Source organism: Streptomyces sp. NPDC001927 (assembly GCF_053594455.1).
The window spans coordinates 1-57,671 of record NZ_JBSFEN010000016.1 but is presented as its reverse complement, the minus strand read 5'-3'; the positions used below and the strand labels follow the sequence as shown (position 1 = coordinate 57,671).

Genomic DNA, 57,671 nt, shown 5'->3' with positions numbered 1-57,671 from the left:
CGTCGTCATCGCCGGCGGCAACGACAATCCGCTCGCCGTGGCCAAGGCGCTGATCGGGCCGTATGCCGCCGGGCCCGTCGTCGCCGGGCCCGTCGTTCCCGACCTGCTCGCCGCCACCCGGTCCGCGCAGGCCGCCGCCGCCGGGCTCAAGGCCTGCTCGGCCTGGCAGGACGCCCCGCGGCCGGTCCTCGCGGACGATCTCCTGCCGGAGCGCGCCATCGCCTCCGACCCTTCTGCGCGGGAGCAGTTGGTGGAGGAGATCTACAGACCACTGGAGGAAGCGGGCTCGGCGCTGCTGGAAACTCTGAGTGTCTACTTGGAGCAGGCGAGCAGCCTGGAAGGCGCGGCGAGGATGCTCTTTGTGCACCCGAACACCGTGCGCTACCGGCTTCGACGTGTGACAGACGTCACCGGTTGGTCACCCTCCGATGTTCGGTCGGCCTTCACGCTGCGGATCGCCCTCATTCTGGGGCGCTTGGCCGACGGAGATTCGCAGTCCTAGACTTTTGTCGAACACCAACAATTCCCCCGACGGTTCTTCGTCCTAGTCCCCACGGGCGCTTGGAGCCGTCCCCAAGAGAGAGTGTGAGGGTGCTCGTACTCGTCGCTCCCGGCCAAGGCGCTCAGACGCCCGGCTTCCTGACTCCCTGGCTCGAACTCCCCGGTGCCGCCGACCGTGTGGCGGCCTGGTCCGAGGCCATCGGACTGGACCTCGTCCACTACGGCACGAACGCCGACGCGGACGAGATCCGTGACACCGCCGTGGCCCAGCCGCTGCTCGTCGCGGCCGGTCTGCTGTCCGCCGGCGCGCTCCGCGAGGCCGCTCCCGACCTCGCCCCCGGCGCCGTCGCGGGTCACAGCGTCGGCGAGATCACCGCCGCCGCGTTCGCCGGCGTCCTCGACGAGGTCTCCGCGCTGCGTCTCGTACGGGCCCGTGGTCTCGCGATGGCCGAGGCCGCCGCGATCACCGAGACCGGCATGGCCGCGCTGCTCGGCGGCGAGCCCGACATCGTCTTCCCGCACCTGGAGAAGCTCGGCCTGACCCCGGCCAACGTCAACGGCGCCGGCCAGGTCGTCGCCGCGGGCACGCTGGAGCAGCTGGCCGCGCTGGCCGAGGACAAGCCCGAGGGCGTCCGCCGCGTCGTCCCGCTGAAGGTCGCCGGCGCGTTCCACACGGAGCACATGGCCCCGGCCGTGACGAAGCTGGAGGCCGCCGCCAAGGAGCTGAACGTTTCCGCTCCGACCGTGCGCTACGTCTCCAACCGGGACGGCGCCGTCGTCACCGAGGGCAGCGACGTCATCCGCCGGCTCGTCGGCCAGATCGCCAACCCGGTCCGCTGGGACCTGTGCATGGACACCTTCAAGGCGCTGGGCGTGACCGGGCTGATCGAGGTGTGCCCCGGCGGCACCCTGACCGGCCTCGCCAAGCGCGCGCTCCCGGGTGTGCCGACCGTCGCCCTGAAGACCCCCGACGACCTCGACGCGGCCCGCACGCTCGTCGCCGAGCACACTGCAGCCTGAGAAGGAGCCGTAGAGCATGTCGAAGATCAAGCCCAGCAAGGGCGCCCCGTACGCACGGATCATGGGTGTCGGCGGCTACCGCCCCACCCGGGTCGTGCCGAACGAGGTGATCCTCGAGAAGATCGACTCGTCCGACGAGTGGATCCGCTCGCGCTCCGGCATCGCCACCCGGCACTGGGCCTCCCCCGAGGAGACCGTGACCGCGATGTCCGTGGAGGCCTCCGGCAAGGCCATCGCCGACGCCGGGATCGCCCCGGAGCAGATCGGCGCCGTCATCGTCTCGACGGTCTCGCACTTCAAGCAGACCCCGGCCGTCGCCACCGAGATCGCCGACAAGATCGGCGCGGGCAAGCCGGCCGCGTTCGACATCTCCGCCGGCTGCGCGGGCTTCGGCTACGGCCTGACCCTCGCCAAGGGCATGATCGTCGAGGGTTCGGCGGAGTACGTACTTGTCATCGGCGTCGAGCGGCTGAGCGACCTGACCGACCTGGAGGACCGCGCGACGGCCTTCCTGTTCGGCGACGGCGCCGGCGCGGTCGTGGTCGGCCCCTCCGACGAGCCGCACATCGGCCCCACGGTCTGGGGTTCGGAGGGCGACAAGTCCGAGACCATCAAGCAGACCGTGCCGTGGAACGAGTTCCACGGTGGCGACGTTTCGACGCTCCCGCTCAACGAGCAGGGCGAGATCAAGTTCCCCGCCATCACGCAGGAGGGTCAGGCGGTCTTCCGCTGGGCCGTCTTCGAGATGGCGAAGGTCGCCCAGCAGGCGCTGGACGCCGCCGGAATCTCGGCGGACGACCTGGATGTCTTCATTCCGCACCAGGCGAACATGCGGATCATCGACTCGATGGTGAAGACCCTCAAGCTGCCGGAGCACGTCACGGTCGCGCGTGACGTCGAGACCACCGGCAACACCTCGGCCGCCTCGATTCCGCTCGCGATGGAGCGGCTGCTGGCGACCGGCAAGGCGAAGAGCGGCGACACGGCTCTCATCATCGGCTTCGGGGCGGGTCTCGTCTTCGCCGCGTCGGTCGTTACTCTCCCCTAGGCACCTCCGGATCTTCCGGAAGCCGTTTATCAAAGCAATCACAGAAGGAGCGCCACAATGGCCGCCACCCAGGAAGAGATCGTCAAGGGTCTCGCCGAGATCGTGAACGAGATCGCCGGCATCCCGACCGAGGACGTCCAGCTGGACAAGTCCTTCACGGACGACCTTGACGTCGACTCCCTGTCCATGGTCGAGGTCGTCGTCGCCGCCGAAGAGCGCTTCGACGTCAAGATCCCGGACGAGGACGTCAAGAACCTGAAGACGGTCGGCGACGCGACCGACTACATCCTGAAGAACCAGGGCTGATTCGGCCCTTGCTGACTCGGTCAGCCACCCGGCGGTGGCGCCGTATTTCGACCATCACACACGTGGAGAAAGAATTCCTGTGAGCTCGACCAATCGCACCGTGGTCGTCACCGGTATCGGCGCAACCACACCGCTGGGTGGCGACTCCGCATCGACCTGGGAAGGTCTGATCGCGGGGCGCTCCGGCGTCAAGCCCCTCGAGGGCGAACGATTCGCCGAACTGCCCGTACAGATCGCGGCGCTCGCCGCGGTCGACCCGGGTGACGTTCTGCCCCGCCCGCTCGCCCGCAAGCTGGACCGCTCGGCGCAGTTCGCGCTGATCGCGGCCCGTGAGGCGTGGGCCGACGCGGGCTACACCGCCCCGGCCGGCGAGGACGACAGCATCGAGCCCGAGCGGCTCGGCTCCGTCATCGCGTCCGGCATCGGCGGTGTCACGACTCTGCTCGACCAGTACGACGTGCTCAAGGACAAGGGCGTTCGCCGCGTGTCCCCGCACACCGTGCCGATGCTGATGCCGAACAGCCCCTCCGCCAACGTCGGCCTGGAGGTGAACGCCCGGGCGGGCGTCCACACCCCGGTCTCGGCGTGCGCGTCGGGTGCCGAGGCGATCGGCTACGCCGTCGAGATGATCCGTACCGGCCGGGCCGACGTGGTCGTGGCCGGCGGTACCGAGGCGGCGATCCACCCGCTGCCGATCGCGGCCTTCGCCAACATGATGGCGATGTCCAAGAACAACGACGAGCCGACGAAGGCCTCGCGTCCGTACGACACGGCCCGTGACGGCTTCGTGCTCGGCGAGGGCGCGGGCGTGGTGATCCTCGAGTCCGAGGAGCACGCGAAGGCCCGTGGCGCGCGGATCTACTGCGAGGTGCTCGGCCAGGGCCTGTCGGCCGACAGCCACCACATCGCGCAGCCCGAGCCGACCGGCCGGGGCATCGCGGCCGCGATGCAGAACCTGCTGGACGCGACGGACCTCAAGCCCTCCGAGGTCGTCCACCTCAACGCGCACGCGACGTCGACGCCGCAGGGTGACGTCGCCGAGATCAAGGCGCTGCGCAAGGTGCTCGGTGACGACCTGGACCACGTCGCGATCTCCGCGACGAAGTCGATGACGGGTCACCTGCTGGGCGGCGCGGGCGGCATCGAGACCGTCGCGACGGTCCTGGCGCTCCACCACCGCCTGGCCCCGCCGACGATCAACGTCGACGAGCTGGACCCGGCGGTCGAGGCGGACATCGTCCGCGACGAACCCCGCGAACTCCCGCAGGGCACGATCGCCGCGATCAACAACAGCTTCGGCTTCGGCGGCCACAACGTGGTGCTGGCGTTCCGTACGGTCTGATCTCTGATACGGCGAAGGCCCACCCCCGGTCGGGGGTGGGCCTTCGGCGTGTCGGGGGGCTGGCGGCGGGTCAGACGACCTGGTGGAGCCAGCGGACCGGGGCGCCTTCGCCTGCGTAGCGGAAGGGCTCCAGTTCGTCGTCCCAGGGCTTGCCGAGGAGCTTGGCGATCTCCGCCTCCAGCTCCGTCTCGCCGCGCACGGAGCGGGCCAGGGCGGCCCGCAGGCGGTCCTCCGGGATCAGGATGTCGCCGTGCATGCCGGTGACCGCGTGGAAGATGCCCAGTTCGGGGGTGGCGCTGTAGCGCTCGCCCTCGGCGGTCGGGCAGGGTTCCGCGGTGACCTCGAAGCGGAGCATCTGCCAGCCGCGCAGCGCGGAGGCCAACTTGGACGCCGTGCCGGTCTCGCCCTGCCAGGAGAACTCGGCTCTCCACGTGCCGGGCGACGCCGGCTGGCGGATCCAGTCGAGCTGGACCCTCGCACCGAGGACACCCGCGACCGCCCATTCGACGTGCGGGCACAGCGCGCGCGGTGCGGAGTGTACGTACAGGACTCCACGTGTCGTCACCGGGACCTCCAGTGTGGGACGAGGTTCGCCTTTCCCAGCGGCCTCAGTAAACAGCATCGGGAGTAAACTCCGTAAACCCCCGAAAAGGGGACAGCATGTGACGTGATGTAATTTACCGGAGCCGACTGGCAAAGGTGCCTCTGGTTCGACGGGGGAAAAGCTACCGTGCCGCACCACCCTTGGGGTGACGTACGGTCGGTCCGGGGGCCGGTGGACACGAAGCTTTCACTCGCCAGGACGCCGACCGGGTGGGAAATGGGGGCCAAGGGGATGCGCCGAAGGATGCGCGGCACACGACGATTCCGTACCGGCCTCGCCGCCGCGGGGGCCGTGGCGCTGCTGTGCGCGGGCACCCTGACGGGGTGTGAGGCCGCGCGACCCGACGCCGCCGCCTCCCCGAAGCCGACCCCGACACCACGGCCGACCCCCGACTGGGACCGCACCCCCGCCTCCGTCGCCGCCGTCGGCGACTCCATCACCCGCGCCTTCGACGCCTGTACGGTCCTGGCGGACTGCCCCGAGGCGTCCTGGGCGACCGGCACGGACACCGTGGTCAACAGCCTGGCCCTGCGCCTCCTCGGCCCCGAGCGCGTCGCCGAGCGCAGCTGGAACCTGGCGAAGACGGGCGCGCGGATGGCGGAGCTGCCCGAGCAGATGGCCAGGGCGGGGGCCCGCAAGCCGGAGCTGGTGACGGTGATGATGGGCTCCAACGACGCCTGCCGGGCCCCGGCCGAACTGATGACGCCGGTCGCGGAGTTCCGCGCGGACTTCGAGGCGTCCCTCGCGAGCCTGCGCAGGGCCGCGCCGAAGGCGCAGGTGTACGTGTCGAGCGTGCCGGACCTGAAGCGGCTCTGGGCGTCCGGCAAGGACAGCGCCCTGAGCCGGCAGATATGGAAGCTGGGGATCTGCGGCTCGATGCTGGCCGACGCGGAGGACCTGAGCACTTCGGCCGAGAAGCGGCGCACGGCCGTGCGGGACCGGGTGGTGGCGTACAACACGGTCCTGAAGGAGGTCTGCGCGAAGGACCGCCGCTGCCGGTACGACGGCGGCGCGGTGTTCGGCTTCCCCTTCGACGGCGAGCAGCTGAGCCGCTGGGACTGGTTCCACCCCAGCAAGAACGGGCAGGCGCGGCTCGCGGAGCTGGCGCATCGGCAGGTGACGGCGCCGGAGCCGCCCGCGTAGGGTTCCGGATCATGAGGATCACGGGTGAACCCTTCGGTTCGGTCGACGGTACGGACGTCACGCGCTGGACCCTCCAGCGGGACTCCGTGCGCGTGCGGGTGCTGACGTACGGCGGCATCGTCCAGTCGGTCGTGGTGCCGGACCGGGACGGCGTGCCGGACGAGGTGGTGCTCGGGCACCCGGATCTGACGGGCTATCTGAAACACCCCGAGCCGTACTACGGCGCCCTGGTGGGGCGGTACGCCAACCGGATCGCGGGCGGGTCCTTCACCCTGGACGGCACGACGTACCGGCTCGCCCGCAACGGGGGGCCGAACGCCCTGCACGGCGGGGAGCGCGGCTTCGACAAGCGGGTGTGGGACGCGGCGGAGGTCGAGGGCGGGGTACGGCTCTCCCGGGTCTCCCCGGACGGCGAGGAGGGCTTCCCGGGCCGGCTCGCGGTCGAGGTGACGTACACCCTCGACGCCGACGGCGCGCTGCGGATCGGCTACCGGGCGGAGACCGACGCGCCGACCGTGGTGGCGCTGACGAACCACACGTACTGGAGGCCGGGCGGCGGGGCGCACGAACTGCGAATCGCGGCCGGGCGGTACACGCCGACGGACCCGACGGGCATCCCGACCGGGGTGTTCGCCGAGGTCACGGGCACGGAGCTGGACTTCCGTACCGGCGGGCCGCTGTCGGTCCCGCTGGACCACAACTTCGTCCTCGACGGGGACGGTTCGCCGGAGGCGGCCGAGCTGTACGCGCCCGACACCGGGCGGACGGTGACCGTGGAGACCACCGAGCCCGGGCTGCAGGTGTACGCGAACCCGGAGCTCGGCGGGGTGGCCCTGGAGACGCAGGCCTTCCCCGACTCGCCGAACCGGCCGGAGTTCCCGTCGACGGTCCTGCGGCCCGGCGAGGTGTACGCCTCGGAGACCGTCTTCCGCTTCGGTACGCGCTGACGAAGAAGCCCCGGGGCGGCTGTCAGGTTCCGCCCCGGGGCCGGTCATGGGAGGACGGGACCTCAGATCTCCAGCGTCGCCGTGAGGCGCGTGTCGGCGAGCGAGTGCGCGGCCCGGACCTCGTACGTACCGGAGATGTGCGCCCAGTCGTTCCGCTCCTCGTCCCAGATCTCGAAGGCGCGGGCGGGCAGCGGGATCTCGGTCTCGACGCTCTCGCCGGCGCCGGCCTCGACGCTCGCGAAGGCGGCCAGCCAGCGCGCCGGGCGCTCCACCTCGTCGGCGGCGGGCGCCAGGTAGATCTGGACGACCTCGCGGCCGGTGCGGGTGCCGGTGTTGGTGATCCGGACCTTCGCCGCCGTCGGGGTGACTTCGAGGGAGTCGTACGACCAGGTGGTGTAGCCGAGGCCGTGGCCGAAGGCGTACGCCGGGGTGGCGCCGGCCTTGTCCCAGGCGCGGTAGCCGATGAACACGCCCTCGTCGTAGGAGAGTTGCCCGTCGGTGGGGGTGGTCTCGGTGACCGGGACGTCGGCGAGGGCGACGGGCCAGGTGGTGGGGAGCCGGCCGCCGGGCTCCTCGGCGCCGGTGAGGACGTCGGCGAGCGCGGCGCCGCCCTCCTGGCCGGGGAACCAGCTGAGCAGGATCGCGGCGACCTCGTCGCGCCAGGGCATCTCGACCGGGGAGCCGGCGTTGACGACGACGACGGTGTTCGGGTTGGCGGCGGCGACGGCCCGGACCAGCTCGTCCTGGCGGCCCGGCAGGGCGAGGTCCTTGCGGTCGAAGCCCTCGGACTCGACCCGCTCGGTGGTGGCGACGACCACGACGGCGGTGTCGGCGGCGCGGGCGGCCTCGACGGCTTCGGCGATCAGTTCGTCGGGGTCGCGGCGCGGCCCGAGGTGGACGAAGGAGAACATCACGGCGGGCAGCGGGGCCGCGAACTCCTTGTCCAGCGGGTGGAGCAGGGAGACCTCGACGCTCTCGCCCGCCGTGAGGGCGACCTTGGCGCGCTCGACGGGAGAGCCGAAGAACGCCTCGAAGGGGTCGCTCTCGGGGCCCATCGCCTGGAGCCCGTCGAAGACGGTCTCCCCCGCGATGCTGAGGGTGAAGGCGCCGAGGCCGCGGGTGCCGAAGGAGTGCTCGCCGGACTCGCGCGGGGTGAACGTACCGGTGACCTCGATGGAGGCGAGGGCCTCGTGGGTGACGCCGGCCGGGAGGTCGTCGCCGATCCACTGGACCTGGCCGTTGGGCAGGGAGCCCTCACCGAGGACGGTGCCGTCGGCGTCGCGGCAGACGGCGCGGAGGGTGAACCCGGACGAGACCGAGCCGGCGGGGGTGAGTTCGTCGCTCGGGTCGGCGCCGACGGTGAAGGTGAGGGCGCCCTCGGGGAGCACGGCGGTGAGGCCGTCGAGCGGGGAGACCGTGTGGTCGGGGAAGACCTGGGCGGAGCCGCCGCCGAGGATCCGGGCGTCGCGGGCGGCGGCGCCGGAGAGGGCGACGGTGCCGTTCTTGAGGGGCAGCGCGTCGTTCTCGTTGCGGACGAGGACGACGCCTCGGTGGGCGACCTCGCGGGCGAGCGCGTCGCCGTCGATCGTGGCCGGGGGCTCGGTGACGACCGCCGGGGCGCCTTCGAGGGCGCCGACGCGGGCGGCGAGCCGCAGCACGTTCCGTACGGCCGCGTCGACCAGCGACTCCTCGACCTCGCCGGCCCGGACGGCGGCGGCGAGCGCCTCGCCGTAGACGGTCTGCGGGCCGGGCATGGCGACATCGAGGCCGCCTTCGATGTCGCCCTTGGTGGAGCGGGCGGCCATCCAATCGGAGACGTTGGCGCCGTCGAAGCCCCACTCGCCGCGCAGGACCTCGTTGACGAGCTCGTGGTGCTCGCTCATGGTCACGCCGTTGACCTGGTTGTAGGCGGTCATGATGCCCCAGGGGTGGGCGTTCTTGACGATGGCCTCGAAGGGCGCGAGGTAGAGCTCGCGCAGCGGGCGCGGGGCGATGACGCTGTCGACGGTGAAGCGGTCGGTCTCGGCGTCGTTGCCGACGTAGTGCTTGACCGTGGTGCCGACGCCGCCGTCCTGGACGCCCTGGACGTAGCCGGTGCCGATGGCTCCGGTGAGGTACGGGTCCTCGCTGTAGGCCTCGAAGTGGCGGCCGCCGAGCGGGGTGCGGTGCAGGTTGACGGTGGGGGCGAGGAGGACGTGGACGCCCTTGCGGCGGGCCTCCTGGGCGAGCAGACGGCCGGCGCGGCGGGCGAGGGCCGGGTCCCAGGACGCGGCGAGGGCGGTCGGGGAGGGCAGGGCGACGGACGGGTCGTCGGCGGTCCAGCGGACGCCCCGGACGCCGATCGGGCCGTCCGACATCACGATCGACCGCAGGCCGATCTCCGGAACGGCGGGCAGGGACCACATGTCCTGGCCGCCGAGCAGCCGGGTCTTGGTGTCCAGGTCGAGCTTGCCGAGCGCCGTCTCGACGGCCTGCTCACGAACGGTCTCCGCGCTGTGCTCCGCCATGGCCATGTCTCCTCGCTGAAGTCGTGTGCGGCCCATGGTGGACCCGATACCTGTAGATCGGTAGGTTACGTTACTGTTTCGTAATCATGTCATGCCGTACGGTCCTGGGAACGAAGGACCTTCGACGGCGGACAGACCGTCGAAGGACGGACCTTCGGTGGACGGACGGCAGGGAAAGGGGGCCACGGCGATGGTGCGGGCCAGGAGCGAGGAGCGGCGCTCGGACATCGTGCGCGCGGCCCTCGAGGTGATCGCCGAGCGCGGCTACCGGGGCGCGTCACTCGGCGCGGTCGCGGAGCGGGTCGGCCTGACGCAGCAGGGGCTGCTGCACTACTTCCCTACGAAGGAGGCCCTGCTCGTCGCGGTGCTCGCGGAGCGCGACAAGTGGGACACGAGCGGCGCGGGCTCGCGCGAGGGCTGGCGGCTCGACCTGATCGACTCGCTCGTCGAGTACAACGCGATGCGGCCGGGGATCGTGCAGACCTTCTCGGCGCTGCTCGGCGAGTCCGTGACCGAGGACCACCCGGCCCGCCGGTTCTTCACCGAGCGCTACACCCAGGTCCGTACGGAGATGGCGACCGTGCTGCGCCTGGAGTTCGGCGAGCGCCTGCCGAGCGGCCTTACGCCGGAGCGGGCGGCGCCGATCCTGACGGCCGTGATGGACGGCCTTCAGTACCAGTGGCTGCTCGACCCGACGGCCGTGGACATGCCGGCGGCGTTCCGGGACTTCCTGCGGCTGCTGCACGGCGGAGAGGCCGCGGAGGGCTCGGAGGACGCGGCGGGCTCGGGCGGCAAGTGAGGGCACCGTAGCGGGAGTTGCGGGTGAGCCGGGATACTGCGCGGGCCGGTTTCCGACGCGACGGAGGTCCCTCCCGTGCTGTCCCGTTTACGTCCCGCAGCGCTCGGTCTCGCGCTGATCACCGCCACCCTGACGCTCGGCGCACCGCCCGCCACGGCCGCGGGTTCCGCGCCCGCGGTGACCGCGGAGGAGGCGCGGCTGGACCGGGCCGTGCCCCAGGAGATCCTGCGGCGCGGCGGATTCGCCTCCGTGGCACCGGAGTTCGCCCGCGCCCTTGCCGGGGCGGAGTCGTACGGGGAGGCCGAGCGGGCGGTCGTACGGCACGGGGAACGGCTCTGGCGGGACGCCGTCGACCGGGCGCAGGGGCGCAGGGTGCGCGGGGACCTGAGCAAGGACGACGACCGCCCGCTGTACTGGGCGCGGCTCGCGCTGACCCGTGAACTGCGGGGCTGGCAGCCGGGGTTCGCGCTCGGGGAGGAGCGTAGGGCCCGGCTGCTGGACCGCCTTGAGCGCTCGTCGCGCGGCCAGGACTCGATCCGGTTTCCGGGCGAAGGGCCTCGCGGCACGTGCGTGAAGCGGATCCTGCTGACGGGCTTCGACCCGTTCACGCTCGACCGGGACGTCCGCATCAGCAACCCGTCGGGGGCCACCGCGCTGGCCCTGGACGGCACCTGGATCCGTACCGCCGACGGTGACCTCGCCCGGATCGAGACGGCCGTCTTCCCCGTCCGCTGGCAGGACTTCGCCGACGGCACCGTCGAGCGGACGCTGCGCGGGCACCTGCCGGAGGTGGACCTCTTCACCACCGTCAGCCAGGGCCGGATCGGCCGCTTCGACATCGAGCGGTTCAACGGCGCCTGGCGGGGCGGCTTCCCCGACAACGAGAACCTCTCGCGCACGGAGACCGTCCCGGTGGCCGACCCGGCCACGCAGCCGCAGTGGACGGCGACGACCCTGCCGTACGCCTCGATCGTCGCGGCGGACACCGGGCGGTTCCCGGTACGGGACAACACGACGGTGACCGAGATCCCGGCGGGCGCGACCGGGCCCGTGGACCGCCCGGACGGTCCGACGGCGGGCTCCACGGCCCGCGCGGGCGGCGGCGGGAACTACCTCTCCAACGAGATCGCCTACCGCGCGACCCTGCTGCGCGACCGGCTCGGCCTGCCACAGCTGCCCGGCGGCCATGTCCACACCCCGGTCCTGCAGTTCGGCGCGGGCAACACCGACCCGGCGACGGGCACGGTCACCGACCCGGAGTTCGTCGCCAACCGGCTCGCCATCATCGCCCAGGTCCGGGCGATCCTCGCGGTGGCCGCCGCGAACTCCTAGGGGGTGTCTCGTCGATCAGGCCGGATCAGGGAGCGGGGTCTGGTGCGTGCGATCGCAAGGAGGAGGGAGTCGACGCGGAGCGTCGGCGACCGACGACAACGCGGCGAGCGGGCGTGCCAGACCCCGCGAGCCCGGCATGATCGACGAGACACCCCCTAGCCTCGTCGACGGATGGGCGGGATGATGGCGGTCATGATCGTCGCAGCAGCGCAGTTCGCCCCGGTCGCCGGGGACGTCGAGGCCAATGTCCGTACCGTGGCCGGGCTGATCCGCGGGGCCGCCGCGGAGGGCGCCCGCGTGGTCGTCCTGCCCGAGCTGGCCCTCACCGGCTACGAGCCGACCCTCATCGGCGCCACCCCGGCCCTCCACCTCGCCGAGGACGACCCGCGTCTCGATCCGGTACGGGAGGCCTGCCACGCGGAGGGCGTGGCGGCGGTCGTCAACGGGCCGGTGCGCACGGCGGGCGGCCGGCCGGGCATCACGTCCCTGGTGATCGGCCCGGACGGCGAGCTGCTCGCCCGCTACGACAAGGCGCATCTGCACGGCATCGAGAACGAGGTCTTCGCCCCGGGCACGGCCGACGGGCGCTTCACCCTCGACGGGGTCCGTTTCGCGCTCGCCACCTGCTACGACAACCGCTTCCCCGACATCGCGGAGCGGGCCGTCGCCGACGGCTGCACGGTCTATCTGGCGAGCTCCGCGCTCGACCCCGACAACGACTCGTTCGAGAAGGTGTACCCGGTACGGGCCCGGGACTTCGGCCTCTACGTGGTCCTGGCGAACTTCGTCGGCACGTGCGAGGCGGGCCCGTGCGTCGGCCTCAGCGGCGGCTGGGGCCCCGACGGCGAGCGCATCGCCGACGCGGGTCCCGAGCGCGCGGGCTTCGCCCTCGCCGAGGTGGGCTGAGGCCGGCCGGCGTCAGGCGTACGGGTTCCGCTGCGGCTGCGGGGTGCCCGTCTGGGCGGGCGGCGCGGGGGTCTTGCCCCCGCCCTCGCCCGTCCCGGTCGTCTCGGCCGTCTCGCCGTTCAGCTCGCGGGCCATCAGGGTCGCGCCCGCGACGGCGCCCGGCATCAGGAAGACGGCGACCAACGGGACCAGGAACGAGAGGACCAGCGGGACGCCGAAGCCAAGGGTGAGCATCCGGCGGCCCCGGAGCATCTCGAGGCGGCTCTTCAGCTCGACGCCCCGGCGCTGGAGGGCGACGGAGGTCAGTTCGTGGGCGAGGAAGAAGCCCGAGACGCAGAAGCCGATCACCGGGACGACCGTCTGGCCGACGACCGGGATGAAGCCGCAGGCGAAGAGCAGGATGCCGTACAGGGCGACCCGGGCGAGCACGCGCAGGCTGTCGCGTGCGGAGATCCACAGTTCGCGCCAGAGCGGCAGGCCCGACTCAGGGACGTCGCCGCCCTCGGTGCGGTCGACCTGCTCGGAGAGCGACTCGTAGAACGGCTGGCCGACCAGCAGGGTCACGGCGGTGAAGGTGATGACCGCGAGGAAGAGCCCGAAGGCGAAGACCAGGCCGGTGAAGAAGCCCCGGACGAGCCCCTGCCAGGGGGAGGTCCAGTCGTCGGCGAACGGGGTCGCCCAGGTGGTCAGGTCGTCGGCTCCGTAGCCGAGGCCGATGAGCGCGCCCACGTAGAGGACGAGGGTCACGAGCCCCGGGAGCAGCCCGAAGCCGAACCACCGGCCGTGCCGGGCCACCCACTTCTGCCCCTGTACCAGATATCCGAACCCGGCCCCGAAATCGCGCATGTGGATCACCCTATCGGGCGTGCCGCACGCGCCCGTACGAAGCGGGCCGCACCCCGGTCGGTCGGGGTGCGGCCCACTTCAGACTACGCGTAACTCAGACGGCCAGCTCGACCGTGATGTTCCCGCGGGTCGCCTTGGAGTACGGGCAGACCTGGTGGGCCTTCTCGATCAGGCTCTTCGCGGTCTCGGCGTCCACGTTCGGAATGGTCGCCGAGATCTTGACGATGATGCCGAAGCCGTCGTCGTTCTTGCCTATGCCGACCTCGGCGGTGACCGTCGAGCCCGAGATGTCGGCGTTCTCGTTGCGCGCCACGACGCCCAGCGCGCCCTGGAAGCAGGCGCTGTAGCCGGCGGCGAAGAGCTGCTCGGGGTTGGTGCCCGCGCCCGAGCCGCCCATGGCCTTCGGCGGGTTCACGACGACGTCGAGCTGGCCGTCGTCGGTCGCGACCCGGCCGTCACGCCCGTTCTCGGCGGTGGCGATGGCGGTGTACAGGACGTCGGACTGCTGGATGGACATCTGATGCTTCCTTCTGCTGGTTCGCCGCGACTCGCGCCCACGATCGCGACGGCTGAGGGAAGACTAACGGGTCGCGGAAACGATCATCTTTCCGGTGTTCTCCCCGCGGAGCAGGCCGAGGAAGGCCTCCACACCGTTCTCGATGCCCTCGACGACGGTCTCGTCGTACTTCAGCTCGCCGGAGCGCAGCCAGCCGCCGACCTCCTGGACGAACTGCGGCTGCAGGCCGTAGTGGTCGCCGACGAGGACGCCCTGGAGGCGCAGCCGCTTGCCGATGATCATGGCCATGTTCCGCGGGCCGGGGACCGGCTCGGTCTCGTTGTACTGCGCGATCATGCCGCAGATGGTCGCGCGGCCGTGCACGTTGAGCGAGGAGATCGCGGCTTCGAGGTGGTCCCCGCCGACGTTGTCGAAGTAGACGTCTATGCCGTCCGGGGCGGCCTCGCGGAGCTGGTCCTTGACCGGGCCGTTCTTGTAGTTGAAGGCGGCGTCGAAGCCGTACTCCTCGACGAGCTTCTTGACCTTCTCGTCGGAGCCGGCCGAGCCGATGACCCGGGAGGCGCCCTTGAGCTTCGCCATCTGGCCGACCTGGCCGCCGACGGCGCCGGCCGCGCCGGAGACGAAGACCACGTCGCCCTCCTTGAAGGAGGCGACCTCGAAGAGGCCGGCGTAGGCCGTCAGGCCCGTCATGCCGAGCACGCCGAGGTACGCGGAGAGGGGGGCCAGGTCGGGGTCGACCTTGGTGGCGTGCTGGGCGGGCACGTCGGCGTACTCGCGCCAGCCGAGGCCGTGCAGGACGTGGTCGCCGACGGCGAAGCCCTCCGCGTTCGACGCGATGACCTCACCGACGGCGCCGCCGTCCATGGGGTGGTCGAGCTTGAACGGCGGGACGTACGACTTCACGTCGTTCATCCGGCCCCGCATGTACGGGTCGACCGAGAAGTGCAGGTTCTTGACCAGGATCCGGCCCTCGGCGGGCGCGGTGACGGGGGTCTCACGGAGCGCGAAGTCCGCGGGGGTCGGCCAGCCGTGCGGACGGGCGACGAGGTGCCACTCACGGCTGGACGCGGGAAGTACGGACATCGGCTCTGCCTCCTGGAACGAGAAATTACTTCACCAACTGAAACAACCATGCGCCTGGATATTTCATGTTGTCAAGTATCTGGGTACGATGGTGCCCATGGCCACCCCACGCACAGACCCCCTGACCGTCGAAGTCGTCGACCTGATCGGCACGGTCGTGGCGCGGTACCACCAGGAGTACGAGCAGGCGGCCTCGGAGCACGCGCTCACCGGCGCGCAGGCCCGGGTCCTCGGACTGCTGTCGCTCGAGCCGGTGGCGATGCGGAAGATCGCCGAGAAGCTGAAGTGCGAGCCGTCGAACGTGACGGGGATCGTCGACCGCCTCGAAGCGCGCGGCCTGGCGGAGCGCCGCCCCGACCCGGCCGACCGCCGCGTCAAGCTGGCCGCGCCCACGCCGGAGGGCCTGGACACCGCCCGTCGGCTGCGGGAGTCGCTCGACTTCGCGCGCGAGCCGCTCGGGCAGCTCACGGAGGTCGAGCGGACGCTGCTGCGGGACCTGCTGAAGCGGATGTTGGGCGAGGACGGGGCGTAGCAGGACGCGTCGCCACACGGCGGTCGCTACCAGCAGATGAAGAGCCAGCACTCCTTGGTGGGGGTCGGCGTGGGTGGCGCCGGAGTCGTGGGCGGCGAGCCGGGCGGTGTCGCCGTCGGGCTGCCGCTGCCCGACGGTGTCGGCGTGGTCCCCGGCTGCGACGCGGACGGCGAACCCGTCGGCGGGGCGCTCGTCGGGTTGCCCTGACCGCCGTCCGAGCCCTGCCCGGTCCCGCCCACGTCCCCCGAGCCGTTCCCGCCGCCCGAGCCGGATCCACCGGCGGAGCCCCCGCCGGGTATGCCCGTGTGCCCCTGGGCGGGCGTGTGCGCGTCCACCGGGGAGGCCGAGGTCGAGACCCGTACAGGGCCCCGGGTCTCCGTGGGCCGGACGCTCTCCGAAGGCACCGGAGGCAGCGAGGTCTCCACGACCTCCTCCTCCTGGACCGCGGTGGCGGCGCCGCCCTCGTCCGGAGGGTCCAGGGCCACCTTCGTCAGGCTCAGCGCCCCGGCCGCCAGGAGCAGCCCGAGGGAGCCCACCAGAACGTTTCGCCCCTTGCGGCTGCGGGCCCGGCGCCCCTTGCGCGAGGCCGCCCTCCCGGACGCGACCGGTCCCGCCGGGGCACGCCTGGCGGCGCGCCTGCCTCCCGAGGCGGGGCGCGGAGGCTCGACGACGTCCAGTTCGTAGACGTGCTCGGTCTCGGCCGCGTACTCGGTCGCGCGGGGGGTCTCGTACCGCAGCTCCTCCACGGGCGTACCGCACCCCGCACAGGCGAGGGCGCCGTTGAGATGCCGTCGGCACTGATGGCAGTAGTCCATGGCTGCCGCAGAGTATGTGTCGGCGGGTCCCCACAGGTAGGCGGGAACGTGAGGATCCTGTGAGGAAACCCCAGGTCGACGGCGTGTCGTCGCGATTCTCCCGCTTCGGGCAGGATGGTCGCATGACCTCGTCCGAGCCCTTCGGGCCCACCGAGTTCCAGCTCGTCCTGCTCCGCCGGATGGCCGACCACCAGCCGGATCTCGTCGAGGAAGCCGTCCGCGCGCTCGGCGCGACACGGACCGCGATGCGCGAGGCCAACCGGCGCTGGCAGGCCTGGGCGCACGGCCGCCGGGGGCCGGGCGAGCTCACCCGCTACCGGTCGGCGCTCGGGGAGCCCGTGGCGCGCCGCCGGGTGGAGCGGTACGACTCCGAGATCCTCCAGTGGGAGCTCCCGCTCTGGCCCGAGCTGCGCTGGGAGGTCCTGGTGGGCCCGCTCGGCCGCAGGACCGCGCCGGACGTCTGGGGCAGCGGCCTGGTCCGCGCGCCCGGCGCCCCCGTCCCCGAGCTGCGCACCGCGGCGGATCTACGGCCCTGGGGCTGCACCGTCGCCGAGGTCGGCAACGCCTTCCCGCCGGCCCGGGCGCGCGAGGGCAGCGCGCCGACCCGGCTGCGCCTGGACTTCACCCTCCCCGACGGCGGCACGGGTGCGGCCGAGTTCACCTGGGGGCTGTTCCAGCGTCTGCTCTGACCGGACGTCAGGCCCCCTCCAAGACACCCCTCCAGGACGCCCCTCCGAGACACCCCCTCCACCCCCGGGCGGCGCATCCCAGCGCGCGCCGCGCCGGAGGCGGTCGCACGATGCGAACAGGACGCCGAAACGCACCACGCCTCGCCCCGTGCCAGCACCGCACTCCGGAGGATCCGCCGTGACCGTCAGCCTTGAGCAGCTGCGCCGTTGCCATGTCGCCGTCGACCTGGGCGCCGCCCGGACCCGGGTCTTCGTCAAGGGCGCCGGGCTCGTCGTCGACGAGCCCAGTGTCGCCGCCGTGAACACCCGTACCGGCGCGCTGATCGCCGTCGGCGCGCTGGCCGAGAAGATGACCGGCCGCACCCCCGACTACATCCGGGTCGTCCGGCCCGTCTCCGGCGGCACCGTCGTCGACATCGACATGGCCCAGCGGATGCTCCGTCACCTCCTCGGCGAGAAGCTCCGCCGCCAGCTGCGCCGCAAGCCCCGGCTGCGCGCCGCCGCCTGCACCCCGCACGACAGCGACCCGCTCGCGCAGCGCGCGGCGGTGGAGACCCTCGTCGGGCTCGGCGCCCGCCGGGTCGAGCTGGTCGACACCCTGATCGCGGCGGCCGTGGGCTGCGGACTCCCCGTCGAGCAGCCCACCGCCACCATGATCATGGTCTGCGGGGCGGCCACCACCCAGGTCGCCGTGCTGTCCCTGGGGTCGATCGTGACCGCCGAGCGGATCCCGGTGGGCGGTGACGCGATCGACCACGCGGTCATCCAGCACCTGCGCCACCAGCACGAGCTGATGCTCCCCAGCCAGTCCGTCCGCCCGCTGCAACTCGCCCTCAGCGGCAACGGCCTGACGCTCCAGGGCCCGAGCTACACCGAGATCCACGGCCGTGACGTCGCCACCGGCCTCGCCCGCTCGGTGACCGTCGACACCGCAGCCGTGCGCGAGGCCATCCACACCCCGCTGACCGCCGTCCTCGACGGCATCGGCAAGATCCTGCGCGACTGCCCGCCCGACCTGGTGGCCGACCTCGCCGAGCGCGGCATCATGATGGTCGGCGGCAGCGCGCTGCTCCCCGGGCTCGACCAGATGCTGCGCGAGGCGACCGGGATGCCGGTGACCATCGCCGAACGGCCCGACGTGTGCGCGATCCTGGGGCTCGGCTCGATGCTGGAGGGCAAGATCCAGCCGATGGTCCTCGACCCGCTGGCCGAGGCGGAATGATCGTCCCGATCGCCCGTTTCGCCTGACAATGCTCCCATGGCACTGACGGACCACCACGACGAACCGGACGCGGCACCGCACCTGCCGATGCTGCTCCAGGCGGTCCTGAGCGTCGGCACCGATCTCGAACTGCGGGCCACGCTCCAGCACATCGTGGAGTCCGCGACCGACCTGATCGGGGCGCGCTACGGGGCGCTCGGGGTCGTGGACCCCGAGCGCGGCCGGCTCACGGAGCTGTTCACCTCCGGCATGACGGACGCCGAGCGGGAGCGGATCCCCCGCCTCCCCGACGGGCACAGCGGGCTCCTCGGGGTCCTCATCGAGGACCCGCAGCCGCTGCGCCTCGACGACCTGACCGCCGATCCGCGCTCCGGCGGGGTGCCCGAGGGCCATCCCGTCATGCACTCCTTCCTCGGGGTGCCGATCCGGGTCCACACCGAGGTGTTCGGCAACCTCTACCTCACTGAGAAGCGGGGCGGCCCGTTCACCGAGCGGGACCTGTCGATGCTGCGGGTCCTCGCCTCGCAGGCCGGGATCGCGATCGGCAACGCCCGCCTCTACGAGACCGTCCGGCAGCGCGAGCGGTGGATCGAGGGCGCGGCGGCGGTGACGACGGCGCTGCTCGCCGGGGAGCCCGCGGCGGACGCGCTGATGACCGTCGCCGAGCGGGCGCGGCTGCTCGCCGACGCGTCGGCCGGGGTCGTCCTGCAGCCCACCGAGGAGGGCGGGATGGAGATCGTGGCGGCCTCGACCGTGGACGACCCGGGCGACCTGGTGGGGACGACGATCGCGCCGGGCTCGCCGGTCCTCGAGCAACTGCTGGGCGGGGAGCCGGTGTTCGTCGAGGACTCGGCGACCGACCCGCGGATGACGACGCATGTACGGTCGCGGTTCGGGCCCTCGATGATGCTGCCGCTGCAGAGCGGCGGCCGGCTCATCGGCACGCTCGCACTCCCCCGGCGGCTCGGCGGTCGCCCGTACACGGCGGTGGAGCGGCTGCTCGCCTCGCAGTTCGCCTCCCAGGCGGCCCTCGCGCTCGTCCTCGCGGACGCGCAGCACAACCGGGAGCAGCTCGCGGTGTACGAGGACCGCGACCGGATCGCCCGTGACCTGCACGATCTGGTCGTCCAGCGGCTGTTCGCGACGGAGATGATGCTGGAGTCGACGCGCCGCCGCGCGACGGACTCCCCGGCCGAAGAGGACGCGGAGGCCGCGGCGGGCGACCTCTCCGCCGACCCCGACTCCCTCGGAGACACCGCGCTCCTCGGCCGGGCCGTGGACGAGCTGGACTCCACCATCCAGGAGGTACGGACGGCCATCTTCGCCCTCCAGCAGCCGCCCGCCGACGCGCCGACGACCTTCCGGGGCCGGGTGCTGCGCGAGACGGGCGGCGCGGCGGCCCTCCTCGGCTTCCAGCCCTCCGTGCACTTCACCGGCGCCGTCGACACGCTCGTCGACCCGGCCGACGCCGACCCGCTGCTCGCCACCCTGCGCAAGGCCCTCGCGGCGGCGCACCGCCGGTCGGGTATCTCGGCCATCCGGGTCGAGGTGGCGGCGACCCCGGACGGCCCGCGCCTGACGGTGACGGACGACGGCCGCCCGGCCACCACGGCGCACTGGCCGTAGCCCCCGCGAAGCCACGCCCCCGTGCGCCGGCCGTAGCCCCCGCGAAGCCACGCCCCCGTACGGCCCAATCCGGCGCGCCCCGGTCCGCCGCGCGCACTTGACTGATCGCGTGGACACCCTCGCGAAGCCCTCCGGCACCGCCTACCGGAACCTGGTCATGGCCACGATCGGGTTCGCGCTCACCTTCTGGGCGTGGGACCTGATCGCGCCGCTGGGCAGCTGGTACGGGGACCGGCTGAACCTCAGCTCCTTCCAGCAGTCCCTGCTCGTCGCCGTCCCCGTCCTGGTCGGCTCGCTGGGCCGGATCCCGGTCGGCGCGCTCACCGACCGCTACGGCGCCAAGCTGATGTTCCCGCTGGTGTCGGCGCTGACGATCGTGCCCGTCCTCCTCCTGATCCCGGCGAAGAACTCGTACGGCGCGATGCTCGCCGTCGGCTTCCTCCTCGGCCTCGGCGGCACGACCTTCGCGATCGGCATCCCGCTGGTCAACTCCTGGTTCCCGCCCGCCAAGCGGGGCCTGGCGCTCGGCGTCTTCGGCATGGGCATGGGCGGTGTGGCGCTCTCCGGCTACTTCACCCCGCGCATCGCCAAGCACGGCGAGAACCTGCCGTTCGTCGTGGTCGCCGTCGCCCTCGCCGCGTACGCCGTCCTCGCGCTGCTCCTCATCAAGGACCGCCCCGACCGGCCGGTCCCCACGGCCTCCCTCGCGACCCGGCTCGGCAAGGCGGGGCGGCTGCGGGTGACCTGGGAGCTGTCGGCGCTGTACGCGATCGGCTTCGGCGGCATCGTCGCGTTCGGGGTGTACCTGCCGACGTACCTGAAGACCTGGTACGAACTGGACCCGACCGACGCCGGTACGAAGGCCGCCGGATTCGCCCTGGTCACCGTCGTCTTCCGGCCCATCGGCGGCTGGCTCTCCGACCGGGTCCACCCCGCGCTCGTCACGGCCGGCGCGCTCGGCTTCGTCGCCCTGTTCGCGATCGTCCAGGCCTTCGACCCGCCGCTGAACCCGGGCGGCACGATCGCCCTGCTCTGCATGGCCGCCGGGCTCGGCACGGCGAGCGGCTCGGTCTTCGCGCTGGTCTCGCAGGTCACCCCGCAGCCGCAGGTCGGCAGCGTCACCGGCATCGTCGGGGCGATGGGCGGGCTCGGCGGCTTCGTGCCGCCGCTGGTGATGGGCGCGATCTACAGCGCCAAGGACTCCTACTCGATCGGTTTCATGCTCCTCTCCGACCTCGCGCTCGCGGGCTGTGTGTACGCGTACGGGCGGATGCGGACGATCAGGCCGACCGCGGACGACGGCGGGGCGCCGGAGGTGAGCAAGGTCGCAGCACCTCGCCCCTGAGACGCGGGCAGAATGCCTCTCGGCATCCCGCTACGCGAGGAGGACGACCCGTGACCGCGCTGTTCCCGGCCCTGAGGGCCCGTTCGGACCGGCCCGCACTGCGCTTCGGCGCCGATTCGCTCACGTACGAGGAACTGGACCGCGCGGCAAGTGCCTTGGCGGCGCGGATCGAGGGCGCGGGGCGGGTCGCCGTCTGGGCGACGCCGACCGCACCGACGGCGGTCGCCGTGGTGGCCGCGCTGCTGGCCGGCGTACCGGCGATCCCGCTCAACCCGCGCACGGGCGAGCGGGAGTTGGCGCACATCCTCGGCGACAGCACCCCGGGGCTCGTCCTCGCGGGCGCGGGCGACGTGCTCCCGGCGGGGCTCGCGGAGCTGCCCCGGATCGACGTCGACGTACGCGGGCAGGGACCGGCGGTCGGGGAACCCGACCTGCCCGAGGAGTCCCCCGCCCTGATCGTCTACACCTCCGGCACCACGGGGCCGCCCAAGGGTGTCGTCCTCTCCCACCGGGCGATCGCCGCCTCGCTGGACGCCCTCGAGGAGGCCTGGGCCTGGACGGCGGACGACGTGCTCGTGCACGCGCTGCCGCTCTTCCACGTGCACGGACTGATACTGGGCGTCCTCGGCCCGCTGCGGCGCGGCGGTTCGGTGCGCCACCTCGGGACGTTCTCCGTCGAGGGCGTGGCCCGGGAGCTGGGCGCGGGCGGCGGCACGATGCTGTTCGGCGTACCGACGATGTACCACCGGCTCGCGGACGCCCTCGACGGCGATCCGGCGCTGGTCCGGGCGCTGTCGGAGGCGCGGCTGCTGGTCTCGGGCTCGGCGGCGCTGCCGGTCCACGACCACGAGCGGATCTCGGCGGCGACGGGCCGGACGGTGGTCGAGCGGTACGGCATGACCGAGACGCTGATGAACACGGCCGTCCCCGTGGGCACCCCGCCGCGCCCCGGGTCCGTGGGGCTGCCGCTGCGGGGCGTGGGGCTGCGGCTCGTGGAGGAGGACGGCACGGAGATCGCGGCGTACGACGGGGAGAGCGTCGGCGAGATCCAGGTGAAGGGCCCGAACCTGTTCAGCGCGTATCTGAACCGGCCGGACGCGACCGCCGCCGCCTTCGACGGGGAGTGGTTCCGCACCGGGGACATGGCGGTCCGTGAACCCGACGGGTACGTACGGATCGTGGGCCGCAAGGCGACGGACCTGATCAAGAGCGGCGGGTACAAGATCGGCGCGGGCGAGATAGAGAACGCCCTCCTGGACCACCCGGCGGTGCGGGAGGCGGCCGTGACCGGGGAGCCGGACGCCGATCTCGGGGAGCGGATCGTGGCCTGGGTGGTGGCCGCGGACGCGGAGAAGCCGCCGACGGCCGAGGAGCTCGCGGACCATGTCGCCGGTCTCCTCGCCCCGCACAAGCGCCCCCGCACCGTGCACTTCCTCGGCGCGCTGCCCCGCAACGACATGGGCAAGCTCCTGAAGAAGGCGCTGCCGGCCGCCCTCGCGGAGTCCGGCCGTGACTGAGCGGCCCACGGCCCGCGAGGTCGTCGCGCTGGTGACGGACGACTTCGCGCCGCTGCCCGCCCCGGCACCGGAAGGGCCGGCGGACGGGCCGGCGCGCCCGGACGGGCCGATCGGCTGGGCCGGGTACGACGCGGCACGCGCGCGTGCGGCGTCGAGGACCGGCGAGGAGGAGTCCGTCCTGTACGGCAGGGCGACGGTCGGCGGGCGGCCGGTGGTCCTGGTCGCCTTCGAGTTCGGCTTCCTCGGCGGCTCGCTCGGGCGGGCGGCCGGTGACCGGCTCGTCGCCGCGTACGACACCGCCGTCGCCGACCGGGTCCCGCTGGTGTCGCTCGTGGCGACGGGCGGCAGCCGGATGCAGGAGGGCATGATCGCCCTGACTCAGCTCCAGCGGGTGGCCGAGGCGACGGTACGGCTCCGGGGCGCGGGCGTCCCCCATGTCACGGTCCTGCGCGACCCGTCGACCGGCGGCGGCTGGGCGACGGTCGGCGCGGGCGCGGACGTGGTCCTCGCCCTCCGCTCGGCCCAGGTGGCCTTCGCGGGCTCCCGGGTCCGGCCGCCGGACGCCGACCCGGCCGCGTACACGGCGGAGGGGCAGTACGCGCACGGGCACGTGGACGCGCTCGTCGACCCGGCGGCCCTGCGGGCGACGCTCGGCCGGTGGCTGCGGCTCCTGACGGGCACCGGCGAGCGGCCGCCCGTGGCCGCTCCCCCGCCCCGCGCCCTCACCGAGGCCGCCCCGCCCGGCACCGGGTGGGAGGCCGTCGTCCGGGCCAGGGCCGCCGGGCGGCCCCGCGCCGGGGCCTATCTGGACGCCTACTTCAGCGTCCGGGAGGCCGTGTGGGGCGACCGGGCCGGTGGCGTGGACGCCGGTGTGGAGTGCGGTTTCGGCCTGCACGAGGGCCGGACGGTCGCCTACGCGGCGCAGGGCGGGACCGCGACCCGCCCGGCCGGTTTCCGGACGGCCGCCCGGCTGATCCGGCTCGCGGACCGGCTCGGGATCCCGGTCCTCACCCTGATCGACACCCCGGGCGCCGCCAACGACGCGGAGGCGGAGCGGGCCGGGGCGGGCCCGGCGATCGCGGAGGCGTTCACCGCCGTCGCCGAGGCACGGGTCCCGGTGACCTCGCTCCTCGTCGGCGAGGGCGGTTCGGGCGGAGCCCTGGCGCTGGCCGCGCGCGGCAACACCTGGACCACGCCCGACGGTTACTTCTCCGTCATCGCGCCCGAACTCGCCTCGGCCATCCTCAAGCGCTCCCCCGACCAGGCCCCGCTCACCGCCGACCAACTCCGGCTGCGGCCGCAGGACCTGGTGGAGCTCGGCGTGGTGCGCGGGATCGTGGAGAAGTAAGAACAGGCTGCCCTACCGGCTCTACCGACGTGTCGCGCGCGGGACCGTGACGCGCAGCGAGTAGAGCCGGGTGATCTGCTGCGCGAGGTCGTTGTCGTCGCTGACCAGCAGCAGCCGGAGCCGTCCGCCGCCCTCGTACCGCTGCACGGCCATCCCCTCGATGTTGTCGATCAGGGGGTGGTTCTGCGGCAGGTTCGAGGGCGCGCCGAGCGTCGGGCAGGTGTCGAGGTCGGCGAGGAGCGTCTTGCGGAGGATGCCGTCGCCCGCCGTCAGGTTCGTGACCCCGGAGACGTCGCGGGCGCCGCGCGGATCGGTGACGTACAGCCGGACCGTGATGCGGAACTGCGGGGTGAAGCCGCGTTCCAGGACCAGGAGCCGGCCGTCGCCGACGGGGGCGAGTTCGACCAGGCCGTGACCGGGGTCGACGGGGTAGCCGTACTGCGCGCCGAGGGCGTACGCGCCGTGCCGGCCGCGCTGCCAGGTCTGGAGCCGCTGGAGGGTCCGTCCGGCGGAGTCCGTGCCGTCGCCGGCGATCGGGCCCTCCATGCCGGCGACGAGCGTCCGCCCACCGGGCTGGACGGTGAGCGACTCGAAGGTCTGGTTCTGCCGGGCGCGTCCGGCGGGGGCGACCTTGAGCGCGTCGGGGACGGGCAGGGAGCCGAGGATCTCGCCGCGCGGCCCGTGGCGGCGGACGGCGGGCTCGGTCTCGTCGGTGACGAGGTAGGTGCCGTGCTTCTCGGCGACGATCCCCTCGGAGTCGAGTGGGGCGCCGGTCGGGCCCGCGAGCGGGACGACGCCGGTGGCGGCGGGCTGCCGTCCGGTCAGGTCGAGCCGGAACAGCGAGGAGCGGTCGGAGACGGCGACGGCCTGCCCGTTCCCGGTGACGGCGAGCGCGGAGAGCCCGCCGACGTTGCGGCCGTCGACCGTGGTCTTGTTCAGGGCGTCCGAGTACCCGGCGACCGAGACGTTCGGCCCGCACGACCGGTCCTCGGTGGCCGCCCCGACCGGCGTGGCCAGGCCCAGCGTCACGGCGACGGCCACTCCCAGCACGGTCCAACTGCGCACGATCTCCCCCTCGTTCGAACCATCAGAGACGAATGACTAATAGTCATATGGCGAAACGAAAGAGATGTGAAGGAGGCGGCAACGTCGAATGACGAGTGCCCGGCACGGCAGGGAAGCCGTGCCGGGCACCATGTCCCGCATTCCGGACGGAGGGACTACTTCATGGCTGCTTCTCGGCTACTTCACGCCGAGCGCGCGGATGATCTCCTGCTTCACCGCGCCGCCCCGGTCGTCTGACGCGCCCGCCCGGAGCGAGACGTACGCGGCGCCGCGCGGCACCCGCAGCTCGCCCGTCCAGGCCGTGCCGTGCCAGGACTTCTTGAGCGTGACCTTCTGCCAGGTCTTGCCGTCGTCGTACGAGACGTCCAGCGTGCCGCCGCCGATCCGGCCGGTGCCGGTCGCGCCGACGACGTACTCCGCCGAGATCCCGACGTCCACCCGGCCGCCGCCCCTGACATCGCCCTTGAGGTCGGTGTCGACGTCGAAGCCGAGGTTGATCAGCGGGAGGAAGGTCTCACGGTCGGTGGGGGTCTCCTTGGAGCGGAAGGTCCACTCGGCGTGGCCCTTGGTCGAGAGCCGCCAGCGCGCCGGGTCGAGCGTGGTGTCGGTGACGACCTTGTAGGTCGCCTCCTCCGCCGGGGAGTCCCAGGCGTAGGCGCCGGAGCTCATCCTGCGGTCGACCCGGGTCCCGTTGACGTACACCTCGGTGAACTGGGTCATCGAGTCGTCGCTCCACACGTTGCCGAAGCCGGTGTGGTCGGGGCCCGAGTCGCCCCAGCCGGGGGTGTTGAACTGCAGGTTGTTGCCGACCCGCTGCTGGCCCCAGCCGAGCCCGGTGCCGAGCCAGGGGTGCCAGACCGGCTTGAACCACTCGCGGTGCGTGGTGCTGTCGCCCCGGTACGCGAGGATCCCGCCGCGCTGTTCGAGCGAGTCCTCCAGGTCGACCGACTCGTGCCAGCCCTGGCCGCGCCCGGTGGAGACGTACTCGGTCCGCTCGGCCGGGAAGGCGATGTGCTCCTTGAAGCCGAAGCCGATCGGGAACGTGTCGGTGATCGAGTAGCGGAACTCGCCGCCGAGCTCCTTGCGGCCCGTGGGCATGTGGAACGTGGAACGTACGGTGGCGAGTTCGTCCTCGTCGGGCCGGAAGACCAGGTCGGACGGGATCGCGCCGGGGTGCCCCTCGGAGAGGTCGTAGACGTACGGCGTGAAGCGCGTGCCGGTCAGGTCGACCGTCCTCTTCCGCGCGGCGGTCTCCGCGAGCCGGGCCCCGTCGGCCGCGTTGACGGTCGCGACGGCCAGCGGCCGGGTCTCGAACTCGGCCGTGCCGAACCAGGTGTTGAGGCGGCCGGGGGCGTTGTCCGTGACGAAGAGGAGGGCGACGCCCGCGTCCTGGGCGATCTGCGCGATCTCGACGGGAGTCAGCGCTCCGGCGCGGACCAGGACGGCCTTGCCCTTCACGTCCTTGCCGGCGTACTCGGCGGCCGTGCCGGTGCCGACGTCGACGAGCCCGAGGCGCTTGGTGCCCTCCAGCATGGTCGTGCCGGGCTGGACGGTGGCGCCGGAGAGCCGGTCGCCGCCCGCGCTCGCCTCCAGGAGCGGCTTGCCCAGGCGCCAGACGGTCCGGTACTCGAAGGTGCCGGTGGCGGGCTTGCGGGTGGGCGCGGCGAAGATCGAGTCGTACTTCACCGGGAGCTGGACGGCGCCGCCGTAGGAGGCCCCGTTCGCGTCCCGGTCGAACTCCATCAGGAGCTGACGGGTCTCGGTCCGCTGCTCGACCTCGGCGCGGATCTCCTTGAGCTGCCGTCCGTCGAGAGTGATCTCGCGGTCGCGGTCGAGGACGATCTCGGGGTCGGTGAGGAAGCCGAGGCCGAGCGAGTCCTTGCCCTTGGAGCCGCGGACGTCGAGGAAGGAGGAGACGGTGTACGTGCCCGGCTTCAGGCGCAGTTCGAGCGTGCCGGACTCGCCGACGGCCGCCGGGAACGGGTCGTGGCCGGGGGCGAGCCGCTTGACGCCCAGGTTGGCCGAGGTCGGGGCGCCGTCACGGTCCTTGACGTGGACGGTGAGGTTGTAGCGCTCCTCCTCCTTCACCAGGCCGAGCGCGGTGTGCGCGACGGGGACGCCGGCGGCGGAGGCGACGACCCGGCCGGAGGCGTTGCCGACCGGGGCCTTGGCGCCGTCGCCGGTGACCGTGGTCTGCGCGGTGCCGTGGGCGGGAACGGTGAGCGTGGTGTCGGCGAGGGTCGCGACGCCCGTGGGCATGCCCTCGACGGCCAGGTTCAACTCGACGGCCGCGTCGGAGTGGTTGGTGTACGTGACCGTCTTGGTGACCGGCTTGTTCGCCTCGTACGGCCAGGAGAAGAAGCCCAGGTCGGCGGAGCCGGTGGCGGTGACGTTCGCGGTGATCGCGGCGGCCACGTCGACCCGTCCGGCGCCGAGCGCGTACGCGGAGTCGGTGAGCGTCTTCGACGAGGACATCAGGGCGTTCTTGAGCTGCGCGCCGGTCCAGTCGGGGTGCTGCTCGGCGAGGAGCGCGGCGACACCGGCGACATGCGGGGTCGCCATCGACGTACCGCTCATCGAGGTGTACAGGCCCGTGCCGGAGACCAGTTGGGAGCGGGCGGCGAGGATGGAGACGCCGGGCGCGGACAGGTCCGGCTTGAGGGCCTGGTCGCCGAAGCGCGGTCCCTGGCTGGTGAAGTACGCGGGCTGGTCGGCGGAGTCGACGGCGCCGATGGTCAGCGCCGAGTCCGCGGCGCCGGGCGAGCCGATGGAGCCGGGGGCGCCGCTGTTGCCCGCGGCGATGACGAAGAGCGCGCCGGTCTCGGCCGAGAGGGTGTTGACGGCCAGGGCCATCGGGTCGGTGCCGTCGCTGGGCTCGCGCGAACCGAGGCTCATCGAGACGATCTTGGCGTCGATGTCCTTGGCGGCCCACTCCATGCCGGCGATGATCTCGGAGTCGCTGCCGAAGCCCTCGTCGCTGAGGACCTTGCCGACGGCGAGGGTCGCGCCGGGCGCGACGCCCTTCTCGGCGTTGCCCTCGGAACCGGCGCCGCTGCCGCCGACGGTGGAGGCGACGTGCGTGCCGTGGCCGTTGCGGTCGGCGACCTCCTCGCCCGCGATGAACGACTTCGACTCGCCCACCCGGTCCTTGAGGTCGGGGTGGCCGAGGTCGGCGCCGGTGTCGAGGACGGCGACCTTCACGCCCTTGCCGGTGAGCCCGGCCTCCCATGCCTTCGGGGTGCCGATCTGCGCGTTGGACTCGGCCATGGCGGCCTCGACCCGGCCGTCCAGCCACACCTTGCCGCCCGCCGAGCGGGTCGCGGGCGAGGTGAAGGAGCGCCAGAACGCGGCCGGGTCGGTCGCCTCCACCGCCGCGCCGCCGATGCTGGGCAGCGCGCGGACGGTCTCGGTGCCGCGCGGCGCGGCGGCGCGGGCGCCCTTGCCGTGGGTGACGATCAGCGGCAGTTCGTCGGTGATGCCCTGCTCGATGAGGCCGCTGACGTCGAAGAGCCGCTCGTCCAGGGCGCCCGAGTCCAGGTAGGGGCGGGCCTCGTCGGGGACGACGGTGACGCGGCCGTCGGTTATCTCGCTGCGTACGGCTCCGGTGGCGCCGGCCGCCCGGTCGACGGTGACGGTCTTCTTCCCGCCGCCGAGTTCGGTGACGGTGACCCGGTCGCCGGTGACGAGCGTGACGGTGGCGCTCTGCGCGGCGGCGTTCTTGAACGTGTCGGGTACGGCGGGGGCACCGGCTCCTCCGGCGGCGGCGGTCTGCCCCGCGGTGAGCAGCACCAGGGAGATGCCGGCGGCGAGCAGCCCGGCCCTTCCTCCTGCGGAAGGTCTGATCATCGACGCACTCCTCGGCACCCGGGGGAAGGGGTGGCTCCGGGTGCCGCGAGGAGTCTGTTCCGGTGGACGGCCGTTGAACACGGCGTGGACTGGCGGCTATGTGCCGTGGCGGCCAACCGCCACTTCAGGCAGTCGGATTGAGGGCGTCGTATCGGCGGAAACCGCGCCCGTACAGGGCAAGCACCCCGATCGCGACCACACAGGCGATACCGCCCCCGGTGATGGCGACGGCCGGGGAGGTCAGATCGGCGACCGAACCGGCGAGGAAGTCGCCGAGCCGGGGCCCGCCCGCGACGACCACGATGAAGACGCCCTGGAGCCGGCCGCGCATCTCGTCCGGGGCCGCGACCTGCATCATCGTGTTGCGGAAGATCATGGAGACGGTGTCGGAGTACCCGGCGAGCGCCAGCAGGAGCAGCCCGAGCCAGAGGTTCCGGGTGAGCCCGAAGACGGCGATGGCGGTGCCCCAGCAGGCGACGGCGAGCAGGATCGCCTGCCCGTGGTGCCGGATGCGCCCCTGCCAGCCGCTGAGGACCCCGCCGAGGAGCGCCCCGGCGGCGGGCGCGGCGGCGAGAAGGCCGGTGGTGGAGGCGTCGCCGTCGTACCAGAGGACGGCGACGACGGGGAACAGGGCGCGGGGGTGGGCGAGGATCATCGCGCAGAAGTCGGAGAAGAACGTCATGCGCAGATTGGGCCGGGTGGCGAGGAAGCGCAGCCCGTCGAGGACGGAGGCACGCTTGGTGCCGGTCCGCTCGGGGAGCATGGACGGCAGCCGCCACATCGCGTAGAGCGCGGCGGAGAAGGCGATGGCGTCGATGAGGTACGCGGTCTGGAAGCCGCCGACGCAGACGAGGAGACCGCCGAGGCTCGGCCCGACGAGCGTGCCGAAGGTCATCGTCATCGAGTTGAGCGCGTTGGCGGCGCGCAGCTGCTCGGCGGGGAGCAGGCGCGGGATCATCGAGGTCCTGGCGGGCGAGTTGAGCGCCGCGCAGACCGACTGCAGGGCCACGATCGCGTACAGGAACCAGACGTGGTGGAAGCCGGCGAAGGCGGCCGTGGCGAGGGCGGCGGAGAGCACGGCGGAGCCGGTGGCGCTGGCGAGGCCGAGCTTGCGGCGGTCGACGGTGTCGGCGATCGCGCCGCCGTACAGACCGAAGACGACCAGCGGCACGAGCGAGAAGAGCCCGACGAGGCCGACGGAGAACGGCGAGCGGGTGATCTCGTACACCTGGAGCGAGACCGCGAGCGCGGTCATGCCCTGGCCGACCCAGGAGACGGTGTTGCCGAACCAGAGGCGGCGGTAGTGCGCGGAGGTACGGAGCGGGGTGAGGTCGGCGAAGACCCGGCGGCGGTCGGCCTGTTCGGCCTTCTGCTCGGTCTCCTGGGGCTCCTGGTCCTCCGGGGCCTTCTCGGTGGCGCTCACGCGACGTCGTACCGGAGCTCGGGGCGGGCCCAGTGGATCCGCCCGGCGGGCTCGACGGTGCCGGTGCGGCGGGCGCCGGTACGGAGGTAGAACTCCTCGGCGGGCGGATGCGCGACGACCCGTATGGACCCGAGCCCGGCGGCCCTGGCCTGCTCCCGCATGTGGTCCATGAGCAGCCGCCCGACGCCCTGCCCCTGCGCCGCGTCGGCGACGAAGGCGAGGTCGAGCTCGGCCTCGTCCAGGAGGAGGGCGTAGAACCCGAGGACCCTGTCCTGCGCGTCGACGGCGACGAAGACCGGGTGGTGCTCGATGTAGGTCCCTCCGACGGTGTAGCCGTCGACCATGCCGGCGTAGTCGCCGCGGTAGGCGGCGGACTTCCGCACGAGCTGGGTGAGACGACGCGCGTCGTCGGCGGTGGCCCGCCGGATGGTGAGGGACATGGAGCGAGTATAGGGGCGGGGGTGGGATCAGGCCCTTACAGTCCGCATGGTGGCCCTTCTGCGTCCCTGCCCCCGCCCCCGGGGTCACTCGCCGAAGGGCCGGTTCGGGGGAGGCGGCGGGTTGCCCGCCCGGCCCGGGTTGATGGCGTCCAGGTCGACGGCCATGGTGATGGAGCCCCGGATCGGCTCGGTCGCGTCGGCGCGGTTCCACTCCACCGCGAGCAGGCCGTCGGCGGGCGTGTCACCGGAGTAGAACGGGTCCTTGGCGTTGGTGGTGCGCGGCAGGTCGTTCTGCGTGTACGGCCGTACCTGGGCGACCGCGGCGGTGAGGTCCTCGGGGAAGTAGATCTGCCCGGTGTGGACGGTGACGCCGTCGGCGTACGCCTGGTTCAGGAAGACGCCCTTGGTGTGCACCTTGACGTGGATGTGCACGGTCCGGCCGGTGTACCAGCCGGGGAAGACGGTCCGGAACCGCACCCAGCCGTCGCGGTCGGTCATCTGGAACCCGCGCAGGAACGTGGTCCTGCTGTCCGGGGGCAGCTTCGGGATCGGGCCCTCGAACTCGATCTCACCGTTGTTCATCGCCTCCGAGGTCTCCTCGTACCCGGAGTAGATGCCGAGCGCGTCGCACTGCCAGATGTCGACGGCGGCCTCGCGCACCGGCTTGCCGTCCTTGACGTTCAGGACCCGGATGCGCACCTCCAGCGGGCTGCCGCGCCTGCCTTCGGTGATGTCGACGCGGTGCTTGTCGTAGTCGAGGTAGTACGGACCCTCGGTGGCCTCCTTGCGCAGCGGCATGACGTTCGGCGCGGAGGGCGAACCGGACGGTGAGGCGGGGGCGGCGGAGGTCCCTTCCGTGGTGGCGGCGGCCAAGTAGGCACCGCTCAACCCGACGGCGGTGACCCCCGCGCCACCGAGGACGAGGAGCGAACGACGGCTCATCTTGGGCTTGGGTTCTGTCATGGCGGCAGGCTAGGTCGGGATCCGGGGAGAACCCGGGGAACGGGCCGGGAGAGGCCGGTTCACGCCGATGACGTGCACGTTCGTGAACCCGGCCTGCACCTTCGGCCGCCGAAATGGGGGCCTACAAGGCCGGCTCCCCCAAGGCCCCGCGCGCCTCGCGCACGGCCGCCTCCGGGGCGAGACCGGCACCCCGGGCGAGGGCCACCTCGAAGGCCTCCCGCCCAACGGCCCCCAGGGCCACCGCGCTCACCCGGTCCACGTCCGCCCGCTCCGCCGCCGGCAACGGCGCCCCCGTGGACGCCCGCAGCGCGCCCGCCGCGCCGAGGAGGAGGCCCGCCCCCTCGCCCCGCCCGGCCAGGGCCACCGCGCCCGCGAGGCCCTCCAACGCCAGCGCCACCGCCCGCGGATCCCCGGTCGTCACGGCCGTCGCGTACCCCTCCTCGTGGAGCGCGAGCGCCCCCGCGCCGTCGCCCCGCAGCTCCGCCACGAAGCCGAGCTCCGCGAGGATCAGCGCGTTGGCGCCGTCCAGCCCGACGAGCCGGTGCCAGTCGAGGACCTCCCGCAGGTGGACCTCGGCCTCCGCGAGCAGGCCCTCGCGGCGCGCGCCGAGTCCGAGGCCGAGGACCGCGTTGATCTCGCCCGCGCGGAAGCCGACCTCGATCGCCTTCTCCCGCCCCTCCCGGTGGTACGCGCGGGCCTGCGCAAGGTCCCCCGTGAGCAGCGCGGTCCGGCCGAGCCCCGACAGCAGGTCGGGCACCTCGGTCGTGATCCCGAAGCTCCTGGCGGTCTCCAGGCCGGCCCGCTTGAGCCGCGCGGCCTGCTCGTACGCGCCGCGCACCTCGGCGACCGTGGCCAGCGGGTAGACGGACCAGAGCCCTCCGCACGCGTCGCCGAGCCGCCCGAACAGCTCGGCCGCCGAGGCCGCGTCCACCTCCGCGCCGGCCAGGTCGCCCCTGAGGAGCCGCTGCACGGACCGGTCCGCCTGCGCGGCGGCCTCGCCCCAACGGTCGCCGGTGGCGCGGAAGCCGTCGAGCGCCTCCGCGGTGAGCGCCTCGCCCGCGCCCTGGTCGCCGGTCCCGCACAGCGCGTGGGCCAGGAACCAGCGCGGCCACGGGGCGGGGGCTCCGGGGCCCGTCACGGCGTCGTACTCCGTGAGCGCGGTCTCGATCCGGCGCCTGCGGTCCGTGCCGTTGCCGCCCATGACCGTGAGGCCGGTCCGCCAGACCTCGACCCGGGCCCGGAGCAGCGCGTCGCCTCCGGCCGTCCCCAGGGCGGCCGTCGCCGAGCGGATCGCCTCGCCGAGTCGCCCGCGCAGGACCCAGTACCAGGCCAGCGCGTCCACGAGGGAGAGCGCCTCCCCCGCCGCGCCCCGCTCGACCGCCCTGTCCAGGGCGGCGCGCAGGTTGGCGCTCTCGGCGTCGAGGCGCGCGAGCCACTCCCGCTGCCCGTGCCCGCGCAGTTCGGGTTCGGCGGTGCGGGCGAGGCGCGTGTAGTGGGCGAGGTGCCGTTCCCGTACGGCGTCGGTCTCACCGGCCTCCGCCATCCGCTCCAGGCAGTACGCCGCCACGGATTCGAGGAGCCGGTAGCGCGGGCCGTCCTTGCCGTCGACGGCGACGACGAGGGAGCGGTCGACGAGCCGTGCGAGCAGGTCGAGGACGTCCTCGGCCTCGATCTCCTCGCCCCGGCAGACCTCCTCGGCCGCGTCCAGGGTGCAGCCCTCGGCGTGGACGGCGAGCCGCCGCAGGACGGTCCGTTCGGGCTCGGGCAGCAGCTCCCAGCTCCAGTCGATGACCGCGCGCAGGGTCTGCTGGCGGGCGGGCGCGCCCCGCTGCCCGGCGCTGAGCAGCCGGAACCGGTCGTCGAGCCGTTCGAGCAGCCGGTGGACGCCGAGGGCGCGGACCCGGGTGGCCGCGAGTTCCAGGGCGAGCGGGATGCCGTCGAGGCGGCGGCAGACGGCCTCCACGGCGGCCCGGCCGTCGGCGTCGAGGACGAGGCCGGGGGCGGTGGCCAGCGCGCGGGCGGTGAACAGCTCGACGGCGCTGTCGGGGGTGAGCGGCGGGACCGCCCAGAGGGTCTCGCCCGCGAGGGCCAGGGGTTCCTGGCTGGTCGTCAGGACGACGAGCCCGGGCGCGGTGCGCAGCAGCAGTTCGGTCAGCTCGGCGGCCTCGTCGATCACGTGCTCGCAGTTGTCGAGGACGAGCAGGAGCCGCTTGCCGCGCAGGACGCCCGCGAGGCGCGGGGCGCCACCGCTCGGGCCTTCGGGCTTGGGCCCCCAGCCGTCGTCGCGCAGTTCGAGGGCCGCGGCCACGACTTCGGCCAGCTCGCCGCGGGTACCGGCGAGTTCGACGAGCCAGGCGCCGTCGGGGAAGCGCCCGCGCGCCTGCCGCGCCGCCGCCACCGCGAGCCGGGTCTTCCCGACCCCACCGGGCCCGGTGAGCGTGACGAGCCGCCGCGCGCCGAGCAGCTCGTCGACCTCACCGACGGCCGCCTCCCGACCTACGAGGCCGATGAGCGGCACGGGCAGGTTCCCGCGCGCTTCGGGCGGCGCGACCGGGGGCCCGGGGCGGGCCTCGGAGCGGTCCCCCGGCACGGCGCCGGGCGCGGGCACGGTCGCGGCGCCCGACCTCGGCGCCTCCAGCTCCGGGGCCTGCTGGAGCATCGCCCGCTGGAGGGCGGCCAGTTCGGGGCTCGGGTCCAGGCCCAGGTCCTCGGCGAGGCGGGTGCGGAGGGACTCGTAGCCCGCCAGGGCCTCGCCCTGCCGGCCCGAGCGGTAGAGGGCGCGCAGGTGGGCGGCGCGGAGCCGTTCCCGTAGCGGATGCAGCGCGACCAGTTCGGCCAACTCGCCGACAAGCAGCGCGTGTTCACCGGCCTCCAGGCGGGCCTCCGCCGCCTCCTCGCGTACGACGAGCCGCTCCTCCTCCAGCCGGGTCACGGCGGCCCGGGCGAAGGGTTCGTCCGCGAAGTCCGCGAACGCGGGTCCGCGCCACAGCTCCAGCGCCTCGGCGAAGAGCGCGGCCCGCCGCGCGGGCTCGGCCTCGGCACGCGCGCGTGCGGCCAGGGCGCCGAACAGGTCCGCGTCCAACGCACCCTCGGGCAGCACCAGTTGATAGCCCGGCGCGCGGGAGACGACGAGCTCGCGGCCGCCGGGCTCGGCCTCCTCCAGGACGCGGCGGAGCTGGGAGACCTTGGCCTGGAGCGCGCGCACCGGGTTGCCGGGCGGCTCCTCGCCCCACAGGTCGTCCACGAGCCGGTGCGTGGCCACGGGCCGCCCCGGGTCGACGAGCAACGAGGCCAGCAGCGCCCGCACCTTCAGCTCCGGAACCCGGACGACCCGCCCGTCCTCGGTCCGCACGGCCGTCTCCCCCAGCACCCCGAATCGCATACGGCCACCGTAACCGCCCCCTGACCTGGCCCGAACAGCGTCCGAACCGGACCCGAGCCGAACCCGAACCGCCGCCCCGCAGAGTCGTCCCCGTCACCGACCGACACCCACTCCCGAGGAGCACCCCATGTCCACCACCTCCACCACCTCCCGCACCTCCCTCACCGGCAGGACCGCCCTCGTCACCGGCGGCAGCCGGGGCATCGGGCGGGCGATCGCGCTCCGGCTCGCCGCCGACGGTGCCCGCGTCGGGGTCCACTACGCGAGCAACGAGGCCGCCGCGAAGGAGACCGTCGCCGCGATCGAGGGGGCCGGCGGCTCCGCCTTCGCCCTGCGCACCGAACTCGGCGTCCCCGGCGACGCCGAGGCCCTCTGGACGGCCTTCGACGCGCACGCCGACGGCGTCGACATCCTGGTCAACAACGCCGGGATCGCCGGCCCCGGCACCATCGACGAGGTCGAGGAGGCCGACTACGACCGGGTGTTCGCGGTCAACGCCAAGGCGCCCTTCTTCATCGTCAAGCACGGCCTCGGCCGGCTCCGCGACGGCGGCCGGATCATCAACATCTCCTCCGGCGTCACCAAGGTCGCCTTCCCCGGCATGACCTCGTACGCCGCCTCCAAGGGCGCCGTCGAGGTGCTGACCCTGACCCTCGCCCAGACCCTCGGCTCCCGCGGCATCACCGTCAACGCGGTCTCCCCCGGCACGATCGAGACCGACATCCACCCCTGGATGGCCGACCCCGCCGCCAAGGCGCACGCCGCCGGGTTCTCGGTCTTCGGCCGGGTCGGGCAGCCGGGTGACGTGGCCGATGTCGTCGGGTTCCTCGCCTCCGACGACGCCCGCTGGGTGACCGGCCAGAACATCGACGCGAGCGGCGGCTCCGGCCTCGGCCTCTGACCCACCCCACCCCACCAAGGAGCCGTCATGTCCCGCGCCCGTCACACCCTCCTCGTCCACGCCCACCCCCGCCCCGACTCGCTCACCGCCCAGTTCGCCGCGCTCGTCCACGACCGGCTGACGGGCGCGGGCTCCACCGTCGACGTACTCGACCTGTACGCCGAGGAGTTCGACCCGGTGCTGCGCCCGGCCGACGAACCGGACTGGGAGGACCGGGAGAAGACGTACACCCCGGAGGTCCACGCCCACATGGACCGCATCCTGGCCGCCGACGACCTCGTCGTCGTCTTCCCCGTCTGGTGGATGGCGCCGCCCGCCGTCCTGAAGGGCTGGATCGACCGGGTGTGGAACTACGGCTTCGCCTATGGCCGCAGCAAGCCGCGCCTGGCGGAGAAGCGGATGGTGTGGCTGGCGCTGATGGGCAACCCGCGGGAGGAGATCGAGAAGCTGGGCCTCGACACCGTCCTGGACACCCAACTGCGCGTCGGGGTCTCCGAGTACTGCGGGATCAGGGACACGTCGGTCCGGATCGTGTACGGCACCGAACTGTCCGGCGTACCGAAGGAGTTGCGCCCGGAGCGGGTGCGCGAGCTGCTCGCCGAGGCCGGCGCGGCCCTGGACGGAGGACTGGCGCGATGAGCACGCACACGATCGTCGAAGGGGCGGCGCCCGCCAAGGCCGGTGCCCGCCAGTGGCTCGGGCTCGCCGTTCTCCTTCTCCCCGTCACCCTGATGACGGCCGACCTCGGGGTGCTGTGGCTCGCCACCCCGTACCTGGCGGCCGATCTGCGGCCCAGCAGCGCCCAGTTGCTGTGGATCACCGACATCTACGGCTTCCTCACCGCCGCCACCCTCGTCATCATGGGCACGCTCGGCGACCGGCTCGGCAGACGGCGGCTGCTGATGGCGGGCTCGGCGGGGTTCCTGCTCGCCTCGCTGCTCGCCGCGTACGCCCCGAACGCGGGGACCCTGATCGCGGCCCGCGCTCTCCTCGGTGTGGCGGGGGCGGCCGTGCTGCCCTCGACGCTCGCGCTCATCAGCCACATGTTCGCGGACGCCCGGCAGCGGGCCACGGCGATCGCGATGTGGGTGACCGCGCTCTCCGTCGGCCTGGCGATCGGCCCGATCGTCGGCGGGGTGCTCCTCGCGTCCTGGTGGTGGGGGTCGGTGTTCCTGATCGGGCTCCCGGTCATGCTGATCGCCCTGGTCACGGCGCCGGTACTGCTCCCCGAGTACCGCGACCCGCGCCCCGGCCGGCTCGACCTGGCGAGCGTCGCGCTCTTCCTGCTCGCGGTGCTGCCGCTGGTGTACGGGGTGAAGTCGCTGGCCGCGCACGGCCCGACGGCCGAGGCGGGCGCGGCCTTCGCCGCCGGTGCCGCCTTCACGTTCCTCTTCGTCCGCCGGCAGAACCGGCTCGCCACCCCGCTGCTCGACCTCCGGCTCTTCCGCAGCCGGGCGTTCACCGGGGCGCTGCTCACGCTGCTGCTCGGGATGACCGCGCTCAACGGGGTGGAGTACCTGGTTCCGCAGTACCTCCAGGCGGTCGCGGGGCTCTCGCCGCTGGCGGCCGGGCTGTGGCTGCTGCCGGGCGCGGCGGGCCTGATCGCCGGCTCCCAGCTGACTCCGCCGCTCGCCCGCCGCTTCCGTCCGGCGTACGTGCTGGTCGGCGGGGTGCTGGTCTCCCTGACCGGGTACGCGGCCGTGGCCCTGGGCACCGGGGTGACCGTGGCCGCCCTGGGGCTCGCGGTGATCATGTTCGGGGCGGCCCCGATCAGCGTCCTCGGCACCACCCTGGCGGTGGGCGCGGCCCCGCCGGAGAAGGCGGGCGCGGCGGCGGCGACCGGCCAGACGGCGTACGACCTGGGTCTGGCCCTGGGGATCGCGGTGACCGGCAGCGTGGCGGTCGCGGTCTACCGCTCGGGCATCCCGTCGGACGCCCCGGCGGCGGCGCGCGAGTCGCTGGGCGCGGCGGGGGCGCTCGGCGACGAGGGGCTTCTGGCGACGGCCAGGGAGTCGTTCACGACGGCCCTCCAGTCGGCGTCGGCACTGAGCGCGGGGTTCGCCCTGCTGACGGCGGTGCTGGTGCTGGCCCTGCTGCGGGGTGTGCCGCGGATCAGCTCGGGCGAGTAGAAGCCCCGCACACACGACCCGGCCGCCGTGGCCCGCCTCCGCTCAGTCCACCCGGACCGTGCCGAGGCGGGCCACGGCGGCCGGGTCGCGGTGGTCGAAGAAGAGGGAGTGGCCGGTGTCGAGGCCGGCGAGGGCCGCCATCTGGTCGTCGGCGAGTTCGAAGTCGAAGACGGCGAAGTTCTCCGCCATGCGCTCGGCGCGGACCGACTTGGGGATCGTGACGACCCCGCGCTGGATCAGCCAGCGGAGGACCACCTGGGCCACGGACTTGCCGTGCTCGGCGCCGATCCGGCTGAGCAGGGGGTGGCTGAACAGGTCGTTCCGGCCCTCGGCGAACCCGCCCCAGGACTGGATCTGGACGCCGTGCTCGCGCATGAGCGCCTGGTCGGCGGCGCGCTGGAAGAAGGGGTGGGTCTCGATCTGGTTGACGGCGGGGGTGATCTCGTTGTTGAGGAGGAGGTCGAGGAGCCGGTCGGGGTAGAAGTTGGCCACGCCGATCGCCCGGGCCCGGTCCTCGCGGTTCGCCTTCTCCATGGCCCGCCACTGGCCGTACACGTCGCCGTAGGGCTGGTGCATCAGGTAGAGGTCGACCTGGTCGAGGCCGAGCCGGGACAGGGAGGCCTCGAAGGCGCGCTCGGCGTTCTCCTGCGCGGGCGCGTCCTGGATCCAGAGCTTGGTGGTGACGAACAGCTCCTCGCGCGGGATGCCGCTGGCGCGGATGGCGCGGCCGACGGCCTCCTCGTTGCCGTAGGCGGCGGCGGTGTCGAGCAGCCGGTAGCCGACGGCGAGGGCGTCGGTCACGGCCCGCTCGGTCTGCTCGGGCGGGATCTGGTAGACGCCGAAGCCGAGGATCGGCATCCGGACGCCGTTGTTCAGGGTGACGTACTCCATCGGGCTTCCGTTTCGGTGGTACGGGCGGTGGCCCGTGCGTGGTCCGGGCGGTCGGGCTCCCCAGCCACGTTCCCGCACCCCCACCGCCCCCGCACCCCGGCGGCCACCGCCCTCCGCGCTACGCCGGCCCGCCCAGGGCCTCCGGGTCGGCGGCGTCCAGGCGGGCGGCGAGGGCGTTGAGCTGGGTGCGCAGGGCGCCGATCTCCGCCAGGTCGAGGCCGGTCGCGGCGGCGATCCGCTTCGGCACGTCGAGGGCCTTCTCCCGCAGCGCGGTCCCGGCCTCCGTGGGGCGGGCGGTCACCGAGCGCTCGTCCTCCGGGCTGCGCCTGCGCTCGACGTAGCCGGCCGCCTCCAGCCGCTTGAGCAGCGGCGACAGCGTCCCGGAGTCGAGGCGCAGGTGCTCGCCGATGCGCTTGACCGGCAGCTCGTCGTGCTCCCAGAGCACCAGCATGACCAGGTACTGGGGGTAGGTGAGCCCGAGCTCCCTGAGCGCGGCGCGGTAGACGCCGTTGAAGGCGCGGGTCGCGGCGTGCAGCGAGAAGCAGATCTGGTGGTCGAGCCGCAGGAAGTCCTCGTGGCCCGTGTCGGGGGTGGTGTCGAGCGTCGCCATGGCTCCAGGGTACGGGACCGCACATCGCGAGCCATTGAGTTGTGCACAACTGAATTGCACGCTACGGTTTACCCCAGACGCCGACCGAGACCCCGGAACGGAAAACGAGGACCCCCATGAACGCGATCTACACCGCCGTCGCCACCGCCAACGGCCGCGAAGGCCGCGCCGTCAGCTCCGACGGCCACATCGACCTCCCCCTCGCCCACCCCCAGGCGCTCGGCGGCAACGGTCAGGGCACCAACCCCGAGCAGCTCTTCGCCGCCGGGTACGCGGCCTGCTTCGCCAGCGCGATGGCCCTCGTGGCCCGCCAGGAGAAGATCGACATCGCGGACGCCTCGATCACCGCCGAGGTCTCCATCGGCAAGGACGAGTCGGACGGCGGCTTCGGCCTCGCGGTCGTCATGCGCGCCGAGTTCCCCGACCACCTGCAGGGCGAGCCGGGCCACGCGCTCCTGGAGAAGACCCACGCGTTCTGCCCGTACTCCAAGGCCACCCGCGGCAACATCCAGGTCGAGCTCGTCGTCGAGTAGTCACGACCGCTCCCCCCGTACGGCCGAGGGCCCGTACGCGTCCCCCGACGCGTACGGGCCCTCGGCCGTTTTCCCTGATCCGGCCGGTGATCCGGTCGGCCGGTGCTCGGTCAGCCGAAGCGGCCCTCCACGTAGTCCGCCGTGCGCGGGTCGCGGGGGCTGCCGAACATGGCCTCCGTCGGTCCGTGCTCGACGATCATGCCGGGGGTGGCCTGCTCGGCCAGGAAGAAGGCGCACTGGTCGGAGACGCGGGCCGCCTGCTGCATGTTGTGCGTCACGATGACGATCGTGACCTCGTCCGCGAGGTCGCGGATGGTCTCCTCGACGCGGCGCGTCGAGGTCGGGTCGAGCGCCGAGCACGGCTCGTCCATCAGCAGGATGCGCGGCCGGACCGCGAGCGAGCGGGCGATGCACAGGCGCTGCTGCTGGCCGCCGGAGAGCGCGCCACCGGGCTGCCGCAGCCGGTCGCGGACCTCCTTCCACAGCCCTGCCTTGGTCAGGCACTCCTCGACCAGGCCGTCCCGGTCGGCCGCCGCGATCCGGGTGCCGGTCAGCTTCAGACCGGCGGTGACGTTGTCGTACACCGACATCGCGGGGAACGGGTTCGGCTTCTGGAAGACCATGCCGATCCGGTGCCTGGCCTCGGTGAGCCGGCGGCCGCGGGCGTAGATGTCGTCGCCGTCCAGGAGCACCTCGCCGGCCAGTTCGGCGCCGGGGATCAGCTCGTGCATCCGGTTCAGGATGCGCAGGAACGTCGACTTGCCGCAGCCCGAGGGGCCGATGAGCGCGGTGACCCGGCCCGCGGGCATGGTCAGGGAGACGCGGTTGAGGACCTTGTGGGTACCGAACCAGGCGGAGATGGAACGTGCGTCCAGGTGGGAGGCCACGACTGTCCTTACAGGAGGTTGGGAAGGAGGAGCGCCGCCTGGTCGCCCGCCGCGAGGGCGAGGGCGACCAGGACCGGGAAGCCGACCAGCCAGACGTGCGCGCGGGGCACCCGGGAGCGCGCCCAGACCAGGGCGGCGGCGGCGAGCAGGAGGGCCTGCGACCAGAGGATGAGCGGGAGCCACGACGAGGGCTGCCCGGCGAGCGGGAGTTCGTCGGCGGGGACCCGGCCGAAGCGGAAGGCGGGGGCCACGCCCGGCTGGGGCGCCGAGATCAGGTCGGCGTCGACCTGGACGACCCCGGTCGGCCGGTACGCGTCGCCGGTGGCGGTCATCAGCGTGAGCCGGCCCGTCCCGGGCTGCAGGGCGGGCGGCTGCGGGTCGCCCTCGCGCCGGACACCGCTCACCCGGTAGGTGTGGTCGCCCTGACCGGTGGTGACCTTGAAGGTCTCGCCCGGCTGGAGCCCGGCGAGGTACCGGAACGGACCCCCGTACCCCGCCTTGCGGCCCATGAGGATGCTGTTGCCGGCCTGCCCGGGCAGCACGGTGTCGCGCCGGTGCCCGGGGCCGGAGGCAAGCACCTCGGACGAGGTGCCCTCGCGGACGACCTCCTTCAGGCCGAGCTGCGGGATCGTCAGCAGGGCCATGGGCGTGCCGGGTTCGGTGGTCGCGCCGATGGGCGTGGTGGCGTTGGCGAGCGAGCCGCGGACCTCGGCGTAGCCGACGCGGCGGTCCCGCTCGTGCCGGAGGTGGCCGAGCGGGCCGACCTCGGCGACGAAGCCGAGGAGCAGCGCGCCGAGGATGGCCAGGGCGCCGCCGACGGCCCACAGCGGGCTGGTGCGGGGTGCGTGCCCGGCCCCGGCCCGGGCCGGGTAAGCACTCGGCTTCTCCGGCCCGGCGGGGGCGGGACGCACGTCCACCACGGTGGAGGTGGCTGTCATGGCGTGTGCTCCGTACGTCGGTTGTCTCGTCGGTCGTTACGTCGGTCGTCGCGCCGGTCGTCGCGTCAGTTGCTGCCGAAGGTGATCAGTCCGCGCTTGCGGGCCCATCGGACGGCGAGGGCGCCGGTGACCACGAGGAGGGCGCTGAGCAGACCGAGTACGACGGGGTCGGTGCCGGTGTCTGCGAGACCGCCACCGCCGTCGCCGCCGCCCGAGCCGCCGTTCGCGGAGGAACCGCCCGAGGACGCCGGCTCGGTCGTCGTCGGCGCCGCCGTGCTCGGCGGGATGCTCGTGGAGACGCCGACCGTGTCACCGCCGGTCTCCGTCGTCGTCGGCGAGCCGGTGTCGGTCGGGGTGGGCGTTCCCGTGGTCGACGGAGTGCCGGACGGGGTCCCGGAGGGCGTGCCCGACGGCGTGCCGGACGGCGTGCCCGTGGGGTTCGTGCCGCCCGGGTCGGTGTCCTGGTACACGGTGTTGGAGGTGAACCAGATGGACCCGGTGAACTCGCCGAAGGTCGCGGACCCGAACTCCTTGCGGCACACGATCGTCAGGTCGTACCGCCCCTCCAGGGTGGTGAACCCGGCCTCGTTGGCGTAGTCCCGCATCGTCATGGTCAGCGGCACGATGAAGCCGGCGCCGTTCGGGTCCTTCGGGTAGGCGGTGAGCGGCGAGTTGCCGACCAGGTTCTTGCCCTCGGCCGGGAAGCCCTTGCCGACCGCCTTCAGCAGGACGTTGGTGGCGGGCGCCGGGCAGGCGCCCGAGGTGGTCAGGTCGATGTTGGTGTCGTCGGCGCCCGTGGCCGGGTTGGCCTTCGCCGTGCCCAGCGGGGCGGCCGAGGCCGTCGGCACCGTGAGGACGCCGACACCGGCGAGGACCACCGCCGCGGCGGCGGCCGCACCGGCCGCGGTACGCCGGGTGAGGAGGCGGGTGAACTGCACGATGAGCTCCTTGTCGGGAGTGTCGGGGGTCTCGGGGGTGTTCTTCCGGGCCTGGTCCGCCCCGTCCTCAGCGCCGTCCGCCGCCCCGGGCCCGCCGGAGCGCCGGTCCGCACCCCGGTCCGTACGCCGACGGCGGCGCCGCCACAGGAAGCCCGCGACGAGGAGCAGCAGCAGGGCGAGGAACGTCCAGGGCACCGCCCAGACCGAGACGGTGTGCGTCAGCGAGGGCAGCCGGGGGTCGACGCCCTCGCGGGTCGCGACGGGCTGCACGGAGACGACGGCCGAGGCGTGCACGAGCGGCGCCACCCCGTCGGCCTCGGCGGTGACCGTCAGGGCGTTGCCGGGGAGCAGTTCGCCGAGGTCGCGGACGCCCTTGGCGGTGACCGAGGAGCCGAAGACGCCGTTGACGCGGACGGCCTGGCGGGCGCCGAGCCGGACGTTGCCGCTGTTGCGGACGGTGTACGTGACCGTGGCCGAGCCGGACCCGAAGGGGTTGAGGGTGCCGTGGTACTCGGCGCGGACGTTCTCCACGGTCAGCTCGGGCTTGATGGCCCCGGCGACCCGGAGGTAGACGCGGGCGCCGACGCGCTGGTCGAGCCGGACCTGGTTGCCCTTGGCGTCCTTGCCGGTGCCCGAGAGCGAGGCGACGATGCCTCCGGTGTGGTCGCCGGGAGTCACCTTGGCCGGCACGGTGAGGGTGAACGGGACGATGACGTGACTCTTGGGCTTCACCGTCACCTTGTTCGTCGCCAGCTTGATCCAACTGCCGGCGTCCGTCGGCTTCTTGTCGGCGGCGAGCAGGTCGAAGCCGCCGTCGACGGTGTTGACGGCGTCGCTCGCGTAGACGGCGAGGGTCAGCGGCTCGGAGCCGTAGTTCCAGAGCGCGATCTGGTCGCGGACGGCGGCGCCGCCGGTGACCCCGTACGAGAAGTGGGGCCGCTGGTCGGGCTTCTTGGGCCCGGCGGGCTGGACGCCGAAGACGGCCTTCTTGTCCTTGGGGCCTTCGGCGGCCGCGGCCGGACCGGCCGGCAGCAGCGCCAGGAGCAGGGCGAGGAACAGGAACACCCACAGGCCGAGGGCGCCGGCCGGTCGGAGGTGACGGTGAGCGGTCATGACGGTTCTCCAGAGGTCAGGGGCGGGGCGGAACCCCGGTCGCGCGGCGGGTGGTTCGGGTTGTGCGGCCGTGCGGCGCGGCTCCGCCCCGGAACTCACGCCTGGATCAGATGGCGGTGAGGGTGAGCGTGGCGGTGTACGTGCCGGCCGTCGTGGAGGTCGGGACGTTCAGGGCCAGGTCGGCGCCGATGTGCGCGGTGCCGAGACCGGTGCCGTTGGCGAGGGTGCGGGCGGCCTTCAGGCCGGCCGTGCCCGTGTCGCCGGGGGCCGCGCCGGACGCGGCCGGGACGGACGAGCCGGGGGTGACGGTCTGCGCGGGCGCCTTGTCGACGACCTTCGGGGACCAGCCGAGGTTCTGGCCGTTGATGGTGTGCGTGGCGCCGTCGGAGAAGTCGGCGACCTGACCGCTGACGGTCCAGCCCGGGTTGCCGGCGCGGGTGTCGGTCAGCGTCACCGGGCTGAGGGCACCGGCGGTGGTGAGCAGGTCACCGTCGTTGTTCAGGACCGGCGAGGGCAGCGTGACCTGCGGGTTGTCGACGCTGATGACGAGCGCGCCGGCGTTGACGGTGGTCGTGATGGTCTCCGAGGCGGTCACGCCGGCGAACGCGCCGATCGTGTACGGGATCGCGGCGGAGTCCGAGCCGGTGTACCGGGCCGGGTCGGCCGGGACGAAGACGGCGGTGAAGGAGTGCGGACCGGCCGGCAGGCTGGAGGTGGTCAGGACGGCGGTGCCGCCCACGACCGGGACCGTGCCGAGCGGGGTGGTGGTGCCACCGACGGTGTCGGTGAACTTGATCGAGCCCGCCGCGCCGGCCGGGGAGACCGTGCCGGTGAGGGTGACCGGGCTGTACTGCGGAGTGCTCGCCGCCGGGGAGACCGCGAGGGCCGTGGTGGTCTGCGTGGCCGCGGCCGGCGTCACCTGGTAGGAGACGGCCGTCGAGGTGGAGCCGTTGTACGAGGCGTTGGACGGCGTGAACACGGCGGTCAGCGCGTGCGTGCCGGCGGTGAGGTTGCTCGTGGTCAGCGCCGCGACGCCGCCGGTCACGGTGACCGGGGTACCGAGGTCGGCGGAGCCGTCCTTGAACTGCACGGTGCCGGGGGCGCCGGACGGCGTGACCGTGGCGGTCAGCGTGACGGCGGTGCCGACCTGCGCCGGGCCGCCCGGGGTGACCGCGAGCGAGGTGCTGGTGTCCGTCTTCACGGCCGGGTCGTTGGCCTGGTACGTCGTGTTGGACGTGAACCAGATGGCGCCGGTGAAGTCACCGAGGCTGGTGCCGTTGAACGCGGTCCGGCAGATGACGGTGAAGTCGTACTTGCCCTGGAGGGTGGTGAAGCCCGCCTGGGAGGCGTAGTCGCGCATGGTGGACGTCAGCGGGATGACCATGCCGCCGTTGCCCGCCGTGGGGTAGGTGGCGATCGGCGAGTTGCCGACCACGTTCAGGCCGCCGGCCGGGAAGCCGGAACCCTCCACCTTCACCAGGACGTTGGTGGCATTGGCCGGGCAGGCGCCCGAGGTGGTGAACGCGATGCCGCTGGTGTCCGCGCCGGTGGCGGGGGCGATGTCGAGGGTGCCGATCGGGGCGGCGTACGCCGCGCCCGCCGTCGCCAGGCCCGCCGCGAAGGCGGTCGTGACGGCGGCGACACCGAGGGCCAGGGCCCGGGAGAATCTGTTCTTCAGCACGTCAGGCTCCTGATCAGGGGGTCTGCTTGGTGGTGTCGCCACAGTTCGGGTTGGTCGCGAAGCCGTACGTGTTGATCACGGCGGGCTGCTTGCAGATGCCGGAGTTGGGGCCGACGAAGACGTCGCTCCACGGCGAGGTGCCGACCTTGCTGGTCGGGATGACGTTGTAGACGTCGCGCTTCACACCGAAGCCGCTGTTCAGGACCGTCGGCGACAGGCCGTCGACGGTGCCGAGGATGGCCCGGCCGCGCAGGTCCGCGATGGTCTGCGAGGACTGCGACTGGTACTGCGCGATGGAGAACGGCACGATCGACTTGTCGTCGAGGATGCGGCCGTCGTGCTCCTGGACCGGGGCGGTGCCCTTCTTGTCCTTGATGCAGGGGTAGACGCCCGCGACCACGTCGTTCTCGGTGATGCCCATCTGCGACTGCCAGAAGGAGCGCGTGCCGGAGCCGGCCTGCGGCAGGTAGACGGTCACGTCGTAGTTCGGCGAGGTGCCCACGTAGTCGGGGTCGCAGTGGTAGATGGCCTTGAGGTCCGTCAGCGTCAGCTTGCGCGGGAGCGACGAGCCGGGCGTGATGGCGTAGGAGACGCCGTCGATCGCGAACGGCACGTACGTCAGACCCGGGTTGGCCGCGCCCAGGCTCAGCGAGGAGGAGCGGGCGAAGTCGAGGCAGCCGTTTCCGGCCTGGAGCGAGGTCAGCAGCGCGGCACGGCCGGCGCTGGAGCCGTTGGGGCGCGCGAGGGTGCAGTTGGGCGTGGTCGCCGGGTTCTTCGTCGTGATGTTCGCGGAACCCGTGGCGTCGTACGAGCCGATGACCTTCTGCCCGTTGACCGTGACCACGTCGGCCAGGCCGTTCATGACGTCCTGGGTGGTGTCGGAGCCGACACCGGAGAGCGCGCGGTGCTGCGGGGGGCCGGCCGGGTCGGCGGAGGCGAGGCCACTGCCGACGGTGACCGCCGCGAGCGCCGCCGCGGCGAGCGCGAGGCCGGTCTTCTTCTTGTTCACTGGGGGTTCTCCTCAGCTAGGCTGCGCTCCGGGTGGTGCCCGGGGCGCGTGTGCAGGACTTCCGTTGGCGCGGACGAATCAGACGCTTTCGGGCATCACCTCCTCCATTGCGTGCGTGCGGCCGCCAGGAGACGCGGCAGGTATCTCGGCAGCAGCGGGCCCGCGAAGGCCGCGAGGGCGCCGACGATCAGGCAGATGAGCAGCGCGTTCCGGACGAAGCCGACGGCCCAGCCGGGGGTCGGCTCGCCGAGCGCGGCGGGCGTTGCCGGGGCGGGCTTCCCGGTGGTCGGCGGTACGGCGGCCTGGCTGGGGCCCGTGCTCGGGCCCGCCGTGGACTGCGTACCGCCCGCGGCCGCGCCGCCGGATCCCGTACCGTCCCCGCCGCCGGAGCCTCCGTTCGTACCGGTGGAGCCACCGGCTCCGCCGTCGCCGGACGCGCCGCCGTCGGCCGTGCCCGGCGGGGGCGTGGTCGTGGACGGGTTCTTGCCCGCCTGCGTGGTGACCTGGTGGGCGGCCTTGCGGGTCTGCGCGCGCAGGGCCTCGGGCAGCGGCGCGTAACCGTGCGGCAGGGTGCCGGAGGCGACGCCCGGGTTCTGGCCGGCGCCGGCCGCGTACGTCAGCAGGGTGCCGTAGTCACGGCCCTCGGCCGCCGTCAGGTCGGCGGGCACGGTGGCGGCGTAGGTGACGACGGTGAGCGGGTAGGCGGCCGGGTTCCTGGAGCCCGGGTCCGGCAGGGTCACCCCGTCGGTGCCGGCCTTGCGGGCGCCCACGGCGGCGGTCAGGGACGCCGTGTCGGGGGCGATGAACTTACCCGCCGCATTGAGGAGTTCGGCGCGCATCAGGCCGTAGCGGTCGGCGGTCGCGGTGTCGGTCACCGCGAGCACGGCGCGCTGACCGGCCGGCTGCGGCGGGTCCTTCTTGTACGCGGGCGGGGTGGCGGTCGGGTCCCAGGAGGTACGGGCCAGGGTGTCGCCGCGCCCGGCCGCGCGCGCGGCGGCGTGCATGTCGGTGGCGTACGGCTTCTTGTCCTGGATGCAGAGCGGGAAGTCGGGCCGGTCGTCGAAGGGCTGGCAGTACGGGTCGCTCTTGGGGAAGGTGTCGAGCGGCGTCGCCAGGTTCTTGTAGTGCGGGTTGACCGTCGTGCCGGCGTTCCCCGGGTTCCCGTGGGTGCCCTGGTTGTCGGGGGTTCCCTTCAGGAACTCGGCGGCGGCCGGGTCCTGGACCACCCACGCCCACAGCTGCCGGGTGGTGTCGGCGAGCGGCTGCGGGACGAGGGCGTCGCCGAGCTTGCCGCCGAAGTCCAGGTCGGCGTACTCCGGGTTGAGGCGGATGAACTCCGGGTCGCGGCCGAGGTTCTCGGGGTTCTTCGCGACGCTCTCGGCGAAGCGGGAGACGCCGTCGCGGTAGGACTCGGTGAGGAGCTTGGCGACCAGGCGCGGGGTCAGCCGCAGGGTGCCCATCCGGGCGCCGTTGCGCTGCTTGACCGCGTCGGGGGCCCGGAAGGCGGCCTGGCTCTCGATGAAGTAGCCGATGGTGATGCCGGAGACGGCGACCGGGGCGTAGACGGGCGCGCGGTGGTCCTCGCGCGGGGTGGTGATCTCGGCGTTGCGGCCGACGAAGACCAGGCCGGGCTTGCCCGAGAGCAGCTTGACGCGGGCGGTCTCGTCGGGGACCTGGGCGTAGCCGTAGATGGCCTTGGCGCCGGTCCGGCAGAGCGCGGGCTGCCAGCGGGTGACGGCCTCGGCGGCCATCTCGCTGCCGAGCGTGCCGCGTTCCTCGGCGCCGATCGGGCAGTGGCTGCCGATCGGCTCGAAGCCGAGCGGGACGGTGATGCGGTGCTTCCAGTTGGCCGGGGAGAGCGGCGAGGACTGCAACTGGCCGCTGGACTGGGCGGTGTACGCGCTGCCGTCGACCTCCTTCGTCCCGCGCGGCACGATCACCAGCCAGCAGCCGCGGCCGGTGACGGTGCCCGCCTTCTCGGTCGCGTCGCCGCAGCCGAGGCCGGGGGCCTCGACGCCGGTCTGCGCCTCGAAGTAGACCTCGCCCTCGCCCCGCGGGTTGGTGCGGGCGTACGGGACCTCGTTGGTGCTGTTGACGTCGAAGAACTCGTTCCAGTTGCCCGGGCTGACCTCGTCGCCGGTGACCGAGCGGAACGGCGCGTAGGAGATGCCGCTGGGGCTCGGCGGGGGCAGCGGCTGGTTCTCGGAGTCCTTCAGGTTCGCGCCGTAGTTCAGCTGCCGGCTGTTGGTGTACGCGCCGGCGGCCTGGTTGCCCGAGCCCGCGCCGAGCGCGGAGGAGCCGCCGAACTGGCACTGGTCGGTGCCGGGTCCGCGCTCGTCGCCCCAGCACTGCATGATCTGGAGGTAGTTGGCGGCGTACGCGGTGTCGGAGACGGTGGGCGCGCCACCGGTCCAGGTGATCTTGACGACCTGGTTGACGAGGTTGCGGGTCTGGCTGACGGTGATCTTCAGGTCGGCGAAGTCGCCCGTCCCGGAGACGGTCGTCCGCGAGTCGTCGCCGGTGGCGGCGTACGCGGGCGGCGCGGCCGGGTCGAGGCCGGTGCCGACGGTGGCGACGACGGGGACCAGGGCGAGGCAGAGGGTGCCAAGGAGGTGCCGCAGCCGGGACCGGGAGCCGGTCGCTCCGGTACGTACGGACGGACGGGTACGGGTCATCGGGACCCCTCCCCCGCGCGGCGGGCGGCCAGGCGCCGGTGCAGCAGCGGCGGGCCCACGGTGATGCCGAAGAAGAGCACGGCGCCCAGGACCATCAGCGCGGTCTGGAGCCCGCCGCCCAGGCCGGCGGCCGTGGTCACCGGCACGCCGTACAGATCGCCGCCTCCGCCGGAGCCGCCCGCGTCGCCCGCGGCGATCGGCTGGCCGGTGTCGGGGTCGAGCGCGCCCCCCGTGGCCGCGCCCGTGCCGCCGCCGGTGGCGGCTCCGCCCGCGGCCGCCGTACCGGCCGTCGCGCCGCCGGTCGCACCGCCGGTGGCTCCCCCGGTCGCGGCTCCGCCGCCGGAGGCCGTACCGCCCGAACCGCCGCCGTTCGTACCGCCGTTGGCGCCGCCGGAACCGCCCGAGCCGCCCGAGGAACCCCCGGTCTTGGTGGGGGTCTTGTTGCCGCCGGTGCCGGTGTCGCACTGCTTGGCGCCCTTGAGGTCACAGGCGGGCGGGTACGGCGCGGACTTGGCGAGGGTGTTGGTGCCGTCACTGGAGAACGTCGGGTTCTTGCACTTCTTGATGTCGATGCTCTCGGCGGCGACGCCGGGGATCCGGCGGACCTGTGTCAGGCCCGCCTGGACCAGGTTGATGGGCAGCGGCGAGTAGCCGAGCCGGTCCACCGACTGCTGTCCCTGGCAGAGGAAGTAGTACGCGAACGCGCCGAGGGACTTGCCCTTCTGCGGGTTGAAGTTCGACTCCAGGGCGGTCGGGACGATCATGTAGCTGTAGCTGGAGAGCGGGTACGTGCGCGGGTCGGTGCTGTTGTAGACCCCGTCGAGGCGCTGGGTGAGGTCGGCGTTGATGCCCGCCTTGGTCAGCGAGACCGCCACGTTCTGGGCGGTTGGCTCGGTGTAGTAGCCCTTCTCGTTGAGGATCTTGGCCACCGGGAAGCCGGTGGTGGAGACCGCGTACGAGTACTCGACGTAGGTGATCGTGCCCTGGTTGCCGTCCTGGGCGACGTAGCCGGAGACGCCGTTGGAGCCGGACTGGCCGACGAAGCCCTTGCCGCCGATCACGGGGAAGTTGGAGGTGGGGCCGCAGGGGGTGCGGCGGCCCGCCTTGCCGCAGTACGCGTCCCACAGGCCTGCGTGCTTCTTGCTCAGCCAGGTGGTCAGCTGGGCCGTCGTGCCCGAGCCGTCGGAGCGGACCACGGGGACGATCCGGCGGGCCGGCAGGGCGGCGGCGAGGCCCGGGTTGTCGGCCTTGATCGCCGGGTCGTTCCACATCGTGACGGTACCGGTGAAGATCTTGGCGACGTTCTCGCCGGAGAGCCGGAGGTTGGTGACCCGGCGGTTGCCGATCTTCAGGTTGTACATGAAGGCCGTGCCGCCCGCGACGATCGGCATGTAGCTGAACTTCCGCGAGGGCGGCGGGTCGGCGACGCCCGAGTCGTTGATGCCGTACGGGATCTCGGAGACGGCGAAGTCGACGGTGCCGTTGCGGAACTGGTTGCGCCCGTCGGAGGAGCCGGTGCCGTTGTAGTTGACCGTCATGCCGTACTGCTTGACGTTGGCCCGCCACTGGTCGAGGGCGTTCTGGCTCCAGGTGGAGCCCGCGCCGGAGACCGGTACGTAGCTCTCGGCGGCGGCGGGCGGCGCAACGGGCACCACGAGCGCGAGGGCGGTGACGAGCACGGCCAGGCTGCGTCGCAGCACGCGCGCGGGGAATGCCGGTGGGCGTCCGGACATCGAGGGTCTCCTGATCGGGGGTGGCGGGTCGTACGAGAGGGCGGCGAGCGGTCAGCCGGCCGGTGGCGGCGGGGAGTTCGGGGGCGGCGGGGACTGCGCGGGGAGCGCCACGGCGGCGGGCGCCGCCGGGCGGGTGCCCATGCGTTCCACGTCCTTCTGCGAGGCGGCCGCCCGGCGGCGCTGCTGACGGCGGCTGAGCTGGCCGGGGCCGCGGCCGCCGATGACGCGGGCGAGCAGGAAGAGCAGCAGGACCAGGGCCATCAGGAGCGCCGCGCAGCCGAAGCCTCGGATGATCATGGTCTTCTCGGGCGAGGCGACCAGGGTGAACGTGGCCAGCGGGAGCGAGGTCTGGGGCCCGTCGAAGGGGTTGAGGTTGAGGCCGGTCGCGGCGCCCGAGGTGAGCAGGACCGGGGAGGTCTCGCCGATGCCGCGCGCCGTGCCGAGGATGACGGCGGTGGTCAGACCCGAGCGGGCGGTGGGCAGGACCACCGTCCACACGGTGCGCCACTGCCCGGCGCCGAGCGCGTACGAGGCCTCCCGCAGCGAACCGGGCACGAGCCGGATGACCACGTCGGCGGCCCGGATGATGATCGGCAGCATCATCACCGAGAGCGCGAGCGAGGCGGCGAAGCCGGACTTGTCCAGGCCCAGGGCGAGGATCGCGGTGGCGTAGATGAACAGACCGGCCACGATCGACGGCAGGGCGGTCATCGCCTCGACGATGGTGCGGACGAACCGGGCGTACCGGCCGGGCACTTCGTTGAGGAAGACCGCGCAGGCGAGCCCCAGCGGCACGGTGATCAGCAGCGAGATGCCGATCTGCTGGAGCGTGCCGACGATGGCGTGCACCATGCCGCCGTCGGTGATCGGCTGGAGCGGTCCGGTGCCGGACATGTCCTCGGTGAAGAAGTTCAGGTGGCCGAGCGCCTCGTACCCGCGCCAGAGCGCGTAGCCGACGATGAAGAGCAGCGCCGCGAGCAGCAGCCCCGCGAGGGCGTGCACGAGGGTCTGGGCGAGCCGGGCGCGGACCGTCGCGCCGTTCTCGTCGAGGGAGACGAGGACGGCGTACAGCGCCATGAAGGCGAGGTACGTGACGACGGTGAAACCGAGCGGGGCGTTCCAGGGCAGCACCCGGTCGAAGACCACGGCGGTCAGGGCGACGGCGGCGGCGCCCGAGCCGATCAGGGCGAAGACGTCCCGGGCGTGCAGGGCGGAGGTGACCCGGCGGTTCTCGGTGGGCGCGCCGGGGCCGTGCGGGACGACGTCGGGCGTGACGGTGCCGGTCGCCTCGGGTTCGGCGGGGGGCGCGGGCGTGGTCAGGGTCATGCGTCGGCTCCCGTTCCGGACCGGCTGCGCGCGACCACGGAGGACGCGATGAAGTTGACGACGAGGGTCATCAGGAAGAGCGAGAGGCCGGCCGCCATGAGCGCGGACATCCCGAGCGGGCTGGCCGCTCCGTAGCGCAGGGCGATCAGCGCGGAGACGGAGTTGGCGCCGTTCTCCAGGATGTGCGGCTGGAAGAAGAAGACCGGCGAGATGATCATGACGACGGCGATGGTCTCGCCGAGCGCCCGGCCGAGCCCGAGCATGGTCCCGCCGATGATGCCGCCCTTGCCGAAGGGGAGGACGACGGTACGGATGACCCCCCACTGGCTCGCGCCGAGCGCGAAGGCGCCCTCGCGCTCGCCGGGCGGGGCCTGCGCGAACGCCTCCCGCATGACCGAGCAGGCGATCGGGGTGACCATCAGGGCCACGACGATCCCGGCGATGAAGGTGGAGGAGGTGTAGACGGTGGCGGGCGCGAGCGGGTCGCGCGGGTCGGCGCCGTCCACGGCGAAGATCGGGATCCAGCCGAAGTACGTGGAGATCCACCGGGCGAGCCCGGTGATGTGGGGCTGGAGGAAGAAGAACCCCCACAGGCCGTAGACCACGCTGGGCACGGCGGCCATCAGGTCGACGAGGCTGACCAGGGTCCGGCGCAGCCGGCGGGGCGCGTACTCGGTGATGTAGAGCGCGGTGCCGAGCGCGAGCGGCAGGGCGAAGGTGATCGCGGTGGTGCCGATGAGCACGGTGCCGGGCAGGACGGCCGCGATGCCGAAGCGGTGGGAGTCGGGCTCCCAGGCCGAGGTGGTCACGAACGACCAGCCGGCGTCGCCGAGGGCCTGGGCGGCGCGGACGCTCAGGAAGACGCCGACCAAGGTCATGGTGACCAGGACGACGGCTCCGGCGCCGCGCGCGCCGCCGCGGAAGACCCGGTCGGCGGGGTCGCCGGCCTTGGACCGGGGGCGCGGGGCGTCCGTGTCCGGGGCGACGGCGGGGGTGACGGTGCTCACGAGGCGGTCCCCCGGACGGCGTCGGGCAGCCGGAGGCCGCGCAGTCGACGGGTGTAGGTGACGCCGGCGGCGAGCTGGCCCTCGGCGGCGGCGGTGAGGAAGAGCTGCAGGCTGTGGCGGCACTCGCGCTGGCGCCTGAAGGTGCGGGCGGCGACGGCGACGCACCGGTCGTCCAGGGCGAGTTGCCAGCTCCAGACGCCGGTGGTGGCGCCCATGGAGACGAGGGGGACCGCGCGGTCGAGTCCGTCGCGCAGCCGCCGGACGGCCGCGCTGCAGGCGGTGTGCCCGCCGTGGAGGTCGGGGCCGCGCCCGAGTTCGTGGTTGTTGGCCCCGACGAGCCGCCAGCTCACGGCCTCCGCGCCGACATCGCCGGGCGTCCACTCGTGCGGTGCCTGACGTCTCTCGACGTCCACCCATGAGACAAACAGAAACCGTGGCCGAGACACCGCACCCGCCCCCTTCGCCCTGACCCCACGCGTGGCCGACAATCGACTACGCGTTCATAGCTGCGCGCATGACAATCACGGCGCTGGGCGCTGGTGGCTACACGGACCGGTGAAGCAGAGACGGAGAAAACATGAACGAGGGGTAGAAGTCCTCGGGAGGTGTCGACCGGTTCCGGAGCCACTCGGTCCGCTCTTGTACGACGCTGGGGGAGTTGCGGCATTCGACGGCGCGCACGGAACCCGACCGGCCAAGGGGCGACTTCAGGCCATGGGGCCGATTAGCGGTATCGCGGGGCGCGCGCCCTTTTTTCCTGCACGAGATGCGGCCGCGCGTCAAGAGGCGTGATCCACCCGGGCTTCGGCGCGAAGATCGCCCGGTCCGGCCGCATGGGGTGGTTTGTCGGGAACTTCGGCCCCCTCCGGACGGCCACGTTAAAGTCTGATTTCCGGCCGAAAAAATGCGGTGGGCGCGGCGCCATGCAGCGGGATCGTATAGCCATGAACAAAATCACCGGCACCTCGTGGCCGATCTCCGCACCTCGACCTGGCGCAACCACCCCGGTGGACGCCTCAACAGGCCGCCACGGGCGAATGTGACGCGTCTCACGGAATCCTCCCCGCCGCTCGATATTCCGGCCCCGTGGCCGTGATCCGCCAGGCACGATGGACTCCCTTGTATTCAGCGGCCAATCGGAGCCTGAACCTCCGCCGTGGGCGTTGGTTGCCGTGCTGGGGAGACCGGGTTTTACTGGGCAGAGCTCGCCAGCGGAAGATCCGTACGACTCGTCTGGCGCACCCCTTCTCCGATACAGCTGAATACGAAGCGGAGTCGAAAGAATGCCTCCAAGAACAGCGTCGGTCGTTCTGGACGAGCTCACTCCCCCGCCCCATCCCCACCTCATATGCGAGCGTGAGGAACAGTTATCGGTCATGCGGCGCCTCCTCGGGGAAGCCATGGGAGGGAACAGCCGGATCGCCGTCGTGAGCGGCGCGGCCGGACACGGGAAGACCGAACTCCTCGCCGCCCTCGCCGAGGAGGCCCGGCGCGCGGGTGCGGTGCACCTCTCCGCGACCGCCTCCCGCATGGAGCGGTACGTGCCCTTCGGCGTCCTCGCCCAGCTGTTCCGTGGCGTGGAACTGCCGCCCGCCGCGGCCGGTCACGTGGCTCATCTGCTCGACCGGGCCCTGAGCGCCGACGCCGCCACCGTGCAGGACTCCGTCGCCATCCCGCCGCGCCTCTTCCACCAGATGGGCACGGCCCTGCACGACCTCGTCAAGTACGTCGAGCGGCCGCTGCTCATCAGCGTCGACGACGTCGAGTACGCGGACACCCCGTCCCTGCTGTGCCTGTCCTCCCTCACCCGCCGGCTGCGCGCGACGCCGCTCCTGCTCGTCCTCAACGAACTCCCCTCACCCCGCCGTTCCAGCACCCTGCTACGCGCGGAGCTTCCCCCGGAGCCGGTCTGCCACCGCGTGCGGCTGCCGCCCCTCTCCCTCGGCGGGGTGCGCGAGCTGCTCGCGGCGCGCCTCGGGCCGAGCGCGGCCCAGGCCCTCGACACGGAGTGCCTCGCCGCCACCGGCGGCAACCCGTTCCTCGTCCGCGGCCTGGTCGAGGACACCATCGCGGCGGCGACCGAGTGGCCGGCCGCCCCGGTGCTGTCCGCCGGCACCCTCTTCGAACAGGCCGTCCTCGGCTGCCTCTACCGCTGCGCCACCTCCGTACGGACGATCGCGCGGATCATGGCCGTCCTGCACGACCCGCGGTACGTCCCGCTCCTCGTCCAGCTCCCGGGCACGCACCCGCAGTCCCTGAACCTGGCGCTCAGCACGCTGGAGGAGACCGGCCTCCTCGCGGACGGCGCCTGGCGCCACCCCGACGCGCGCACCGCCGTGCTGCACGACATGACCCCCGAGGCGCGGGCCGAGCTGCACACCCGGATCGGGACGCTGCTCTTCAAGAACGGCGCTCCGGTGACCGCCGTCGCCCACCACCTCGTCGCCGCGAGCCAGATCGACAACGACTGCGCCGCGGCCGTGCTGCTCGAGGCCGCGCAGGAGGGCCTGTCGACGGGCGACACCACGCTCGCGACCGACTGCCTCTCCGTCGCCTACCGGTACGACCGCAGCAAGGAACACTTCACGGCCACGACGGCGATGCTCTTCCGCACCGAGTGGCGGTCCGACCCGCGGACCGCCGCCCGCCGGCTGCCGTCCCTCCTGGAGGCCGCCCGCTGCGGCCTGTTGACGGGGCGTCATGTGTCGGCGCCGGTGGACGCGCTGCTCTGGTTCGGCCGCCCGAACACGGCCCTGGAGATCCTGGAGCAGATGGAGCGGCACGCCCGGCTGCGCCAGGACGCGGAGGCCTCGGCCACCCTGCGGCGGTGCCGGACCACCCTCGCTCTGATGTATCCGGCCACGGCGGAGGAGGGCGACACGGCGGCGGCCGGCGAGTCGTACGTCCCCCTGGCCGCCACCCGGGGCCAGACGCTGGTCGAGCTGGAGCGGGTGCTGCGGGACGGCCCCGGGCCGCTCTCCGCCCTGTGCGCGGAACAGGCCCTGGTCAGCCACCAGTTGGACGACGACACGCTGATCCCCCTCGTGCTCGCGGTCAGCACGCTGATCGTCAACGGGTCCTACGACGCGGCCGAGCAGTGGATCGACTCGCTCGCCGCCGCAGCCCGGAGCCGGTCCGCGCCGGTCTGGCGGGCGCTCTTCGAGAGCCTGCGGGCGAAGCTGGCCCTGCACCGGGGCGAACCGGCCGAGGCCGCGCGGCTGGCCGAACGGGCGCTCGCCGAGACCCCGGCCGCCAGTTGGGGCGTCCACATCGGGCTGCCGCTGACGGTCACCCTGGAGGCGTACACCGTCCTGGGCTCGCCCGAACGGGCCCTCGCCCAGCTCCAGGTGGTGCCGCCCGAGGGCATCTTCCAGACCCTGCTCGGGGTCTGCTACCTCCGTGCCCGCGGCAACGCGCTGCTCGCGAGCGGCCAGTCGCAGGCGGCCCTGGACGACTTCGCCGCCGTGGGCGAACTGGCCACGCGCTGGCAGATGGACGTCCCGGCCCTGCTGCCCTGGCGCACCGACGCGGCCCGGGCCCACCTGGCCCGCGGCGAGATCACGCGCGCCCGGGAACTGGCCACCGAGCAGTCGGTCCTGGTGGGTCCCGGGCACCACGAGGCGCGCTCCCTGACCCTGCGGACGCTCGCGGCGACCGCGCCGCCGCAGGAGCGGATGAACCTCCTGGGGCAGGCCCTGGAGGCCGCGCAGAAGTGCGGCAACCCGCTGGAACTCGCGTACACGTTCAACGCGCTGAGCCGGTGCCACCTCGACACCGGGCAGTACAGCAAGGGCCGGATGGCGCTGCGCCGGGCCCGCCAGCTCGCCGAGCAGTCCGGCGTGCCGCTACCGGCCAGGACACCGCCGGAAGCGGCCCGAAGACCTCAGGAGCTCGCCGCCTCGGGAACGGGCGGCGAGACACTGGTCGGTGTGCTGAGCGACGCGGAGATGCGGGTGGTGGCCCTGGCCGTCCGCGGCCACAGCAACCGCCAGATCGCGGCCAAGCTCTTCGTCACCGTCAGCACCGTCGAGCAGCACCTCACCCGGGTGTACCGGAAGCTCGGGATCAAGCGGCGCAGCGACCTCGCCCTCCGACGAAGAGCTCCCGCGGGTCCACATGGACCGACGGATAGCGCTTGGCGAGCGTCGGCGCGTACATCCAGTGTGTGGTGGCCGGGCGGCCGTCG

Annotated in this window: 45 protein-coding genes and 1 pseudogene (1 of these 46 running past the window's edge); 22 read left to right on the top strand and 24 right to left on the bottom strand. The window is 73.1% G+C overall.

What is annotated here, in order from left to right; all coding sequences use genetic code 11:
* From fasR to fabF, 5 genes are all read left to right on the top strand, one after another.
* A protein-coding gene (gene fasR / locus ACWCO8_RS34935) for a fatty acid biosynthesis transcriptional regulator FasR (RefSeq protein WP_362015164.1) crosses the window boundary here: on the top strand, positions 1-502 show its final stretch. 680 nt of this gene lie to the left of the window's left edge; the window shows 502 of its 1,182 coding nt (coding positions 681-1,182); its start codon lies beyond the left edge, outside the window; it ends in the stop codon at positions 500-502.
* Positions 503-591: 89 nt separating this feature from the next.
* Positions 592-1,521 carry an ACP S-malonyltransferase gene (locus tag ACWCO8_RS34930; RefSeq protein WP_451035572.1) on the top strand — a complete coding sequence of 310 codons (930 nt, stop codon included), beginning with the start codon at positions 592-594 and terminating at the stop codon, positions 1,519-1,521.
* A gap of 16 nt (positions 1,522-1,537) precedes the next feature.
* The gene (locus ACWCO8_RS34925) at positions 1,538-2,569 is read left to right on the top strand and encodes a ketoacyl-ACP synthase III (RefSeq protein ID WP_362015158.1); all 1,032 of its coding nucleotides are present in this window, start codon (positions 1,538-1,540) and stop codon (positions 2,567-2,569) included.
* A 57-nt stretch (positions 2,570-2,626) separates the two neighbouring features.
* Positions 2,627-2,875, top strand: a complete 249-nt coding sequence (locus ACWCO8_RS34920) for an acyl carrier protein (protein WP_362015156.1) — start codon at positions 2,627-2,629, stop codon at positions 2,873-2,875.
* A 79-nt stretch (positions 2,876-2,954) separates the two neighbouring features.
* Positions 2,955-4,217: a beta-ketoacyl-ACP synthase II gene (gene fabF / locus ACWCO8_RS34915; RefSeq protein ID WP_451035571.1), complete on the top strand. Its 1,263-nt coding sequence runs from the start codon at positions 2,955-2,957 to the stop codon at positions 4,215-4,217.
* A gap of 70 nt (positions 4,218-4,287) precedes the next feature.
* Here fabF and ACWCO8_RS34910 read toward each other — a convergent pair whose 3' ends face one another.
* On the bottom strand, positions 4,288-4,782 hold the full coding sequence (locus tag ACWCO8_RS34910; RefSeq protein WP_137989482.1) for a DUF3145 domain-containing protein: 495 nt from the start codon (positions 4,780-4,782) through the stop codon (positions 4,288-4,290).
* A 282-nt stretch (positions 4,783-5,064) separates the two neighbouring features.
* On the opposite strand from ACWCO8_RS34910, the gene ACWCO8_RS34905 reads away from it, so the two are divergent.
* Positions 5,065-5,964, top strand: coding sequence for an SGNH/GDSL hydrolase family protein (locus tag ACWCO8_RS34905; RefSeq protein WP_451035570.1), 900 nt, complete (start codon positions 5,065-5,067; stop codon positions 5,962-5,964).
* Positions 5,965-5,975: 11 nt separating this feature from the next.
* The gene (locus ACWCO8_RS34900; RefSeq protein ID WP_451035569.1) at positions 5,976-6,911 is read left to right on the top strand and encodes an aldose epimerase family protein; all 936 of its coding nucleotides are present in this window, start codon (positions 5,976-5,978) and stop codon (positions 6,909-6,911) included.
* Positions 6,912-6,973: 62 nt separating this feature from the next.
* On the opposite strand, the gene ACWCO8_RS34895 is transcribed toward ACWCO8_RS34900, so the two are convergent.
* The gene (locus tag ACWCO8_RS34895; RefSeq protein ID WP_451035568.1) at positions 6,974-9,418 is read right to left on the bottom strand and encodes a glycoside hydrolase family 3 protein; all 2,445 of its coding nucleotides are present in this window, start codon (positions 9,416-9,418) and stop codon (positions 6,974-6,976) included.
* 190 nt (positions 9,419-9,608) lie between these two features.
* Here ACWCO8_RS34895 and ACWCO8_RS34890 point away from each other — a divergent pair, with 190 nt between their 5' ends.
* From ACWCO8_RS34890 to ACWCO8_RS34880, 3 genes are all read left to right on the top strand, one after another.
* Entirely contained in the window at positions 9,609-10,217 is a 609-nt protein-coding gene (locus ACWCO8_RS34890; RefSeq protein ID WP_451035639.1) for a TetR/AcrR family transcriptional regulator, read from the top strand.
* 117 nt (positions 10,218-10,334) lie between these two features.
* A complete protein-coding gene (locus ACWCO8_RS34885; protein ID WP_451035638.1) occupies positions 10,335-11,549 on the top strand; it encodes a pyroglutamyl peptidase in 1,215 nt (404 codons plus the stop codon).
* Between the two features lie 192 nt (positions 11,550-11,741).
* Entirely contained in the window at positions 11,742-12,455 is a 714-nt protein-coding gene (locus ACWCO8_RS34880) for a carbon-nitrogen hydrolase family protein (RefSeq protein WP_451035567.1), read from the top strand.
* Positions 12,456-12,467: 12 nt separating this feature from the next.
* Here the strand turns inward: ACWCO8_RS34880 and ACWCO8_RS34875 are convergent, their stop codons facing one another.
* The 3 genes from ACWCO8_RS34875 to ACWCO8_RS34865 all read right to left on the bottom strand — a co-directional run bounded on the left by ACWCO8_RS34875 (position 12,468) and on the right by ACWCO8_RS34865 (position 14,901).
* Entirely contained in the window at positions 12,468-13,301 is an 834-nt protein-coding gene (locus ACWCO8_RS34875; RefSeq protein ID WP_451035566.1) for an EI24 domain-containing protein, read from the bottom strand.
* Positions 13,302-13,395: 94 nt separating this feature from the next.
* A complete protein-coding gene (locus ACWCO8_RS34870) occupies positions 13,396-13,818 on the bottom strand; it encodes an organic hydroperoxide resistance protein (protein ID WP_362015140.1) in 423 nt (140 codons plus the stop codon).
* A gap of 63 nt (positions 13,819-13,881) precedes the next feature.
* Complete coding sequence (locus ACWCO8_RS34865) at positions 13,882-14,901, bottom strand: NADP-dependent oxidoreductase (protein WP_451035565.1); 1,020 nt, start codon at positions 14,899-14,901, stop codon at positions 13,882-13,884.
* A 97-nt stretch (positions 14,902-14,998) separates the two neighbouring features.
* On the opposite strand from ACWCO8_RS34865, the gene ACWCO8_RS34860 reads away from it, so the two are divergent.
* A complete protein-coding gene (locus ACWCO8_RS34860) occupies positions 14,999-15,433 on the top strand; it encodes a MarR family winged helix-turn-helix transcriptional regulator (RefSeq protein ID WP_451035564.1) in 435 nt (144 codons plus the stop codon).
* A gap of 26 nt (positions 15,434-15,459) precedes the next feature.
* Here ACWCO8_RS34860 and ACWCO8_RS34855 read toward each other — a convergent pair whose 3' ends face one another.
* Entirely contained in the window at positions 15,460-16,248 is a 789-nt protein-coding gene (locus tag ACWCO8_RS34855; RefSeq protein WP_451035563.1) for an SCO2400 family protein, read from the bottom strand.
* A 122-nt stretch (positions 16,249-16,370) separates the two neighbouring features.
* On the opposite strand from ACWCO8_RS34855, the gene ACWCO8_RS34850 reads away from it, so the two are divergent.
* The 6 genes from ACWCO8_RS34850 to ACWCO8_RS34825 all read left to right on the top strand — a co-directional run bounded on the left by ACWCO8_RS34850 (position 16,371) and on the right by ACWCO8_RS34825 (position 23,995).
* Positions 16,371-16,937, top strand: a complete 567-nt coding sequence (locus ACWCO8_RS34850) for a hypothetical protein (RefSeq protein ID WP_451035562.1) — start codon at positions 16,371-16,373, stop codon at positions 16,935-16,937.
* A gap of 178 nt (positions 16,938-17,115) precedes the next feature.
* Positions 17,116-18,159 carry a rod shape-determining protein gene (mreB, locus tag ACWCO8_RS34845; RefSeq protein ID WP_362015127.1) on the top strand — a complete coding sequence of 348 codons (1,044 nt, stop codon included), beginning with the start codon at positions 17,116-17,118 and terminating at the stop codon, positions 18,157-18,159.
* Positions 18,160-18,195: 36 nt separating this feature from the next.
* Positions 18,196-19,785, top strand: coding sequence for a sensor histidine kinase (locus ACWCO8_RS34840; protein WP_451035561.1), 1,590 nt, complete (start codon positions 18,196-18,198; stop codon positions 19,783-19,785).
* Positions 19,786-19,942: 157 nt separating this feature from the next.
* Positions 19,943-21,130 carry a nitrate/nitrite transporter gene (locus tag ACWCO8_RS34835; protein ID WP_451035637.1) on the top strand — a complete coding sequence of 396 codons (1,188 nt, stop codon included), beginning with the start codon at positions 19,943-19,945 and terminating at the stop codon, positions 21,128-21,130.
* 50 nt (positions 21,131-21,180) lie between these two features.
* Positions 21,181-22,647 carry an acyl-CoA synthetase gene (locus ACWCO8_RS34830; RefSeq protein ID WP_451035560.1) on the top strand — a complete coding sequence of 489 codons (1,467 nt, stop codon included), beginning with the start codon at positions 21,181-21,183 and terminating at the stop codon, positions 22,645-22,647.
* Positions 22,640-23,995, top strand: a complete 1,356-nt coding sequence (locus ACWCO8_RS34825) for a carboxyl transferase domain-containing protein (RefSeq protein WP_451035559.1) — start codon at positions 22,640-22,642, stop codon at positions 23,993-23,995. Before ACWCO8_RS34830 ends, ACWCO8_RS34825 begins: the two co-directional genes overlap by 8 nt.
* A gap of 21 nt (positions 23,996-24,016) precedes the next feature.
* Here the strand turns inward: ACWCO8_RS34825 and ACWCO8_RS34820 are convergent, their stop codons facing one another.
* From ACWCO8_RS34820 to ACWCO8_RS34795, 6 genes are all read right to left on the bottom strand, one after another.
* Positions 24,017-25,060 carry an esterase-like activity of phytase family protein gene (locus tag ACWCO8_RS34820; protein WP_451035558.1) on the bottom strand — a complete coding sequence of 348 codons (1,044 nt, stop codon included), beginning with the start codon at positions 25,058-25,060 and terminating at the stop codon, positions 24,017-24,019.
* A gap of 177 nt (positions 25,061-25,237) precedes the next feature.
* The gene (locus tag ACWCO8_RS34815) at positions 25,238-28,906 is read right to left on the bottom strand and encodes a S8 family serine peptidase (protein WP_451035557.1); all 3,669 of its coding nucleotides are present in this window, start codon (positions 28,904-28,906) and stop codon (positions 25,238-25,240) included.
* 124 nt (positions 28,907-29,030) lie between these two features.
* Positions 29,031-30,329: an MFS transporter gene (locus ACWCO8_RS34810; RefSeq protein ID WP_451035556.1), complete on the bottom strand. Its 1,299-nt coding sequence runs from the start codon at positions 30,327-30,329 to the stop codon at positions 29,031-29,033.
* Complete coding sequence (locus ACWCO8_RS34805) at positions 30,326-30,769, bottom strand: N-acetyltransferase family protein (protein WP_451035555.1); 444 nt, start codon at positions 30,767-30,769, stop codon at positions 30,326-30,328. Before ACWCO8_RS34805 ends, ACWCO8_RS34810 begins: the two co-directional genes overlap by 4 nt.
* Positions 30,770-30,853: 84 nt before the next feature.
* Positions 30,854-31,732 (bottom strand): intradiol ring-cleavage dioxygenase, encoded by an 879-nt coding sequence (locus ACWCO8_RS34800; RefSeq protein WP_451035554.1) that lies wholly within the window; start codon positions 31,730-31,732, stop codon positions 30,854-30,856.
* Between the two features lie 121 nt (positions 31,733-31,853).
* Positions 31,854-35,114 carry an AfsR/SARP family transcriptional regulator gene (locus tag ACWCO8_RS34795; RefSeq protein WP_451035553.1) on the bottom strand — a complete coding sequence of 1,087 codons (3,261 nt, stop codon included), beginning with the start codon at positions 35,112-35,114 and terminating at the stop codon, positions 31,854-31,856.
* Between the two features lie 127 nt (positions 35,115-35,241).
* Between ACWCO8_RS34795 and ACWCO8_RS34790 the strand changes: the two genes are divergently transcribed.
* Genes ACWCO8_RS34790 through ACWCO8_RS34780 form a run of 3 tightly spaced genes read left to right on the top strand, consistent with a single transcriptional unit; the run spans position 35,242 to position 38,144 of the window.
* Positions 35,242-36,015, top strand: a complete 774-nt coding sequence (locus tag ACWCO8_RS34790) for an SDR family oxidoreductase (protein ID WP_451035552.1) — start codon at positions 35,242-35,244, stop codon at positions 36,013-36,015.
* 27 nt (positions 36,016-36,042) lie between these two features.
* Positions 36,043-36,654, top strand: coding sequence for an NAD(P)H oxidoreductase (locus tag ACWCO8_RS34785; protein WP_451035551.1), 612 nt, complete (start codon positions 36,043-36,045; stop codon positions 36,652-36,654).
* Complete coding sequence (locus ACWCO8_RS34780; RefSeq protein WP_451035550.1) at positions 36,651-38,144, top strand: MFS transporter; 1,494 nt, start codon at positions 36,651-36,653, stop codon at positions 38,142-38,144. The genes ACWCO8_RS34785 and ACWCO8_RS34780 overlap by 4 nt, the downstream gene beginning before the upstream one ends.
* Before the next feature lie 42 nt (positions 38,145-38,186).
* On the opposite strand, the gene ACWCO8_RS34775 is transcribed toward ACWCO8_RS34780, so the two are convergent.
* Both ACWCO8_RS34775 and ACWCO8_RS34770 read right to left on the bottom strand, forming a co-directional pair.
* Positions 38,187-39,035, bottom strand: coding sequence for an aldo/keto reductase (locus ACWCO8_RS34775; protein ID WP_451035549.1), 849 nt, complete (start codon positions 39,033-39,035; stop codon positions 38,187-38,189).
* A gap of 118 nt (positions 39,036-39,153) precedes the next feature.
* A complete protein-coding gene (locus ACWCO8_RS34770) occupies positions 39,154-39,645 on the bottom strand; it encodes a MarR family winged helix-turn-helix transcriptional regulator (RefSeq protein WP_451035548.1) in 492 nt (163 codons plus the stop codon).
* Between the two features lie 116 nt (positions 39,646-39,761).
* Here ACWCO8_RS34770 and ACWCO8_RS34765 point away from each other — a divergent pair, with 116 nt between their 5' ends.
* Positions 39,762-40,178, top strand: coding sequence for an organic hydroperoxide resistance protein (locus ACWCO8_RS34765; protein WP_362015100.1), 417 nt, complete (start codon positions 39,762-39,764; stop codon positions 40,176-40,178).
* A 110-nt stretch (positions 40,179-40,288) separates the two neighbouring features.
* Here ACWCO8_RS34765 and ACWCO8_RS34760 read toward each other — a convergent pair whose 3' ends face one another.
* From ACWCO8_RS34760 to ACWCO8_RS34715, 10 genes are all read right to left on the bottom strand, one after another.
* Positions 40,289-41,065 (bottom strand): phosphate ABC transporter ATP-binding protein, encoded by a 777-nt coding sequence (locus ACWCO8_RS34760; protein ID WP_451035547.1) that lies wholly within the window; start codon positions 41,063-41,065, stop codon positions 40,289-40,291.
* An 8-nt stretch (positions 41,066-41,073) separates the two neighbouring features.
* Positions 41,074-42,003 carry a sortase domain-containing protein gene (locus tag ACWCO8_RS34755; protein WP_451035546.1) on the bottom strand — a complete coding sequence of 310 codons (930 nt, stop codon included), beginning with the start codon at positions 42,001-42,003 and terminating at the stop codon, positions 41,074-41,076.
* A 65-nt stretch (positions 42,004-42,068) separates the two neighbouring features.
* Positions 42,069-44,054, bottom strand: coding sequence for a WxL protein peptidoglycan domain-containing protein (locus ACWCO8_RS34750; RefSeq protein WP_451035545.1), 1,986 nt, complete (start codon positions 44,052-44,054; stop codon positions 42,069-42,071).
* A 106-nt stretch (positions 44,055-44,160) separates the two neighbouring features.
* Positions 44,161-45,735 (bottom strand): Ig-like domain-containing protein, encoded by a 1,575-nt coding sequence (locus ACWCO8_RS34745; RefSeq protein ID WP_362015092.1) that lies wholly within the window; start codon positions 45,733-45,735, stop codon positions 44,161-44,163.
* A gap of 13 nt (positions 45,736-45,748) precedes the next feature.
* Entirely contained in the window at positions 45,749-46,744 is a 996-nt protein-coding gene (locus ACWCO8_RS34740; protein WP_451035544.1) for a hypothetical protein, read from the bottom strand.
* A 95-nt stretch (positions 46,745-46,839) separates the two neighbouring features.
* Entirely contained in the window at positions 46,840-49,419 is a 2,580-nt protein-coding gene (locus ACWCO8_RS34735) for a hypothetical protein (RefSeq protein WP_451035543.1), read from the bottom strand.
* Positions 49,416-51,152 carry a phosphate ABC transporter substrate-binding protein PstS gene (pstS, locus tag ACWCO8_RS34730; protein WP_451035542.1) on the bottom strand — a complete coding sequence of 579 codons (1,737 nt, stop codon included), beginning with the start codon at positions 51,150-51,152 and terminating at the stop codon, positions 49,416-49,418. Before pstS ends, ACWCO8_RS34735 begins: the two co-directional genes overlap by 4 nt.
* Positions 51,153-51,203: 51 nt before the next feature.
* Entirely contained in the window at positions 51,204-52,478 is a 1,275-nt protein-coding gene (gene pstA, locus ACWCO8_RS34725; RefSeq protein WP_451035541.1) for a phosphate ABC transporter permease PstA, read from the bottom strand.
* Positions 52,475-53,485 carry a phosphate ABC transporter permease subunit PstC gene (gene pstC / locus ACWCO8_RS34720; RefSeq protein ID WP_362015077.1) on the bottom strand — a complete coding sequence of 337 codons (1,011 nt, stop codon included), beginning with the start codon at positions 53,483-53,485 and terminating at the stop codon, positions 52,475-52,477. The genes pstA and pstC overlap by 4 nt, the downstream gene beginning before the upstream one ends.
* Positions 53,482-53,898 carry a hypothetical protein gene (locus ACWCO8_RS34715; protein ID WP_451035540.1) on the bottom strand — a complete coding sequence of 139 codons (417 nt, stop codon included), beginning with the start codon at positions 53,896-53,898 and terminating at the stop codon, positions 53,482-53,484. The genes pstC and ACWCO8_RS34715 overlap by 4 nt, the downstream gene beginning before the upstream one ends.
* Before the next feature lie 870 nt (positions 53,899-54,768).
* Here ACWCO8_RS34715 and ACWCO8_RS34710 point away from each other — a divergent pair.
* Positions 54,769-57,513, top strand: a pseudogene (locus tag ACWCO8_RS34710) (AAA family ATPase); the annotation flags it as partial.
* Positions 57,514-57,671: the final 158 nt, after the last annotated feature.

Coding starts and splice junctions, on each gene's coding strand:
- ACWCO8_RS34895 (WP_451035568.1), bottom strand. CDS start 9,418: ATGGCGGAGCACAGCGCGGAGACCGTTCGTGAGCAGGCCGTCGAGACG.
- ACWCO8_RS34920 (WP_362015156.1), top strand. CDS start 2,627: ATGGCCGCCACCCAGGAAGAGATCGTCAAGGGTCTCGCCGAGATCGTG.
- ACWCO8_RS34805 (WP_451035555.1), bottom strand. CDS start 30,769: ATGTCCCTCACCATCCGGCGGGCCACCGCCGACGACGCGCGTCGTCTC.
- ACWCO8_RS34755 (WP_451035546.1), bottom strand. CDS start 42,003: ATGACAGCCACCTCCACCGTGGTGGACGTGCGTCCCGCCCCCGCCGGG.
- pstS (WP_451035542.1), bottom strand. CDS start 51,152: ATGTCCGGACGCCCACCGGCATTCCCCGCGCGCGTGCTGCGACGCAGC.
- ACWCO8_RS34875 (WP_451035566.1), bottom strand. CDS start 13,301: ATGCGCGATTTCGGGGCCGGGTTCGGATATCTGGTACAGGGGCAGAAG.
- ACWCO8_RS34850 (WP_451035562.1), top strand. CDS start 16,371: ATGACCTCGTCCGAGCCCTTCGGGCCCACCGAGTTCCAGCTCGTCCTG.
- ACWCO8_RS34815 (WP_451035557.1), bottom strand. CDS start 28,906: ATGATCAGACCTTCCGCAGGAGGAAGGGCCGGGCTGCTCGCCGCCGGC.
- ACWCO8_RS34905 (WP_451035570.1), top strand. CDS start 5,065: ATGCGCGGCACACGACGATTCCGTACCGGCCTCGCCGCCGCGGGGGCC.
- ACWCO8_RS34735 (WP_451035543.1), bottom strand. CDS start 49,419: ATGACCCGTACCCGTCCGTCCGTACGTACCGGAGCGACCGGCTCCCGG.
- ACWCO8_RS34840 (WP_451035561.1), top strand. CDS start 18,196: ATGGCACTGACGGACCACCACGACGAACCGGACGCGGCACCGCACCTG.
- ACWCO8_RS34835 (WP_451035637.1), top strand. CDS start 19,943: ATGGCCACGATCGGGTTCGCGCTCACCTTCTGGGCGTGGGACCTGATC.
- ACWCO8_RS34870 (WP_362015140.1), bottom strand. CDS start 13,818: ATGTCCATCCAGCAGTCCGACGTCCTGTACACCGCCATCGCCACCGCC.
- ACWCO8_RS34795 (WP_451035553.1), bottom strand. CDS start 35,114: ATGCGATTCGGGGTGCTGGGGGAGACGGCCGTGCGGACCGAGGACGGG.
- ACWCO8_RS34765 (WP_362015100.1), top strand. CDS start 39,762: ATGAACGCGATCTACACCGCCGTCGCCACCGCCAACGGCCGCGAAGGC.
- ACWCO8_RS34780 (WP_451035550.1), top strand. CDS start 36,651: ATGAGCACGCACACGATCGTCGAAGGGGCGGCGCCCGCCAAGGCCGGT.
- ACWCO8_RS34785 (WP_451035551.1), top strand. CDS start 36,043: ATGTCCCGCGCCCGTCACACCCTCCTCGTCCACGCCCACCCCCGCCCC.
- ACWCO8_RS34880 (WP_451035567.1), top strand. CDS start 11,742: ATGATCGTCGCAGCAGCGCAGTTCGCCCCGGTCGCCGGGGACGTCGAG.
- ACWCO8_RS34800 (WP_451035554.1), bottom strand. CDS start 31,732: ATGACAGAACCCAAGCCCAAGATGAGCCGTCGTTCGCTCCTCGTCCTC.
- ACWCO8_RS34855 (WP_451035563.1), bottom strand. CDS start 16,248: ATGGACTACTGCCATCAGTGCCGACGGCATCTCAACGGCGCCCTCGCC.
- ACWCO8_RS34860 (WP_451035564.1), top strand. CDS start 14,999: ATGGCCACCCCACGCACAGACCCCCTGACCGTCGAAGTCGTCGACCTG.
- ACWCO8_RS34865 (WP_451035565.1), bottom strand. CDS start 14,901: ATGTCCGTACTTCCCGCGTCCAGCCGTGAGTGGCACCTCGTCGCCCGT.
- pstA (WP_451035541.1), bottom strand. CDS start 52,478: ATGACCCTGACCACGCCCGCGCCCCCCGCCGAACCCGAGGCGACCGGC.
- ACWCO8_RS34750 (WP_451035545.1), bottom strand. CDS start 44,054: ATGACCGCTCACCGTCACCTCCGACCGGCCGGCGCCCTCGGCCTGTGG.
- ACWCO8_RS34790 (WP_451035552.1), top strand. CDS start 35,242: ATGTCCACCACCTCCACCACCTCCCGCACCTCCCTCACCGGCAGGACC.
- ACWCO8_RS34775 (WP_451035549.1), bottom strand. CDS start 39,035: ATGGAGTACGTCACCCTGAACAACGGCGTCCGGATGCCGATCCTCGGC.
- ACWCO8_RS34890 (WP_451035639.1), top strand. CDS start 9,609: ATGGTGCGGGCCAGGAGCGAGGAGCGGCGCTCGGACATCGTGCGCGCG.
- ACWCO8_RS34770 (WP_451035548.1), bottom strand. CDS start 39,645: ATGGCGACGCTCGACACCACCCCCGACACGGGCCACGAGGACTTCCTG.
- ACWCO8_RS34925 (WP_362015158.1), top strand. CDS start 1,538: ATGTCGAAGATCAAGCCCAGCAAGGGCGCCCCGTACGCACGGATCATG.
- ACWCO8_RS34900 (WP_451035569.1), top strand. CDS start 5,976: ATGAGGATCACGGGTGAACCCTTCGGTTCGGTCGACGGTACGGACGTC.